39 protein-coding genes and 2 pseudogenes (1 of these 41 only partly in view) are annotated in these 44,999 nt (G+C 39.4%); 2 read left to right on the forward strand and 39 right to left on the reverse strand.

Features of this window, described 5'->3' with window-relative positions; translation table 11 throughout:
• From B4240_RS09990 to B4240_RS10030, 9 genes are all read right to left on the reverse strand, one after another.
• Positions 1-519: the 5' portion of an IS30 family transposase gene (locus B4240_RS09990; protein ID WP_296238854.1), read on the reverse strand. Its footprint begins 408 nt before the window's first position; the window shows 519 of its 927 coding nt (coding positions 1-519); it begins with the start codon at positions 517-519; its stop codon lies beyond the left edge, outside the window.
• A 131-nt stretch (positions 520-650) separates the two neighbouring features.
• Positions 651-1,766, reverse strand: coding sequence for a flavodoxin-dependent (E)-4-hydroxy-3-methylbut-2-enyl-diphosphate synthase (ispG, locus tag B4240_RS09995; RefSeq protein WP_068407683.1), 1,116 nt, complete (start codon positions 1,764-1,766; stop codon positions 651-653).
• Between the two features lie 125 nt (positions 1,767-1,891).
• The gene (locus tag B4240_RS10000) at positions 1,892-2,707 is read right to left on the reverse strand and encodes a helix-turn-helix domain-containing protein (protein WP_296238855.1); all 816 of its coding nucleotides are present in this window, start codon (positions 2,705-2,707) and stop codon (positions 1,892-1,894) included.
• Positions 2,704-3,639 carry a type IV pilus biogenesis/stability protein PilW gene (gene pilW, locus B4240_RS10005; protein WP_296238857.1) on the reverse strand — a complete coding sequence of 312 codons (936 nt, stop codon included), beginning with the start codon at positions 3,637-3,639 and terminating at the stop codon, positions 2,704-2,706. The genes B4240_RS10000 and pilW overlap by 4 nt, the downstream gene beginning before the upstream one ends.
• 316 nt (positions 3,640-3,955) lie before the next feature.
• A complete protein-coding gene (gene rlmN, locus B4240_RS10010; protein ID WP_296238859.1) occupies positions 3,956-5,206 on the reverse strand; it encodes a 23S rRNA (adenine(2503)-C(2))-methyltransferase RlmN in 1,251 nt (416 codons plus the stop codon).
• Between the two features lie 351 nt (positions 5,207-5,557).
• Positions 5,558-5,989, reverse strand: a complete 432-nt coding sequence (ndk, locus tag B4240_RS10015) for a nucleoside-diphosphate kinase (RefSeq protein ID WP_296238861.1) — start codon at positions 5,987-5,989, stop codon at positions 5,558-5,560.
• A gap of 239 nt (positions 5,990-6,228) precedes the next feature.
• The gene (locus B4240_RS10020) at positions 6,229-6,648 is read right to left on the reverse strand and encodes a lysozyme inhibitor LprI family protein (RefSeq protein WP_296238863.1); all 420 of its coding nucleotides are present in this window, start codon (positions 6,646-6,648) and stop codon (positions 6,229-6,231) included.
• A gap of 196 nt (positions 6,649-6,844) precedes the next feature.
• Positions 6,845-8,134 carry an adenylosuccinate synthase gene (locus tag B4240_RS10025; RefSeq protein WP_296238864.1) on the reverse strand — a complete coding sequence of 430 codons (1,290 nt, stop codon included), beginning with the start codon at positions 8,132-8,134 and terminating at the stop codon, positions 6,845-6,847.
• Positions 8,135-8,315: 181 nt separating this feature from the next.
• Positions 8,316-9,632, reverse strand: a complete 1,317-nt coding sequence (locus B4240_RS10030; RefSeq protein WP_201588708.1) for an ATP phosphoribosyltransferase regulatory subunit — start codon at positions 9,630-9,632, stop codon at positions 8,316-8,318.
• A 499-nt stretch (positions 9,633-10,131) separates the two neighbouring features.
• Between B4240_RS10030 and B4240_RS10035 the strand changes: the two genes are divergently transcribed.
• Together B4240_RS10035 and corA are read left to right on the forward strand one after the other, a co-directional pair.
• Positions 10,132-10,521, forward strand: a complete 390-nt coding sequence (locus B4240_RS10035) for a DUF2237 family protein (RefSeq protein WP_296238868.1) — start codon at positions 10,132-10,134, stop codon at positions 10,519-10,521.
• 114 nt (positions 10,522-10,635) lie between these two features.
• Positions 10,636-11,859, forward strand: a complete 1,224-nt coding sequence (gene corA, locus B4240_RS10040) for a magnesium/cobalt transporter CorA (protein WP_068407704.1) — start codon at positions 10,636-10,638, stop codon at positions 11,857-11,859.
• A 125-nt stretch (positions 11,860-11,984) separates the two neighbouring features.
• Here corA and B4240_RS10045 read toward each other — a convergent pair whose 3' ends face one another.
• The 30 genes and pseudogenes from B4240_RS10045 to B4240_RS10190 form a co-directional block, all read right to left on the reverse strand.
• The gene (locus tag B4240_RS10045) at positions 11,985-12,467 is read right to left on the reverse strand and encodes a phosphate-starvation-inducible protein PsiE (RefSeq protein ID WP_414707124.1); all 483 of its coding nucleotides are present in this window, start codon (positions 12,465-12,467) and stop codon (positions 11,985-11,987) included.
• A gap of 107 nt (positions 12,468-12,574) precedes the next feature.
• Positions 12,575-13,480 carry a bifunctional methylenetetrahydrofolate dehydrogenase/methenyltetrahydrofolate cyclohydrolase FolD gene (gene folD, locus B4240_RS10050; RefSeq protein ID WP_296238870.1) on the reverse strand — a complete coding sequence of 302 codons (906 nt, stop codon included), beginning with the start codon at positions 13,478-13,480 and terminating at the stop codon, positions 12,575-12,577.
• Positions 13,481-13,753: 273 nt separating this feature from the next.
• On the reverse strand, positions 13,754-15,196 hold the full coding sequence (locus B4240_RS10055; RefSeq protein ID WP_296238872.1) for a capsule assembly Wzi family protein: 1,443 nt from the start codon (positions 15,194-15,196) through the stop codon (positions 13,754-13,756).
• A 121-nt stretch (positions 15,197-15,317) separates the two neighbouring features.
• Positions 15,318-16,520: a DegT/DnrJ/EryC1/StrS family aminotransferase gene (locus B4240_RS10060; protein ID WP_296238874.1), complete on the reverse strand. Its 1,203-nt coding sequence runs from the start codon at positions 16,518-16,520 to the stop codon at positions 15,318-15,320.
• Between the two features lie 13 nt (positions 16,521-16,533).
• On the reverse strand, positions 16,534-17,175 hold the full coding sequence (locus B4240_RS10065) for an HAD family hydrolase (protein ID WP_296238875.1): 642 nt from the start codon (positions 17,173-17,175) through the stop codon (positions 16,534-16,536).
• Positions 17,168-18,133 carry an ATP-grasp domain-containing protein gene (locus B4240_RS10070; protein WP_296238876.1) on the reverse strand — a complete coding sequence of 322 codons (966 nt, stop codon included), beginning with the start codon at positions 18,131-18,133 and terminating at the stop codon, positions 17,168-17,170. The genes B4240_RS10065 and B4240_RS10070 overlap by 8 nt, the downstream gene beginning before the upstream one ends.
• Positions 18,130-18,735: a sugar transferase gene (locus tag B4240_RS10075; RefSeq protein WP_296238877.1), complete on the reverse strand. Its 606-nt coding sequence runs from the start codon at positions 18,733-18,735 to the stop codon at positions 18,130-18,132. Before B4240_RS10075 ends, B4240_RS10070 begins: the two co-directional genes overlap by 4 nt.
• Positions 18,736-19,875: a glycosyltransferase family 4 protein gene (locus tag B4240_RS10080; RefSeq protein ID WP_296238879.1), complete on the reverse strand. Its 1,140-nt coding sequence runs from the start codon at positions 19,873-19,875 to the stop codon at positions 18,736-18,738. It lies immediately after the preceding gene.
• The gene (locus B4240_RS10085) at positions 19,868-20,986 is read right to left on the reverse strand and encodes a hypothetical protein (protein ID WP_296238881.1); all 1,119 of its coding nucleotides are present in this window, start codon (positions 20,984-20,986) and stop codon (positions 19,868-19,870) included. Before B4240_RS10085 ends, B4240_RS10080 begins: the two co-directional genes overlap by 8 nt.
• Positions 20,970-21,833, reverse strand: coding sequence for a glycosyltransferase family protein (locus B4240_RS10090; protein ID WP_296238883.1), 864 nt, complete (start codon positions 21,831-21,833; stop codon positions 20,970-20,972). The genes B4240_RS10085 and B4240_RS10090 overlap by 17 nt, the downstream gene beginning before the upstream one ends.
• On the reverse strand, positions 21,830-22,699 hold the full coding sequence (locus B4240_RS10095; RefSeq protein WP_296238885.1) for a glycosyltransferase family 2 protein: 870 nt from the start codon (positions 22,697-22,699) through the stop codon (positions 21,830-21,832). The genes B4240_RS10090 and B4240_RS10095 overlap by 4 nt, the downstream gene beginning before the upstream one ends.
• Positions 22,699-23,865 carry a nucleotide sugar dehydrogenase gene (locus tag B4240_RS10100; RefSeq protein ID WP_296238887.1) on the reverse strand — a complete coding sequence of 389 codons (1,167 nt, stop codon included), beginning with the start codon at positions 23,863-23,865 and terminating at the stop codon, positions 22,699-22,701. The genes B4240_RS10095 and B4240_RS10100 overlap by 1 nt, the downstream gene beginning before the upstream one ends.
• A gap of 39 nt (positions 23,866-23,904) precedes the next feature.
• The gene (locus B4240_RS10105) at positions 23,905-25,287 is read right to left on the reverse strand and encodes a hypothetical protein (RefSeq protein WP_296238889.1); all 1,383 of its coding nucleotides are present in this window, start codon (positions 25,285-25,287) and stop codon (positions 23,905-23,907) included.
• Positions 25,288-25,304: 17 nt separating this feature from the next.
• Positions 25,305-25,796 (reverse strand): annotated as a pseudogene (locus tag B4240_RS10110) (N-acetylneuraminate synthase family protein); the annotation flags it as partial.
• 77 nt (positions 25,797-25,873) lie between these two features.
• Entirely contained in the window at positions 25,874-26,917 is a 1,044-nt protein-coding gene (pseI, locus tag B4240_RS10115) for a pseudaminic acid synthase (RefSeq protein ID WP_296238891.1), read from the reverse strand.
• Between the two features lies 1 nt (position 26,918).
• A complete protein-coding gene (locus B4240_RS10120) occupies positions 26,919-27,869 on the reverse strand; it encodes an ATP-grasp domain-containing protein (protein WP_296238893.1) in 951 nt (316 codons plus the stop codon).
• Positions 27,866-28,687: a formyltransferase family protein gene (locus B4240_RS10125; protein ID WP_296238895.1), complete on the reverse strand. Its 822-nt coding sequence runs from the start codon at positions 28,685-28,687 to the stop codon at positions 27,866-27,868. The genes B4240_RS10120 and B4240_RS10125 overlap by 4 nt, the downstream gene beginning before the upstream one ends.
• A gap of 14 nt (positions 28,688-28,701) precedes the next feature.
• A complete protein-coding gene (locus tag B4240_RS10130) occupies positions 28,702-29,709 on the reverse strand; it encodes a PseG/SpsG family protein (RefSeq protein WP_296238896.1) in 1,008 nt (335 codons plus the stop codon).
• Positions 29,706-30,404 (reverse strand): pseudaminic acid cytidylyltransferase, encoded by a 699-nt coding sequence (gene pseF, locus B4240_RS10135; RefSeq protein WP_296238897.1) that lies wholly within the window; start codon positions 30,402-30,404, stop codon positions 29,706-29,708. Before pseF ends, B4240_RS10130 begins: the two co-directional genes overlap by 4 nt.
• Positions 30,401-31,558 carry a UDP-4-amino-4,6-dideoxy-N-acetyl-beta-L-altrosamine transaminase gene (gene pseC, locus B4240_RS10140; RefSeq protein ID WP_296238899.1) on the reverse strand — a complete coding sequence of 386 codons (1,158 nt, stop codon included), beginning with the start codon at positions 31,556-31,558 and terminating at the stop codon, positions 30,401-30,403. The genes pseF and pseC overlap by 4 nt, the downstream gene beginning before the upstream one ends.
• Positions 31,559-32,557 carry a UDP-N-acetylglucosamine 4,6-dehydratase (inverting) gene (gene pseB, locus B4240_RS10145; RefSeq protein ID WP_296238900.1) on the reverse strand — a complete coding sequence of 333 codons (999 nt, stop codon included), beginning with the start codon at positions 32,555-32,557 and terminating at the stop codon, positions 31,559-31,561.
• Positions 32,558-32,593: 36 nt separating this feature from the next.
• Positions 32,594-33,532: a phytanoyl-CoA dioxygenase family protein gene (locus B4240_RS10150; RefSeq protein WP_296238901.1), complete on the reverse strand. Its 939-nt coding sequence runs from the start codon at positions 33,530-33,532 to the stop codon at positions 32,594-32,596.
• A 3-nt stretch (positions 33,533-33,535) separates the two neighbouring features.
• The gene (locus B4240_RS10155; protein ID WP_296238902.1) at positions 33,536-34,672 is read right to left on the reverse strand and encodes a glycosyltransferase; all 1,137 of its coding nucleotides are present in this window, start codon (positions 34,670-34,672) and stop codon (positions 33,536-33,538) included.
• A 48-nt stretch (positions 34,673-34,720) separates the two neighbouring features.
• A complete protein-coding gene (locus B4240_RS10160) occupies positions 34,721-36,520 on the reverse strand; it encodes an ABC transporter ATP-binding protein (RefSeq protein ID WP_296238904.1) in 1,800 nt (599 codons plus the stop codon).
• Positions 36,521-36,530: 10 nt separating this feature from the next.
• Positions 36,531-37,571, reverse strand: a complete 1,041-nt coding sequence (locus B4240_RS10165) for an NAD-dependent epimerase/dehydratase family protein (protein WP_296238905.1) — start codon at positions 37,569-37,571, stop codon at positions 36,531-36,533.
• Positions 37,572-37,612: 41 nt separating this feature from the next.
• Positions 37,613-38,889 (reverse strand): annotated as a pseudogene (gene tviB, locus B4240_RS10170) (Vi polysaccharide biosynthesis UDP-N-acetylglucosamine C-6 dehydrogenase TviB).
• A gap of 64 nt (positions 38,890-38,953) precedes the next feature.
• Positions 38,954-40,915 (reverse strand): polysaccharide biosynthesis protein, encoded by a 1,962-nt coding sequence (locus B4240_RS10175; protein ID WP_296238908.1) that lies wholly within the window; start codon positions 40,913-40,915, stop codon positions 38,954-38,956.
• A gap of 52 nt (positions 40,916-40,967) precedes the next feature.
• Positions 40,968-43,232, reverse strand: coding sequence for a polysaccharide biosynthesis tyrosine autokinase (locus B4240_RS10180; RefSeq protein ID WP_296238910.1), 2,265 nt, complete (start codon positions 43,230-43,232; stop codon positions 40,968-40,970).
• 45 nt (positions 43,233-43,277) lie between these two features.
• Positions 43,278-43,709: a low molecular weight protein-tyrosine-phosphatase gene (locus B4240_RS10185; RefSeq protein ID WP_296238911.1), complete on the reverse strand. Its 432-nt coding sequence runs from the start codon at positions 43,707-43,709 to the stop codon at positions 43,278-43,280.
• Between the two features lie 34 nt (positions 43,710-43,743).
• Positions 43,744-44,817: a polysaccharide biosynthesis/export family protein gene (locus B4240_RS10190; protein WP_296238913.1), complete on the reverse strand. Its 1,074-nt coding sequence runs from the start codon at positions 44,815-44,817 to the stop codon at positions 43,744-43,746.
• Positions 44,818-44,999: the final 182 nt, after the last annotated feature.

Below are 44,999 nucleotides of genomic sequence, written 5' to 3' on the forward strand. Positions count from 1 at the left end.
GTGATGCTGACCAATCACCGTATCCGCTTCCCAATCACCAATCCGCGTGCGCGCATCAACGATGGAGGGGCGCTCATGAATCGAGACTCTGTCATTGATACGGCCACGAGTCTCAGCGGTTAGTCGCTGCCGGTATGGTTTGGCTTTACGTCTGAGACACTGCCATAACCTGCCGCCTTGTCTTTTGTCCCTCCAGATATAGCGATAGATGCTCATGTGGCTAATACCACCATGAAACCCGGCTATTTGCTCAGGACTCCAGCTGTCTTTGAGCTTGTTGGTGACCCAATCCCATACGTCAGCGATGATAGTGAAAGCGTTGTTTGCCCGTCTGTCACAAGCTGTGTTATGAGCATGCTTTGCTCGGTAACCGCGTAGGCTTTTACTGCGTCTGATTTCTCTTGATATGGTGCTAGGACTGCTATTTAACGCCCGCGCTATAAAATTAATACTATGTTTTGCCCCTTTTAGGGCATAAATCTGGTATCGTTCACCTAGGCTTAGATGCGTATAGTTCATGGTTGCAATCTCACTTTGGTCGGTGGATAAAAACTTTGATGCTAGCGCATCTAGGTCTTTTTTTCACCTCACATTTGGTATTGCACTTCATGTGTTAATCTAAGAATCAGAAAATACATCAGGGTGACGACTTATTTTACGCGAATGATTTCATTCTCACGTTTTTTTGCCAAATCTTCGGCATGCGCACGTACCATGCCTTCGATTTCATCAACCAAATTATTGGTATCAATCAAATGACTTTTTTCACCCATACGGTAGACCAGCGATTTTGGTGCCGCGCCAACAATACCAATATCCGCTTCTTTTGCTTCGCCCGGACCATTTACTTTACAACCAATCACCGACAAATTCATCGGCTCACGGATATCTTCTAAACGCGACTCTAATGCGGTCATTACTTTAATCACATCGAACTCTTGGCGCGAGCAGCTTGGGCAAGCGATAAAATTAACACCATTTGAGCGGATATTGAGCGACTTTAAAATATCAAAGCCGATTTTAATTTCTTCTTCTGGCTCAGCCGCTAAAGAGATACGAATGGTATCGCCGATGCCATCTAATAACAGACCGCCTAAGGCAATGGCAGATTTCACCGCGCCAGTACGATACACGCCCGCTTCAGTGACGCCTAAATGCAAAGGATTATCAATCTGCGCAGAAATCAGACGATAGGCATCTAAGGTTAAAAACACGTTACTGGCTTTTACCGAGACTTTGTATTGATCAAAGTTTAAACGCTCTAAGATATCGATATGGCGCATGGCTGATTCAAGCATCGCCTCACCGGTTGGCTCGGTATATTTACGCTGAATGTCTTTTTCCAATGAGCCTGCGTTGACGCCAATACGAATCGGAATATTATAATCTTTGGCGCAAGCGACCACTTCGCGGACTTTGGCGTCGCTACCGATATTACCCGGGTTAATCCGCAGACAATCCGCGCCCGCTGCTGCAACCGCTAGGGCGATTTTATGATCAAAATGTACGTCTGCGATAAGGGGTACACTAACCCGCTTACGAATCTCGGCAAAGGCGTTGACGGTGTCCATTGTCGGTGTCGACACGCGCATCAAATCCGCACCCGCTTCAACGCAGCGCTCGATTTGGGCAACGGTCGCTTCTACATCACAAGTATCGGTATTGGTCATGCTTTGCACACTAATCGGTGCATCGCCGCCGATTGCGACATCACCAACATATATTTTTTTGGTAAGACGACGGTTAATAGGCGCTGACGTTGACATAGACAAACCCTTTCATTGGAACAAATTGGAACGAATTAAAACTGAAACTTGGAAACCAACATTACTTTTAACGCTAACAGCTTGTTAAGAACAATCGTTTTGTTAAGTTTAATAGCTGTTAAATATTAAGGTGCAAGCTCAAAACTGGCCTGCGTACCTGTAGCATAACTGTCTAACGCCACGGCTTCTTCATTAAGCATTAAGCTGACATTTTTGACATTATCAATCTGTACGTTAAAAGGTGGTGTACCTGATAACTTATAATCGCCAGCAGTTTGCGAGCCATTCATTAAATTGCTACCCGAGGCATCGGTAATCACCACAACAGCGGCATCGGTCAGCTTCACGTCGAGCGTAGCGGCAGCTGTACTTTGACCGCCCAAATTCAGCGCCGAGCCAGACGCACCAACGCCATTACTATCAACATCAATCGCTGCGCCTTGCGCTTGCTCTAGTGCTGAGATATCTTCGCTGGTCGTTACTGGCTGCTCATTATTGTCTTTACTGGCGTTAGACACCATGCGAAATAAGAAAATCGCTAAAATAATAACGCCAATCACGGCGATGATTAATAAGGGATTAAAACGAATGCGATTGTAAGTATCGCGCTGCAAGGTGCCCATCGGGCGTAGTGGCGACTCAATATTCTGAGGGGCGCGCGCTTTTAGCTCATTAGGATAAGCAGCATCAAAGCTGCTCGCTACTTTTGTGGGATCTAAACCCAAAAACTTAGCATAATTAATCGCAAAACCGCGTGCAAACGCCGCTTGTGGTAAATCCGCAAAATTCTCATTTTCGAGCGCTTGTAAATGACGTTTTAAAATAAATAATTCGGCAGCAGCCTCTTCTAAACTGACTTGTTTGGTTTTGCGGGCTTGCTGCAACATGGCACCAAATGATCCCTGAGCGTTAGATTGTGTGTTTGATGATGGGGTGGTCATTTCCATGGTGCCTCTGGATTATTAAGCCAAATCTTAAGTTGTTTTGCTTCATCGCTTAGTGGGTAAGCGGATAAAAGCTGCTGAGCCAATTGCTGGCGCGTTGCTATGTTATTTTGTGCCGCGGCAAGTTTGATACCCTGTAATAGCAGACGCGGGCTAATACCCTGTCCTTGTACCAGTAGCAAGGTTTCATCATAGAGCCTTTGAGCCTGCTGTACACGTTGCTGCTCAAGTAGCAAATCAACCAGTTCAATATGCGCAATCACACTATTACGGTTGCCATCTAAAGCACGCAAAAACGCTTTAGCCGCGGCTGGATGATCATTGAGCTGAAGATAGGTGCGCCCTAAATTCTCTAGCGCCCCAATCCGGCCCTCGTAACCAAGCGCCGCCCCTGCAATCTCAAACTGCGCCGCCGCCTCTTTATAGCGCTTCATTTGCGACAAATAAACGCCATAATTATTGTGCGCTTGATCAAAATCTTTATCCAGCGCAATGGCTTTTTTAAAATATTGATCGGCTTTTGCAAGGTTGAGGCGACTGCCCTCTTGCTGCAACAAAATGCCCATCATATCATAGGCAGGCGCATAACGGCTATCGGCAGCAAAGGCTTTTTCAAGCTGGCGCTGGGCGGTATCGAGCTCATTTTTGCGAATATATTGTGCCGCAAGTGAGGTGCGAACGCGAGCAATTTCTTGCTGATCCAAACTGCGATTGTCGCTCGGTCGTGTCGATGTTTGGTACGGTGTGTTGCCGGTCAAGTCTGTGGTTGTCGTACTTTGACAACCGCTTAATAGCAAGGCACTTAGCGCACTGGCTAACAACATGTATTTTGAGCCGCGCTTTTGGACAGTCATTGCACCTAATTGCTGCGCTGGTTGAGAGAATAAGGTTTGATATTTGAACTGACAAAGATTTTTAAAAGTCATCATAGCCGCCATCATAAAACTGTGGGTCAATGCGTTCGATCATCGAGGCATCAGTTTAATGGATTTAGCACCCATAAGTACAATTTAGTTGATATTAATTGTGCCGCTCTTTGTTATTGATGCCTGTAACTACATTTTATTACTGTTATGAGATAAAAACGACACAGTGTAACTGGAGTGGATTTTTTGTCGCCTCATTTTTCTTAGCTTCTGTAATAGCAGCACGTAAGGAAAATTTATACCAGTCATACAGGGGTATTAACGTATCGATTTTATTGTAAACTGTTTATATTACTAACTTTGGTCAACAAAAACAGTGCTAAATACTTTCCCGTTCTTTAATACTTTGCTGCCACGCTGCTGAACGCCGCGTTCTATCAGCCACTTGCCCGACCAATTGTCCGCAAGCGGCATCAATATCATCACCGCGCGTTTGACGAATGGTACACACAAAACCCGCTTGGCTTAAAATATCGCTAAAGGCGTGAATGCGGTTATTGCTCGATTTATCATACGGCGCATGCGGGAACGGATTAAACGGAATCAGGTTAATCTTACTTGGCAAATCTTTTAATAATGCCACCAGTTGATGCGCGTGCTCATTGCTATCATTGACGCCGTCAAGCATGACATATTCAATCGTTACGTGTTTTTTATGACGCGGATTGACCTCATAAACGTAATTTTTTGCCGCGGCAATCAACTCATCTAACGGGTATTTTTTATTAATTGGCACCAGCTCGTTACGTAGTTCATCGTTTGGCGCATGCAAGGATATCGCCAATGCCACATCAATATCTTGCGCTAGCTGGTACATTTTTGGCACCACACCCGAGGTCGATAGCGTCACACGGCGTTTTGATAAACCGTAAGCATGGTCGCTTAACATCAGCTCCATTGAGCCAACCACAGGCTTATAATTTAAGAGTGGTTCACCCATGCCCATCATCACGACGTTGGTGACGTTATTTTCCCATAAACTGTGGTCAACATTATCTAAACTGTCATTGTCATCAGACATATAAGAAGCGTTCGCCACCCATAATTGGCCAATGATTTCGGCAGCGCTTAAGTCACGCTCAAAACCCTGTTTGCCGGTACTACAAAAGCTACAGTCTAGCGCACAACCAACTTGCGAGGAGATACAGAGAGTTTTACGGCCGTTTGATTTGCTGTCGTCCGCTGGAATCAACACTGTTTCAACCAGTGAGCCACCCGTGACTTCAAAGACCCATTTACGCGTGCCATCATCGCTATATTTGCGATGAATCACTCTTGGCGGCGTGACGCAGGCATTGGCGGATAATTTATCGCGCAAGGATTTGCTTAAATTGGTCATTTTCTCAAAATCTGTCACGCCATGCTGATAAATCCACTTCATCACTTGCGTCGCACGAAACGACTTTTCGCCAATACTTTTAAAATAATCCGCCAGTTGCGCTTGCGTCATACCAAGTAGATTAGTTTTTGCTTGCGCTTCATCGACGAGCTTAATGCTCTTCGCAGACTTTGCTGGATTTTTAGCAGTCTGTTCTGGGATATGTTGGATGGAAGTTTGAGAAGTGGACATAATAGGTAACCTTTTTGCAGCAGCTGATATAAGCGATGCAATTGTTGAGATGGGCGTTGCTAGTTAGTCATACATCTTATGTATGAATGCAAAAGCAATCCGTTATGAGCGCATTTTTTATCGAGGTATTGATGATGCTTAAAATTTATAAAAATCTAATAAAAACATGCTGATAAGGGATTGATAATGCTCGTAAAAATAATAATGAGGCAGATCTTTAAGAATTTCAATGTAGAATCAAACTATTATAATAGCTAAAACGGCTTATACCAAAAGATATAAGCCGTTTTGCTACACTATTTATTAATAAGCACTATTATTGATATGAGTAGTTATTAATCAAAACTGCTATTAACGCGTACGTGCACAAACTTCATCTTCATTGAAGAAATAGCTGATTTCACGGGCTGCTGATTCCGCTGAATCTGAACCATGAACGGCGTTTTCATCGATGCTGCTAGCGAAGTCAGCACGGATAGTGCCTTCAGCAGCGTCTTTTGGGTTAGTTGCACCCATGATTTCACGGTGCTTAGCGATTGCGTTTTCGCCTTCTAGCACTGATACCAATACTGGACCTGACATCATAAAAGATTTTAGGTCGTTGTAAAATGAACGCTCAGCGTGCTCAGCGTAGAAACCGCCTGCTTTTTCATCATCAAGTTGTAGCATTTTGGCTGCAACAATTTTTAGACCCGCTTTTTCAAAACGGTCATAAATAGCACCGATGTGGTTGCCAGCAACAGCGTCAGGTTTGATGATAGATAACGTACGTTCGATAGCCATAACAAGCTCCTAATAAATGAGGGATTGAAAAATTAAAATAAGAAATGAAATAGTAAAGGGATTATTTTATTTCTGACTACCATGCTGGCTTGTCCTTATTGAAATGACTCATGATTTATCAATATGAAAATATAAAGTCAAGCCAATGGATGCCAACACAGGGTTGCTGCCTATTATAACGATTAAGGCTATAAATGATAGGGTTAATTTATTAAAATCCTGCTCTAAGCGACCAGGATTTATTCCCCTAATCGGCTGTCTCGGCAACTACCCGCATTACATTCACGAACGCGCTCATTTAAAAAATTCACACGATGGGTTGTGACACGAGTGGCACAACCCATATTAACAAAAAATCCATTTTCATCATCGTGATAACTGCAGCGGTCATTGCGCTCACGCAGCCAAGCCAGCTGACCACGTTTTAGCGTGGCTCTTTGCTTGCTATTGAGTTTTTTGCTTAATTGGTTGTAAGAATTGTTGAGCTCTTTGTCGGCTTGCAGATATACCTTTGTCAAACAATATAAGCCATCAAAATCATTGACGGGATTATCGCAATTTTCAGCGCTCCATGTGAACATAGGAAACATAAAAACGGCAGATGTTACCAATGCTAGTGAGGTTTTACAAATAGAGTGCTTGATGATGGTTGACGTCATGATAAATTCCTTTTCATATATCGATAGATTTGAAGTCCTTATTCATATATTATATACCTTTAGACTAATATAACAGCCATTGATTTAATTTGTATCATGATCAGCGCTCAGTTACCCAGCAAAAAAATAACAAATATCGGCGCTTAAAAAAAACCCCAATGCTAAGCAATGGGGTTTTTTGGCTAAAATGATATATTTACGCGTCGTACGGATCACGCAAAACAATCGTCTCTTCACGGTCAGGACCGGTTGAGATGATATCAACTGGGCAACCAATCAATTCTTCGATACGCTTGATGTATTTTTTGGCGTTTTCTGGTAGGTCATCATAGTTAGTGATACCAACGGTTGATTCACTCCAGCCTTGCATCGTTTCATACTTAGGCGTGACTGCTTCATAGAACTCTGCGTCATGCGCGCCTGCACACTCAGTTTCGGGTAGATTGTATCCGACACCGATGAGCAATTCTTCTAGACCATCTAATACGTCAAGCTTGGTCAAGCAGATACCTGACATAGAGTTTAGTACCACAGCACGGCGTAACGCTTCGGCATCAAACCAACCACAGCGGCGCGCGCGACCCGTCGTTGCACCAAACTCATGACCGACTTTGGCCAAATGCGCACCAACATCATCAAACAATTCCGTTGGGAATGGGCCACTGCCAACACGCGTGGTGTAAGCTTTAGTGATACCTAGTACATAATCTAAATATAACGGACCGATACCCGTACCAGTCGATACGCCGCCCGCGGTGACGCTTGAGCTGGTCACAAACGGATAAGTACCATGGTCGATATCAAGTAATGTCCCTTGCGCACCTTCAAACATTAGGTTTTTGCCGGCAAGACGTAATTGATTGAGGTCTTCAGTGACATCGGTAACCATGCCTTTAATTTCTTCGCGCCACTCTTGGCAAAGCTTAAAGGTTTCATCAAAGTCAATCGCGTCAACTTTATAGTACTGCGTCAATTGGAAGTTATGATATTCGATTAAGTTACGGAGTTTTTCTTCTAAGTCATCACGGAACAAGTCAGCAAGCTTAATGGCACGGCGAGCAACTTTGTCCTCATAAGCGGGCCCAATGCCGCGACCTGTGGTACCGATTTTACCCGTGCCGCGCTTAGCTTCGCGTGCTTGGTCAAGCGCAACGTGATAAGGCATGATCAATGGGCAATTTGGTGAAATACGCAGGCGCTCACGCACGGGCACGTTGTTGTCTTCTAAGGCTTTCATCTCTTTTAATAAAGCGTCAGGCGCTAGCACCACGCCATTACCGATAAAGCAAGTCACGCCTTCACGTAAGATTCCCGATGGAATTAGATGTAGGACGGTGGTTTTGCCATCGACAACTAGGGTGTGGCCAGCGTTATGCCCGCCTTGGAAACGTGCAACGGCTGAGGCTTTTTCGGTCAGTAAATCAACGATTTTACCCTTACCTTCATCGCCCCATTGGCTACCCAAAACTACGACATTCTTACCCATGATTAATCCTTACCTTATGTATTGAGGTGTGTGCAGCAATAATTTTAAAACAACCTATCAAAACTTACTTAGTACTAAGAAATGATATGTTATTCACTGTCTATTTTTCAAAATTTAATAAATAAGCTTCAATAAATGAGCCTTATGCAAACTGATTATGAGCGTAACGGTTTTTTTAAATTTAAACCGCTTCTAGACGCCACTCATTATCTACAAAGTTTAAACGGTGCGTCAGCGCTGCTGGACGGTCATCAGCTGTTAATGGCATAGTGACGCGGTAACCTTGCTGACGTAAGCTTGTGACCTGTTGCAATAGATTCTGCATTTGCGCTTTATCAGCATTAGCTTGCTGTAATGCCTCATAATCAACCAACACAATAATCGGTGATTCAAGCTGCGTATGTGCCAGCAAACGGCTGACATCCATACTAAAACCTGTCGCCTGACGGGGCTGCTTCGCACTTAATTGCCCCACGCTCTGCATACCATCAAAACGCCCACCACGTACCAGCGGCTGGGTTTCACTATTGATATAGCCGTTAAAGATAATACCCGTATGATAATGATAGCCCGACAGTTCGGTCACATCGATACTGACTGGCGTCTGCCACTGCGATTCTAAGTGTGCTTTTAGACGTTGTAGCTCATCGACAGCCGTCACAATGTGCGTATCTTGTTTAGCCATATCTGACAGTGTGTCTAATAACTTTGCCATGTCATGACCAAAGCGCGCCAATGCGTAGAAATCATTACCCATTGTCAGCAACTGACAAACACGTTTTAGCTCAGGTAAATTTTTATTGGCATACAGATGCATCAACTGCTCGGTGTCATTATCCGACAACTCAGCCAATGCTGCCAAGCGCTTAAATATCGCCACATGACCCAAGTCAATATGTAGCGCTGCGCTCATATCTAAGCTGTTGACCATACTAAACAGCACATCTATCAGCTCGATATCAGCTGCAAGCTCGCCGCAACCAAATATCTCTGCACCAAGCTGTAGCGGTGTACGTGAGCCAAACAATCCTGAAGGCAAGGTATGAATGACGTCGCCTGCGTAGCAATAACGCGCAATACCATGACCGCCGTGATGCGCATCAATACGCAAAATCTGTGGCGTAATATCCGCGCGTACGCCCATCAAACGACCAGTCAGCTGATCGATAATCTTAAAGGTTTGGCGCTTTAAATCTTCTGAGGCTTCACTCAATAACGATTCGGTAAACTCAATCATTGGTGGATTGACCAACTCATAGCCATGGCTGATAAGCTGCTGGATCAATTGATGTCTCAGTACTTCTTGTTTATGGGCATCTTCAAACAGCACATCGACGACCCCGTCAGGCAGCAGCCAGCTGTTATTGGCAACGTCACTGGCAAAGTTGTTGAGATATGGCAGACCATTAGCGGCAGCACGGTTATCAGCAGGCTGGGTCGCCGCTGGTTTTGTCGTATTTGACTGGGCAGGTTTTGCAAAATCAGAACTGACAGACACAATGAATCCTTGTTTGGCGTAGCGCTTACCAAAAACGCGGTACTGATGCGGTACTAAAAAGTCGTATTCATAATGGCAATGATATAAGGCGTTTTGTATTTTTGACGCGCAACATCACCGACCCAATTATCTATAAGCAAACTAGGTGACCGCAAAAGGGTGAGTAATAAGTATAAGTTAGGATGATAAGACGAGTATCTTTATGCGCTAAAATTTATGCGATAGAAAACTATGATAAATAATCAAGGCACTTTATGCTTTAGTTTAGCATAGCAGCCAAGCTTCGCCTAGTGACAATTACCTCCAATTACTATCTAATTATTTTGCGAACGCATAATGTAATGAACTCATTGTCTCCTAAACTTATTCTTTAACGAAGAAACGGCCTGACTCATAAACCGTAATTAAACCTTGTAAAGCGTTTACCATCTGTTGCTTGATAACGCCTTATCGCTAGACTCATGTTACACTAAAGCATATTTTTATCTCGGAAAGCCTTATGTCCTCTGATTACCATCCAAATCCTGCTATCAACCAAACCAACGTCCTTGGCACTGCCCTCGCCAGCTGTTGTTTTGACCCTATTACTGGCTATTATCGCAATGGCTTTTGTCATACCGGTAACCATGACGTTGGTCAGCATACCGTCTGCGCGAAGATGACCAATGAATTTTTAAACTTTTCTGCCAGTCGTGGTAATGACTTGATTACGCCGCTGCCTGAGTATGGGTTTGCTGGCCTACAACCTGGTGATTACTGGTGTATCTGCGCGCTACGCTGGGTTGAAGCATTAGACTTCGACATTGCCCCGCAAATAAAGCTAGAAGCCTGTCACGAAAGCTTATTAAGTTTGGTGGATATCGACACGCTAAAACGCTATGCATTGTAGTTTGCACAGAAGCGATGAACATAAAAGCAAGGCACAAAAGATGTTTTAACTCTATGTCATAACCTATTTTATTTCACGTTTATTTAACATTAACCACCGACTGAAGGAGAAGGTATGAACCAAGATGATGACCTGATTGTCAAACCGACAACGCGTATCACACCTGACTCTAATGTCAGCCTTATCGACACCAGTATGGGCGATGAGCGCTCTTATTTAGATAATTACGCCAGCTATGACAGCTATATTTATGGCGACGCCGATGCGACGGTCGAAGATACGATTGAGACGATGACCGTCTATGACCCCGACTCTGAGCGCTATGAAGATATCGACTTATCGAGCGATGATGAAGTGGTCAATTGCTACGCCTACTCGCGTAAAACCGGCGAAAAAGTCAATAAAATCGGCCTAAATGATGTCAGTCGTGCTTTAAGTAATAGCGGGCAATTTATCTGGCTTGGTCTGTATGATCCAAGTTTAGAAACCATGGTAAAAGTTAGAGATGCCTTTGAGCTGCACGAATTGGCGATTGAAGACGCTTTTGCTGATCATCAGCGCGCAAAGGTTGAAAACTACGACAATGACATGATATTTGTGGTGCTACGAACCGCCAAACTTGAAGACAATGTCATTCGCTATGGCACCACGGCGATATTTATGGGCAAAAACTATCTGATTACCATTCGTAATGGGCCATCGAATTCTTATGCGCCGGTGCGCGAACACTGCCATCGTCGCCCAGAAAAGCTGCGCATGGGACCTATCTTTGTCCTGCATGCCATTCTCGATTTTATCGTCGATAACTATATGCCGATTACCGATCGCTTAGGCAGTTATCTGCGTGAGCAGGAACGTAATATCTTCACCTATGAGTTTAATAAAGAAACGCTTAGAAATCTGTATGAATTAAAATCCCAGCTGGTGCATATGCGTGCGGTGATTTTACCGGTACAAGATATCTGTAGTTTCTTTATTAATCACAATAAAAGCGACTTAATCTCGCCGTTTTCTCATGCTGCTAAACCTTATTTTCGTGACGTCAATGACCATTTATTGCATTCTTTAGATGCGATTAATGGCTTAAATGAAATGCTTAGCGTGGTCATGAATACTTACCTCGCCATGGTAAATATGGGACAGAATGAGGTGGTCCGTAAACTTGCTGCTTGGGCTGGTATTTTGGCCGTACCGACAGCAATTGCTGGTATCTATGGGATGAACTTTGATTTTATGCCAGAGCTACATTGGCAGTATTCTTATCTGGTTATCATGGCAGTTATTATCTCGTTATGTAGCTTTTTATACTTTAACTTTAAACGCTTGGGTTGGCTATAATTTAAGAGCATTTCAAAAAAAAGGGCTGCCATTTAATTGGCAACCCTTCTTTTATTAAAGACCATCTATTCGCATGCGCATGATTGAGCAACAACCATTCAATAATGATGTTTTTTGAAAAAACCTTATTTACGATAAGGCTTACTATCAACGCTTGGTAGATGATGCTCGGTACTACTTATTTGATGATCATCCAAATAATCTTCTGGTCGCCCAAACATCTTCGCCGTCCACGTTAATATTACAATCGACGCACTCAGTACCATAATGGCAAAGGAAATCGTTGCCAATAACCATAAATGGAAGTTATCTGATACCGCTTGTACATCGACGACCAAATGTCGTGACAAAGCGGTAATCGCGATAAATATCAAAAACTGCACTGGCAGACGATGGGTTTTAAAGTAAATCCCAATCATGGCGAGCAGCTCAAGATAAATAAACAGCAATAAAATATCTTTTAAATCTGCTGAGCCTTTTTGCACAATAGAAAGGAACTCTTTGCCAGCCGTCCAAACGACCACCACACTGATTAAGAATAAAATAATATAGTGGCAGATATCGACAAACTCGCGACCGATATGCTGCATGCACTCATGGATACCCATATTGGAATTTGCTACATCGATATCATTGCTTTGATAAGCTTTATTATTTTTCTCTGTCAATAGCTGTTCAGATTGCTGTTCTGGTTCTTGCTCGGACAGCGTCTTCATTAGCTGACTGCACTATTGTCTAAACCAGCAGACTTTTCAGCTGCATCAACGGTTTGGCGAATTAGGGTGTTAATGGTCATAGGGCCAACACCGCCGGGAACTGGCGTATAAGCACTAGCGATATTTTCTACGCCTTGCAGCTCGATATCACCGACGCCGCCATTATCAGTTGGATGGAAACCTGCATCGATAACCACAGCCCCGGCTTTAATCCAATCAGCTTTGATCAATTCAGGAACGCCCACTGCCCCAACCACGATATCAGCACGCTTAATATGCGATTCTAAATCTTGCGTTCTTGAATGGCAAATCGTTACGGTACAGTTGGCATTTAATAGCATCATCGCCATTGGTTTACCCAAGATGGCACTGCGACCTACCACTACGGCTTTCTTACCAGCAAGCTCAATATTATTGTGCTCTAGTAAATGCATGATACCTTGCGGGGTACATGAGCCATAAGCGGACTGCTGCATCGCCATACGACCAAAGCCAAGGCAGGTCACACCATCGACGTCTTTTGCCAAGTCAATCTGCTCAAAGCAAGCACGCTCATCGATATGAGCCGGTACTGGGTGCTGCAGCAAAATACCATGCACGTCTGGATTGCTATTTAGCTCGTCTATTTTTGCCATCAGCTCTGCAGTCGTTGTCGCACTTGGCATTTCAACGCGTATAGAGTCCATGCCGACACGCTTACACGCATTGCCTTTCATTCGTACATAAGTCGCAGACGCAGGATCGTCACCGACCAATATCGTCGCGAGGCTTGGAGTACGGCCTGTTTTCGCTTTAATAGCTTCTACACGCGCACTCAGTTGCTGTTCTATTTGTTTAGCAAGTGCTTTACCGTCCAAAACGATAGCAGATCCTTGGGCAGTTGACGTAATAGACGCAGTTGACATAGTAACTCCAATAAAGGGTTCGATAAAAAATAGGGTGCGATAAAAAGTAAAGACAGCGCCTGCAAGTTTTTGCATGCCTGTCTTATGTTCGGTCAATTCTTTTTGACCGTTAATTGAGACTGATATTGTACCTGTCTGAGTTAAAAAATCCTAGCGCCCTATTGACAGTCCATAGTTTAAAAACAGAAAACTCACTATAAAAAATCGGCCTATTAATTATAATAGACCGACTTTTTATGTTCGAAAACTTCCTTAAACTGATTAAACAGTCATTTAATAAGTATTAAATTCTATACCTACACCAGCCCCAACATCAGTGGACTGGGTATCAGAGTCAACTGCCCAAAGTCTACTAGATATCAGCGTCTTTGGATTGTATTGATGCTCCCAAGCCACGTCAATACCAGTCAGCTTATCAATCGTTGGGAAGGCTTGATTAATGGCGTCATCGGCTTGATTCACCTTAGCATGCTGTACTTTTGCATTAATAAAATTACGGTTATCGAGCCATAAGCGACCTCCAAGCGCGATACTTTCCGCATCGCCGCCTAGCGCATAGCCTAATGGGAAACCTTGCTGATAATAGCCGTCGGTATAAATACTATGGTCATAAGAGATACCTCTTACCTCACCGCTAGTGCGGGTATCTGTATACTCCGCATACAGCTGATAAGGTTTTCCGTAAGCAGCAGACGCATAATCAACACCTGCTAAATACATATTTTTCGCTGGCAAGCCGCCTGCTTCATCTTCGCCCACATATTGAGCATAAACGCCAGCAGGCACATTGACTAATGGCGCTAAACTTAAGCGCGCATCAAATCCACCTAACTGATTAGCCGGATCGCCTCTTTCGTTACCACCATTATCTTTAGTTCCTAAAAGAGCATCAGTAAAGGAGCCAAGACTCTGTGGACGACCCTCACCGCCCCACATAAAGGTACGAGAAGCCCCTAATTCTAACCAGTCTGTAGGATTAGCTGTTAGGCGCATACCAAATAGCTTAGCATCAGGAATCGCCTCATAATCTTCAAACTGACCGGCAAATAGCTGATACTGCCAAGGTCCGACCCACGATAAATATTGTGATGTCGGTGCAGCTTGTTGGTCACGCTGCATCGTAAAGCCTGCCACTGGTAAGCTTGCATCGCCTCGAATAAGGCTACCATCATGCCCAGGTCCCCACCACGTTGGAATTTTACCCGCTATCAACCACTGATTGGCAGCAGTACCAGCAAGGTACGAGCCTTCAAAGCTAACGTCTGAGCCATCTTCAATGAGTTTGTCATTTTTTAGATTGGCTTTTAGATTAAATTCCCACTCTGCTTCGCTAAGTGACACCCCAACGCTTGCCTGTTGACCCGCCAGCTTATCATCAGCAAATTTTTGTGGTAGCTGATCTCTATCGGTTTGTATATGCAAGGCGGCCGACCCTTTTACCACAGAATTGCGGTTTTGAGCCAGGCGCGTTTGTACCGACTGCAGGATTTGCTGCTGAGCAGGTGTCTGAGCATTAGCCGTATTTAAAGCGCGCTTGATCTCGTTGGACGTCAGCGGCCAAGTACTGGTGCTAATCTGCGCGACCCCTTGAGTATTTAGCCAGTCAAGATCTGCTTTAAGCTTGAGATCGTTCATATACAGGTTTTGTGCAGATGCCAGCATCGACACTGATGATAAGACACCAAGACCCAATAAAATACTTAGCTTCTTGTACATGATCAAATACTCTTCGGTTATAAAGCGTTTATTATAAATGCCAATGGTTTATAAATACTATGGGTCAAACATCAATTTGCATTAACGTAACTAAATTTAACTTAACTCAACAACTGATATCTTATTGGTTATGTAGGTTAGCAAATACACTATCAATTGCTTGTACGGTTTGCTTAATCTCGTCTTCCGTCAACGTTGGATGCACGAGAAACATCAAGCTGGTTTCGCCGAGCTGCTTGGCGACTGGCAATCTGCTTTCAGGACGCAAACCGGTGTTATCAAATGCTTTTTCCAGATAAACTTCCGAAGCGGATCCTGAAAAACAAGGCACCCCTGATTTATTTATCTCTTCAATAATACGATCTCGTGACCAACCTTCAGGAAGGTTATCTGGCTGCACATAGACGTAGAGCTTATAATAGGCGTGGGTCGAATCTGCAAACTGCGGCGACTCTTCTAATCTTGGTACAGAAAGATAGCCTTTTGCTTCCCATTTAGTACAGGCATCTAGTATGGTGTGAGCATTGGCCGTACGTTTGGCTGTCCACTCAGACATTCTCGTTAATTGAATGCGACCAAGCACCGCTTGCATTTCAGTCATGCGCCAATTGGTACCAAAGCTTTCATGTAGCCAGCGATAGCCTGGTGGGTGCTCGGTCTCATAGACCGCGGCATAGCTTTTACCATGGTCTTTATAAGCCCACATTTTGCGCCATAATTGCTCGTCATTGGTGGTGACCATACCGCCCTCACCGCCTGTGGTCATCACTTTATCTTGGCAAAAGCTCCACGCACCGATATGGCCGATACTACCAACACTACGACCTTTATAGGTAGCACCATGCGCCTGCGCACAGTCCTCTATCACATATAGATTATGCTCGTCAGCTAGCGCCATGATGCCATCCATATCAGAAGGCCAGCCTGCTAGGTGAACACAAACGATAGCTTTGGTTTTAGCCGTTAATACTGCGGCGATTGACTCAGGGGTGATATTACCTGTAGCCTCATCAACATCAGCAAAAACAGGCGTTGCTCCAGCATTGATGACGGATGAGATACTGGCAATAAAGGTTCGCGGTGTCACGATGACTTCATCACCTGCGCCAATCTCTAACGCTTGCAGCGCAACGTCTAATGCTAAAGTACCATTTCCCATGGCAATGGCATATTTGCTATCCGCCCACTCAGCAAACTCCGTCTCAAACTCTCGGCACTCGGTTCCTGTCCAGTAATTTACCTTGTTGGATAATAATACTTGACTGACAGCATCAGCCTCTTCTTGAGTAAAGCTTGGCCAAGGTGAAAACTTTGTATTTAGCATAATAAATTCGTCTTTATGGGATATTTAAAAAGTATTGTATTTCCAACCATGATTCAAAACAATAATCAGGCTGATATTCATAAGGGAGGTCGAAATTCTGCTTATGTATGTTATTACCTTGATCTTTTAAGCATATTGTTGTCCATCCCATCTCTTTTGGAGTGATAAAATCTTTTTTTAAGTTGTCACCAATATATATATACTTGTTACCTATAGTTTCTGAAACAACTTTTTCAAAATTTGCTCTGCAAGGTTTTTCCGTTTTTAGCTCTTCTGATATCACTATAGTTGTCAATATATGCGTTAAGCCTAAAGCCCTGAGTTTATTTCTCTGAGTCTTAGAGCGACCATCAGTGACAATAGCTATTTCACCGTTCTCTGAGAAATAGTTTAAGACTTTGTCCACATTAGGATACAATTGAATATTAGGGATATGATATCTATACAACTCTAGCAAGTATTGCAGCTCAACATTATATTCGGTGACAAGAAAACTGAATACATCTTCGGAATTAATATACTTACTTAACATTAATTCATATAATTGATTATTATTATCCGACAACTCACTGGCTATGCTGTGATATGCAGATTTCAGATAATTTAACTCAGGATAGAGAGTATCATCTAAGTCTAAAACTAGAACTTTATTCATTGTAATCTTCTACCAGAACTTCTGCATCATAACGTAACATTAGTAAGTTATCTTGCCAGCCATTGAATTTCTCAATACGCTTATTTAACATATATTCTTCTATTAACCATCTTGTATAATTAGCTCCTGACAAATAAGTCAATGGATAACCACCACCAAACCTAGGATTAATTTCAATTCCCTTAATCCTATTTAGTTTTTTATGTAAAAATACTTGAATAGTTAAGCAACCTTTAGCTCCTTCTAACTTAGAAAGATGTTTTTGAAATTCACTTACAATAAAATTATTCTTAGTTACACCTTTACTAACTTCACCTGCTCTAACAGCAATTCTTTGGCGTGGCACGACACATTTTAAATCAGAATGCTTGTCATAATAACAATCTACTGTAAACTCATCATAATCTTCGTTAGAAATATACTCCATGAACATAAGCTTCTTATTGTTTATATGTTCATCTTTTATATCTTTACTTGTAGAAGCAAGAAATATACCTTCACTTCTGCTTCCATCACATGGTTTAACAAATACTGGAAAAACTAAATTATCGACATTAAATTGCTCTGGAATCTCTATATTGTGTTCGACAAATAATTTATTTACTTTTCTTTTATCGCGGCATATTTCTACAAGTGAGTAGTCACTCACTATTATTTCAATATTATATTCTTTAAAATGCTCAATATTTAAGCTAAGAGTCTTTAGCTCTGTATCGATAGTAGGAATAACTAACTTTACATTATTATCTAAACAAATTTTCAGCAAACAATTTATATACTCATCATCCGTAACTTTAAGAACCTTAAAAGAACGATCAGATATATGACATGCAGGAGATAACTGTGGATTTAAATCAGCAGTAAAAACTTTACTATCTTCGAAAAAGAAAGTTAATTCTTTTTTGAATGATTTAACTAATGATACTCTTTGACCTGCGGAGGTGATTAATATATTCATGAATATTCCTTTTTGTTTCCACTGAACTTGCTCATGGTTGCCTCACCTTCCTCACTAATACCATCTTTGATAACTACTTTTTTTACCGTCTTAAGCAATATCTTGATATCTAACCATAATGACTGATTGTCTACATACCATGTATCAAGCTCAAACTTTTTATCCCAACCAATGGCGTTACGACCATTCACTTGCGCATAACCGGTAATACCAGGGCGTACATTATGACGGCGCGCTTGTTCTTTACTATACAGCGGTAGATATTCCATCAATAATGGGCGTGGTCCGACTAGGCTCATATCGCCTTTGACAACATTCCACAGTTCAGGCAGCTCATCCAAACTACTATTACGTAGTGCCTTACCAAAGTCAGTTAAGCGCTCACTATCAGGCAAAGGATTACCAACACTATCTATGGCATCTTTCATGGTGCGAAATTTAACCATCTCAAACGGCTTACCGTCTAGACCCGGGCGTGTTTGACGAAATAGTACTGGCGAGCCTAAATTTTTTTTGACTTTATAGGCAGTGATAGCATATACCGGAGATAAGGCAACTAAAGCGGCAGTCGCGGCAGTGATATCAAAAAGGCGTTTTATCATTTATAAACCCAACATATTTATTAATCGTTTATTTACTTTATCGGCATCAAATTTATCTTGAGCTATTTTGTAACTTTCATAACCCATTTTTTTAATGTCTTCAGGATGCTCTATAAAATAAATCATCTTTTCTGCTAATACTTGAGGATTCCACTTTTCGACCAAAAAGCCATTTACCCCATCAATCACAGTCTCACGACAACCTGGGACATCGGTAGTGATAATAGCACGTCCAATAGCCATCGCCTCTTGGGTACTACGAGGTACGCCTTCGCGGTATGAAGATAGAACAAATACATGACTGTCTGCAATCCATTTTTGAACGTTATCAACCTGACCAGGATAATTGATAATATTTAAGGAAATTAGTCTGTCTAGTTCAGATTGCTGTAGAGCACCAGGGTTAGAAGAATCGATCGCTCCTAATACCGTAAATTGCACTTCAGGATAAATTTTCTTAACGATTTTTGCTGCTGCTATAAAGTCATGTATTCCTTTTTCTTTTAACATTCGCCCAATAAATAAAAAACTAATAGGTGAGTCAATAGTCTCTATAGGTTGATAATTGTACTCATCTAAATCCAAACCTATACCGCCCAATACGTCTAGTTTCTTCACTTTTATATGATAAGCCTCTAATAAATCCTTTGTATCATCTGGATTTAGAAAAATAATCTTATCAAGTTGTGGTAAAGCTATTTTATAAAGAAGCACTTGAATGCTTTTGATTAACTGTGCTTTTTTACTTAATCCTTCTGGCTGTGCCGTAAACGCATACCCTAGACCTTCTAGCATACCTACGATTCTCGGTACTTTAGCAAATCTTGCTGCTAAAGTACCAAAGATGACGGGCTTAGAAAAGTAGGAAAAGACCAGATCCGGATTAATCTCTTTAATTTTTTTAGATAGCTTATAAGTTACCTTTATATCTGTTAAAGGATTAACCCCTCCACGATTTAATTCATAGGTAATAGGTATTGCACCTAATGCTACTATATCATCTAGCTCATCTTGGCTATATTCAGATACAAAGGCATAAACCTTATATTTTTGCTCTAATAAGGCTGATATTAAGTTAGCACGGAAGCCGAGAATGCTACTGGCGACTGTCCCTATAATAATTACTCTCGCTTTAAACATAACTTTTCTTTGAACCCTTAAATACTACCATCTGCTTCAGCGCTAAAATAGTTAGTAGCGCTGATAACAAACTAATCCCTCCAAAAGAAATTAAAACAGCATTAGATTGAATTACTAAAAATAAGAAAATAGGCAAATATTTGCTATTTTTTAAAAACATAGAATATAGCACACTTATAACTAGAATAATATTTAAGAAAAATGGTAATAAACCATACGTTAACAAGGTATCAAAATAGTAGTTATGGGTACTTACATTAGAAAAGTTATTTCTAATTAAAACTGATCCCATTTCATCAACCCCGACTCCGAACAAATTCTGGTTTATAAAAATATTATCCACTACAAATCGCCATAGATTATCTCTCTCATTCAAACCTTGTTCGAATCTAAACATATTTAAATCAATATTGAAATAAACATAAAACAAAACAGATGTTAACCCTAGAATAGCTACTATTGAATAAATAGGATTAAACCTTCTTACAAAATAAATGGTTAAACTTAACAATAATGCAATAATACCAGCTTTACTAAAAGTAAAGAAGCTCGCCAAGCTGAAATATAAAAACAACAAATAGCTTAACTTTATATTTTTAATATAAACTATTGAAGCAAGTCCTCCTAAACCTAAAAAAACCGAAGCAAAGTTTGGATCGAAAAATATAGATGAGTTTCTTAAAAGAGTAAAACTCCAGTACATATCAATATAATTAGTAAATTGAATTAGAAAAGTAATTGCTGGAATAGGCAGTAGTACTATAATTAAACTTTTAAAAATCAAATCTATATAACTTACACCTAGTAAAAAAATAATAGTAGCAGGAATAGTAACCATTAATCTTCCAGCACCCAGAAAGTCTAAGTTATATATTATAGAAGTAATATACGTTACTATATAAAACAAATAGAATACTAGCCAAATAGGTTTAACGTAAAAAGAAGCAGATTTATTAAAAAGCAGAAAAAAGCTTAAAAAGCAAAAGAATATCAGAGATATAATGAAATAGTAGTCATATAGATGGATTTCATATGCAGCTACTCCTATAGTTAGTATTATCATTATAATTAAACTACGAACAGTGGTTTTATCTTTACTCAATACATTCATTCAGGAACTCCATAAAACCAGAGTAATCTAAAACCTTTTCCCAAGAATAACTTTCTATAGGTGGAGGAGCTTCAGCTATTATGTTGCAAATATTTGTATCTAACCAAATAGGATGATAGTTAATTTTATTAAAAAAATATTCTGCCCATTCATATTTGTTTGAGATTACTCCTAAACCCGATGCTAGATATTCTAATGTTTTAGTACTTGTTTGAATGTTATACGGATATATATTAGGTGTAAAATTCAAACCAAAGCGGGCCTCTCTATAAATCTCTGGAAGCTCTTCACGACTTACCATTCCTGTTAAAGTAATATTTTTAACACTTAATATTCTTTTTTCTTCTTCTGTCACCTCGCCTACTACTATAACTCTATAAAACTTAGCTATATTCAGTAAAACCTTTATAAGGCCTACTCGACCTGATATCGACCCACAATATACAACATCATAACTCGGACTAGGATTAGGTATTTGGAATAGCGCTTCATCTACCCCCATGTCTCTATAAATAAAAGGTTTAGTGTCACTAAAATTAAGATCATTCTTAATAAAACTATTTAAGAAAATTCGCCCATCAGGTTTTCTATTAATATATTTTTTCACTTTATTTTTAACATTCGCATAAGGAGGAGTAGACAAACTTTGGTACTCATGAATCTCTTTGGCTCTACCTTTTTCCTTCTTCCAAAAAGGCTTTAACCCCATGAAATATATATTGATATCATTATGCGGATCTAAGTCGTAATCTAGTTGGACATCATGGCCTTTATTAGTTAGATACTTATAATAAGCATACGACTCTGGGGTATATGCAGTTTTTGATATAGGTATACCAATATTCATTGCCCACCTCTATTTAAAATACTTTTTAAGTAAAACACTTGGTGAGTTAAAACAAGTAATAATATTTTATGAGTGATACTAAAATATTTGGGATTATACGGAAGTAGTTGACCTTGAAGAATAGCTTTCTGAACCTTATTTAAGTTATGTTTCTCAGAAAACTGCTTGAAGGCTTCTATAACATTCTCTACATTTTTTTTACTAATCCTTTCGTGCTCATGACTCTGGTCAATAATTTGAGTTGCTTTAGATATAAAGTTCATTTTTATATTTTGTGTTTTCATTAAATTATACCAACATTCTAAATCTTGCCATGCTTTAAAGTCTTCATCAAAACCACCAGACTTTCTTAAAAGATCCGTCTTAATAAAAATTTGGTTACCAATAAAATTCTGTTTCAAAAGCTCTTTATGGCTATTAATACTTGAACGTTTGAATCTAGTTAATAAACTAGGACTTAATATAATATCTTCTGAGATTTTAATTTTTACGCTTGAGTAATAGGCTTCGTCCTCAGCTTTATCTGCTGCCTCTAAAAAGGTTTCTATCCTTCTACTTTCAAAATAATCATCATCATCCAATCCAGTAATAAACTTGCCTGTTGCATTTTTAATCGCAATATTACGGCTATTGCAAGCTCCAATATTATCTTCCTTTAAAAAATAGCTTATCCTTGAATCCTGTGCTGCTATTTGCTCTAGATAATGTAGTGTGTCATCAGTAGAGCAATCATCTACAATTATAATTTCTAAGTTTTCATAGGTCTGTTTACGTACAGATTCTACAGCACGCCTTAATAAATCGACACGATTATAAGTTGGAATATAAACCGTAACTAATGGTCTAGACTCTATTAACTTAGTCATCAGCCCTCTCCAAATAAATCTCGTGTAAACACTTTATCTTTCACATCAATAATCTCATTAACTACCCGATTGGCAACGATGACATCACTTCCTTTTTTAAAAACATCCAAATCTGTTATTACTTCAGAATTGTAAAAACTAGTCTCTTTTAAAACAGGCTCATATACAACAACTCTTATACCTTTAGCTTTTATTCTCTTCATAATTCCTTGAATAGCTGATGCTCGAAAGTTATCAGATCCTGCTTTCATAACCAGACGATATATCCCAACAACTTTAGGGTTTTTAGCGATAATCGAATCTGCTATAAAATCTTTACGAGTCCGGTTCGAATCTACAATGGCTTTGATTAAGTTACTAGGCACTTCATTATAATTGGCTAATAGCTGTTTAGTATCTTTTGGGAGACAATATCCGCCATATCCAAAAGATGGGTTATTGTAGTGGTTACCAATGCGTGGGTCTAGTCCAACGCCTTCAATAATTTGTTTGGTGTCTAAATTGAAAGTCTGAGCATAAGTATCAAGTTCGTTGAAATATGCCACCCGCATCGCTAAGTAGGTGTTTGAGAATAACTTAATCGCTTCGGCTTCTGTTGAATCTGTAAATAACAGAGGCACGTCTTTTTTGATTGCGCCTTCGAGCAAAAGATTAGCAAATACTTTTGCCCGCTCCGATTGTTCACCTACTATAATCCTCGATGGGTATAAATTATCGTGTAGTGCTTTACCCTCGCGTAAAAATTCAGGTGAGAATACTATATTGTCTACTCCCAATTCTTTTTTAAGCTTGTCTGTATAACCTACTGGTACGGTTGATTTTATGACCATTACTGCTTGTGGATTGATAGCTAAAACTTGATTGATAACTGACTCGACACTTTTAGTATTGAAGTAGTTAGTCTTGGCATCATAGTCTGTTGGTGTGGCTATGATCACAAAATCGGCATTAATGTAAGCTTCTTGGGCATCTAAAGTAGCTGTGAAATTGAGCAACTCATCAGATAAAAATCTTGATATATCACTATCTTCAATAGGCGATTGCTTTGTATTAAGAATTTCTACTTTGTCCACAACGATATCTATAGCTACTACTTCATTATGCTGAGCCAACAACATAGCATTAGATAAACCGACGTAACCTGTACCTGCTACTGCTATTTTCATTATGTTTCCAAGATTGTATGCTTTAAATAATATAGGTGTTTATAAGTTTAATGGCTGTATTGGTGTTGAGCGACCCTCTTTTAATGCAATTAAACATTCCGCCACTAAAGTACCTTCATTGCCTTCCCATGGGGTACTATAGGTTGAGCTATAGTAGCGTATTGCTAAATCACGTACTTTGTTACTCAATGGCTTTTGCTCAATAATGTTCTTAATTTCGTCAAAGTCATCAGCTATGACTGCTAGACCAGATTTTACATACCCATAATAATCAGGACTATTAGTTGGTGACATCTGATAATAAATTGGTAAAACACCAGCTAAAGCAGCTTCTAAGTGAATACTGCTATTTCCCGAGACCAGCCAACTAGTACGTGCAAAATATTGGTCAACAGTTTCTAAATAAGGGTCGCTAAAAGAAATATTTTCTACCTCGTGGAAGTGATTTTTCAAGCGATCTATATCACTTTTACCTTGTCTTGGATGCCATCTAATAATGATTTTTTTATTAAGAGTAAGTAACTGATCAGAAAGCTCAAGTACATCTTTGATATTGTCTAGCGTATTAATAGCAAAGCCAATATTCTGCGCAGGCAGAGACTTATTACTATTAAATTTATTTATAGGTTTCTTCTGTCCCGTTAAGAACACTTTTGGCTTAGGTATGTCTCTATTAGTACCTGGTTGATTAGCCTCACATTGTTTGTATGTATCTAATGCGCTTTCACCATCTAAGAATGCATAATTAACACGTAAAGCAGGGAAAATGTTACTTACAGAAGCATGCTGTAAATAGGCAGTTTTAATACCTAGTTCATGGGCAACTGCTAAAAGGCATCTATTTGGTATGCTGTGATCATTTGACGTAATCACACATGACGCTTGACTCTCAGTTAGTGTCCTCTCAAAGTAAGCTAAATAGCTATATACGCTACAAAATTCCGAATACCAATACTTTAGTGCATTTGGATGTAAGTTCTTTAAGTCAGTATATAGTTTTGGGGTTCGGATTAGCATGAGAAAGATACTTTTAATGACATCATTATGACTAAGCTTTAACGCCTGATAATCTTTCCATCTTGTATCAGAAGCCAGAGACTCAGAAGTAATAGCAATAACTTTTTGATCCTTTATCTTTAAAGCATCTATTGTAGAGCTTAGTGAACTTAATTGATTATTCGTACCTGCAAAAACATAATAGTCACATTTATTGGTACTTTTATTAGAGTTTTGTGGGACTAGGTCTAACGTTCTGACTATTGAATAAGGGTGCTTAATAAACTGTAGTAAAAACCCTGAATGTCGAGACTTCCTTTCAGCTAAATGGGTTATTTTATCCAGTTGTTGGCCTTGTAGATATGAGAGCCATACTTCAGGCTCTTTCTCTAGGATTCTTTTAGCTACGCTATACCACTTAAACATATTGAAACCATCTTATATTATTTAATTTTATCAAATCTAACAGCAGTATTTTTCTTTACATCAACCGAGACCTTCTTCCCAACAACCTCGTCCAAAAACTTTGGAGCCAACCCGAATCCCGGTCTGACACTGCGCACCGCATTTTCAGTAATAATATCTCCAGCTTTTAAATCTTTTACAAAGTATAACGAGCGACGAAATTTAATATTGCCTTATTAGCTACACTTACGCCCATAGTCCACTGAGCCAAGAGCTTGCCAAGCTGTCTTGCTATCTCGGCACAACTCAACTAAATCTTCTGGCTCAAGCGAGAAGCTATCATCAGGACCACCACCGTTACGATCTAAAGTGAAGTGCTTTTTAATGATAGAGGCACCTAATGCCACACTGGTAACTGCTGTTGTACTATCACTGGTATGGTCAGAAAGCGCTGTTATGAATGCAAAGCGCTTTCACACATTAAAAGTACTATGTAAGTTATAATCTTCAGCCAGAATAGTGAAGTTGGAATAGCTTATTCTTTACATATAGTAGTGCATAATACGTTAAATTATAAAATATTTAAACTTATGTAGCAGCTATATAGCTAGTCAAATAAATTCCAACTAACAGGAGTGCCTTTCTTAACATTTTGATTAACTTTTTTACCTAATAGGACATCAAAAAACTTCGGAGGTAGACCAAGGCCAGGACGAATACGTCTTAAGTTTGTAGTAGTTAAGACATCACCAGCTTGCATATCCTCACCAATATATAGTGAGCGTCTACGCAGACGAGCTTTCTTTTCTGCCTCAGTAGGACCATATTGTACTTTACCTAGAGCTAGCCAGGCACGCTCTGTTTCGGTCACTAGGCTATTAAGCTCATATGGTTCTAATGAGAAGTCAGCATCAACACCCCCTTCTGCTCTGGATAAAGTGAAATGCTTCTCGATAATTGTAGCGCCGAATGCAACTGCTGCAACAGACGCCCCAATACCCATAGTATGATCTGATAAGCCTACTTCACAACCGAACAAGTCTTGCATATGAGCGATAGTTCTTAAGTTAGTATTTTCTGGAGAGGCAGGGTAAGTGCTAGTGCATTTTAGAATAGCCAAATCTTTGCAGCCATTTTCACGAGCAGTTCGGACAGCATCATCTATCTCTGCTAAAGTGGCCATACCAGTAGATATAATCATTGGTTTACCAGTTTGAGCTACTTTCTTTATTAGTGGTAAGTCAATAGATTCAAATGATGCAATCTTATAAGCAGGCATATTAAGTGATTCTAAAAAGTCTACAGCTGTTTCATCGAAAGGTGAGCTAAAGCAAGTCATATCGTGTGAGGCAGCTCTTTGAATAATTGCTTCATGCCATTCCCATGGCGTGTGAGCCTTTTGATATAATGAATACATATCGTTACCTTGCCACAGAGAGTTCTTGTCAGAAATAAAGAATTCTCCTTCAGCTATATCTAGAGTCATTGTATCTGCTGTATATGTCTGTAACTTGATAGCATGAGCGCCAGATTTTGCTGCAGCATCAACAATTTCAAGTGCTTTATCTAATGATTGGTTATGGTTACCAGACATCTCTGCAATGATATAAGGTGCAAACTCTTTGCCAATACTTCTATTATTAATAATCATATTATTTCAACCTCGTAACGGAATTGTATTTAGATCCTACTACCCCATATTCATGGGTTAGATATTCTGAAGGTGCTGATTTTCCTCTTGCCCAACTAATGAGTGCCCCAGGAATATTTGCTCCAGCAATATGGCTAAAAGCATAACTACCTCCAAATCTGACATTGATATCAATGATGTAGAACTTTTCATTATGTTCAATAGCTTCAACATCAATACTTCCTTGGTGTCTCAAGGCCTCTGAGACTTTTTTTCCTACTAGGTGCAGTTCTTTGTTGTCTTCAGTTATAGCAACCTCAGTCTCTTCTGTGCCCATTTTTAATCTACGTCTTATAAAAGTAGTGACGAAGTTTGAATGTAAGTCATTTAATATGTCGAAACAGAACTGAGGACCATCTAGAAGTTCTTGGACTACGAAAGCCGAAGGGTCTTCTACTACAGACCGATATTCAAGTACTGAATTAATATCTTTAAATTTCTTTATTCCCCTACTACCTCTACCTAAGCGTGGTTTAACAATGTACGGGCCAGAGAAACTATTTAAAGAGAAGTCAGATAAAAGCTTTGTTTTAGGGTATTGTATACCAGCATTTTCCAACAATTCTTTAGCTAGATATTTATCAGTTATACGCTTAATAGTATCTTCTTCAGCACCTACTAGCTTGCATCCAATACTATTAAGCTGATCTTTTATCGAGGCTAAAATAATTAAATCAGGCTCATACAAACTTAATACTAAAGATACATTGTTCTCCTTACATATAGAGAAGAACCAATCTTTATAACTAGGAGAATCAAGAGTAGGAGCAACAAAATACTTATCAGCTATAGAAAGGCTTGGTGAGAACTCATTATTGTCACAAGCAATCAAATACGACTCTTCGTCAAGAAGTTCTTTAAACCAAGATACTAGGTTGACTTGTTTACCAGAGCAGCTGATTAGGATATTCACTTTTTCTTCCTATTATTTTTAAATGGATCAATTAAGGCTGTGTTATTTCTGATTTTTGACGATTTTTCAGGAGTAAGATATATTTTTTGATTGCCTATCTCAATATAAGCTCTTTCATACCCTGGAAATTCAAAGGCGCGAGCAGCCCTCTCCAATATATATGGCTCATCACTGAAATGAAATGATCTATTACCTTGTGCGTGATTAGAGTTATAAGATTGAGCAACTTCATCATTATTCAAGAAAATTTGTTGGTTGGTTGCAGCCTCTTTACCTAGATTGATTTTATCTATATTATCTAAAAATAAGCTTTGTAGAGTAGATTGTGTTTTAAGGAAAATATCATAGGCAGTCATTTGGCTATTAACTTCAAAGTTTTGTCTAGCAAGTATAGGCCCAGTATCTATATGTTTATCTAGATAATGAAGAGTTGCTCCAGAGTGAGTGGCGCCTTCCATTATAACGTGAGTTGGTATATTAAGTCCTCTCCATCTAGGTAGAAAGCCACCATGAAAGTTTAAAATGCCTTGTTCAAATTTATTAATTACATCTTCCTTAATAAGCTTAGGCCATCTTACAGTTAGTCCCATGATAGGTCTCTGCTCTAGCTCTAGTATTAGCTGTGAGTCATCTAATATTGGTATATTATTATTCGATGCATATTCATATAAGGCTGGTAAGTCAATTTTGTGATGACTGAAGTCTCTATTTGTATCTTCTGTTACTACACCGATAAGATTCAGTGCATTAGACTTCTGAATAGTATCAACTACCCAACTAGCCAGTGGTTGGTTACCAAATAAAATTATATTAGTCATTTTTTTACCATGAATTAATGAATTAATTGAATTATTTCTTGAGCTATTCTTACCTTGCCTAAACCATCTACTAAGCCAGTAAGTTTTTGTTCAAAGTAAGAGCGCTCTGTAATTAGGCTATCGAATGAGCTAATAAGTTGTTCAGAAGATACCTTGTCTACTGGCCCTATGTAATAGCCTGCTCCCAAATTGCTCCACGCTTTAGACTGGTTAATTTGTTTTTCATCTGTAGCAATAATGAGCATAGGGATTCTATAAAAGGCAGCTTCAAAGGTTGTCCCCCCTCCAGCAGTAATCATAAAGCTGCATTCTGAGTATAGTACTGGAACATTGTTAGGATTTATCATTAAGTTCACATTAGAGTGTAAACTTTCGATTATCTCTTTAAGTAGTTCATTATTAGGATTATGCTTTCCACTTATAATAGTAAATTGATAATTTGGAAAGTGTTTACAAACCGAGTTTAAAGTTAATTCAATAGCACCTCTATCAGAACCACCTCCGAAACAAACGAGAACCTTGTCGTCTTCGCTATCTTTAATGTTATTATTTAGAAACTCATCACGTAGAATTGCATATTTGGCTCCTAAGAGAAATTTAGCATTTGTTAATTGACTAAAATGATACTTTTCTTTTGTTGCAGCGGGACTAGTATTGAGAATTAGATTAACGTTTAAAGAGGCATTGAAGTTTGCTTGAAACTGAAGAGTCTTAATACCATAGCTTCGTAAAGTATTTAGATACTCTGCATTGATTCTATAGTCATCTAAGACAATAAACTTACCATTTATTTGCTTATAAACGTCTAATAAAAAGCAAGCATCTTGAAAGCTGTCCTCCCATGAATCAATAGGAATCCAATGCTTAAATACTAGATCATCTTCTTTAGTTTTGTATAATAAAGAAGGTCCAATCATAGCCACATCATGGCCCATGTTTTTTATTGTATACGCAACTGCTCGGCATCTTATTAAATGCCCAAACCCAATACTCGAATTTGCGTCTGTTCTAAATACAATCACTGATTTACCTTATAGTCTAAAGACTTTCGCATTAGCTCAGCTCTAATCCAGTCATCTTCAGTATCTATATCTTGTACTGCAAAGGATGGAAGTACATATGCGGTACTACTTTCAGATACTGAATCAAGGTTGTCGAGAAAAGCTTGAGTTTTACCCCAGTAGAACTGGCCTGCATCATGAAAAGTACGTTCTAAATCTTGAGAGCGTGTATTACGGTGCTGCGGATTTGTCCGTTCAAGGCCTCCGTTTTCTAGAAACTTGAAGGCTCGTTGAATGGGATAGCTGAACTCACCAGCAGAGAAAACAAAGTTCTTATTTGAGTTGATTAGTTCACTGTACGCTTCTCTTATGTACTTCTCATCAAGTAAAGGAGATGTAGCGTAGATACAACATACATAATCAATTGGCCCATAAAGCTTTTCAAACTCTTTAATAGCATGGTTGATAACTGGGCGAGTTGCAGTATGATCATCGGATAGCTCTTTCGGGCGCATGAAGGGGACAACTGCCCCCCAGTTTTTAGCTACCTCAGCAATTTCTGAGTCATCAGTGGATACAATGATGTAATCAAAGCAACCACTATTTTTTGCAGCTTCAATCGCCCATGCAATCATGGGTTTTCCGCAAAACTCTTTAATATTTTTACGAGGTATGCGTTTACTTCCGCCACGTGCAGGAATAACAGCTACTTTCATACCAATAACTCTCTTAAAGTATCTACTACTTGGTTTTGCTGCTCTTCAGTCATGGTTGGGAACATAGGCAAACTGATAGCTTCTTTATAGTATTGCTCAGCTTCAGGGAATTGACCTTCGTTAAAGCCCATTTCTTGATAGTAGGGCTGCAAGTGTACTGGAATATAGTGAAGGTTCACTAAGATGCCTGCGTCACGCATACCATTAAATACCTCAAGGTGCGTTTTGGATATCTTATCTAACTGTAAACGAATGACATATAGATGCAGACCAGAATAGCTATCCTCATGTTGCCAGGGCAATGTAATAGGCAGCTCTTTTAGTAACTCATTATAATGATCAGCTAGCTCATGACGTTTAGCTACATACTCATCTAAGCGCTGCATCTGAGAGACGCCTAACGCTGCTTGCAATTCTGTCATGCGATAATTAAAACCTAACTCTATTTGTTCATAATACCAAGGACCATCCATAGGTTTGGTCATGAGGCTAGAGTTACGCGTAATACCATGACTACGAAATAGGTCTAATTTTTCTGCCAACTCAGCATTATTAGTCACTGCCATGCCACCTTCAGCGGTAGTCACTATTTTTACAGGATGGAAGCTAAATACAGTAATATCACTATATCGACAATTACCAATAGGCTCGCCTTTATATTTACCACCGATGGCATGCGAAGCATCTTCAATAATTTTGAAGCCGTACTTTTTGGATAAATTATAAATCGCTTCCATATCGCAAGGCTGACCACTGAAGTGTACCGGAACCACTACTTTGGGTAATTTTCCCGATTTTTCGGCATCAATCAGTTTCTTCTCTAACTCTTTCGCACATAGATTATAAGTACTGGAATCAATATCCACAAAATCAACTTGTGCACCGCAGTACAGTCCGCAATTTGCTGAAGCGACAAAAGTATTTGGTGTTGTCCAAATCCAATCACCTTTTTCTAACCCCAATGCAATACAAGCAATATGCAATGCAGATGTGGCACTATTGACCGCCAAAGCATATTTTGCATTACAAGCTTCCTTGACCGCTTGTTCAAATGCAGGAACTTTAGGACCTTGAGTCAGAAAATCTGATTTGAGAACTTCAACAACAGCATTAATATCTTGTTGATTAATATCTTGGCGGCCATAAGGAATCATTTAGATACTCCCGATTTTATCACGGTTAATGTCTATCCACTCTTGCAGATCAGCGTCGCTCATCCATTCGCTATTGTTATCACTGGCGTATTCGAACCCTTCAGGAACACGTTTACCATCTTTGATTCGTGCAGGATCAGTTGCCCATTTATTGATAGTAGGTAAAATTTTGAAGTGCTCTGGATACTCGTAAGTATAATAAGCATCTTCAACACTAATCATTTGCTCATGTAGCTTTTCACCTGGGCGGATACCAATAACCTCTTGCTTTGCTTCTGGAGCTACAACACGAGCTAAGTCTGTCATTTTCATCGATGGAATCTTTTTAACGTAGATTTCACCGCCTACCATATCTTCAAAGGCATGCCATACTAATTCAACGCCGTCTTCTAAAGAAATCATAAAGCGGGTCATACGGTCGTCTGTAATTGGCAACACACCTTTGTCTTTAATAGACATAAAGAATGGAATAACTGAACCACGAGAGCCCATTACATTTCCATAACGTACGACTGAGAACTTAGTACCATGCTCTCCAGAATAAGAGTTAGCTGCTACAAACAACTTATCAGAGGCAAGTTTAGTAGCACCATAAAGGTTAATCGGGCTACTGGCTTTATCTGTAGAAAGTGCTACGACACCTTTCACGCCTTTATCAATACAAGCATCGATTAAGTTCATGGCACCATTAATATTAGTTTTTACACATTCAAAAGGGTTATATTCGGCTGTAGGAACAATTTTGGTTGCAGCCGCATGAACGACATAATCTACGCCATCTAATGCACGGTATAAACGTTCTTTGTCACGGACATCGCCAATGAAAAAACGAACCCTGTCATCACCAACGAATTTTTTCGCCATATCCCATTGTTTCATCTCATCGCGTGAAAAGATGATAACTTTTTTAGGATTGTATTTAGCTAGGGTCATTGGAACGAAGGTGTTACCGAATGAACCTGTACCGCCTGTGATTAGAATTGTTTTGTTTGTTAGCATAATTTCTACTCTATATTTAGTTTTTAGCTTAAGGTGTTATTTTGGAGCACAGTTAATAGTCAAGACTCTTCTTTTACCTGTTTTAGATTGTGGAAAACCTCTATGGCTACCAGATTGATCAGATATAACAAGAGAACCTTTAGGGGCTAGTATTGGATATACTTGATCAAAAGGTACAACAGGTGTTTCGGTTTTGGCCTTTTGGTTTTTAGATAGATATTGATTTATTCGATGATAATGCGAGTCCTTATGGCTACCTTTAACATAGGTGTAAGGGCCATTATCGAGTTCTAAGACATCGGTTAAATATATAAAAATCTTTATCTGTTCTTGATATGTGTCAACATGAAACCCACGAGTACTAGTTATTCCTGAGTTTACATAAGAGTTTAAGTTTCGTATAACTAGTGGAGTAGGTAGTGAGTTTAGTAAGTTATTCAGAAAATGGTTATTTACTATTTGATCAATTATCTTTTCACCTTTAGTTCCTTTCAGTAACTTATCAACATTAAATATGTCAATCATACCCTCATCAGAGCCTGATCTTATATCTAAGGTTGCTTTTGGATATGCAGCCAGAGAAGCGTATCCTTTTATCTTACACTGCTTAGTTTGAATAAGAGCTAGCTCATCTTCATAATATTTCTCTTTTTTAAGTTTTAATAAAAAGTCATTGCTGTAGCTTTCAATAAGTTGACATAGCTCTTCGATATGACTGGCTTCTACAAAGCTTGGAGTAATAAAGATACCATCATTACTCAATCTTTGAACTGCATCTGAAATTTTATTTTTATCATCGGCAGTAGGTAAGCTGATATCTTGAGATTTATCAATATAATAATCTTTACCATTCATTAAGATATTTTGAATATGCTCAGCATTAAGTTCATCAATATCTTTTTTTGACAAATCAGAAGTTACATGACTGTTTTTTCTAGATATGCTAAGCTCTACATTAAATAAGTTTAACTTCATTTATTACTCCAAATCCAAAGCGTTACAGAATTGATTAAGCATTTTACTATTTGTAATATCAGTCGTAGTGAATCGAAACTTCTCAGAACTAGCCCAGGTAATAGATTGATCAAAATAGTGAGCTGGCAGTCTTCTATTTAAATTATCTAAATTAGTGAGTTTTCGGTCATATTCTTGGTTATGATTTTCAAAAAGCACTTTGAAATATTCATGAAGCTTTTCAATTGAACTCGACTCACTAAGATCTTTTCTCAAATTAACGGTATCAAAATCAAAGTTATTATAGCTTTCAACAGCATTAATTAAGGATTTATGAGCCTGTTCATAATCATCAAAATAAATTGAATTATTTTTGTTTAAATAATCTCTTCCACCTCCTTCCATATCGGATTTAACAACTATAGGGAGGCCACAAAGTTGAGCCTCCTTAATAACCCGACACTCTCCTTCTTTTTGAGAGAAAATAGTGAAAACTTTAGATTGGTTATACATATGTGAAAGGAATGAGTAAGAAAAACCTTGAAAGCCAGTCTCAGGATGAGTTTTTATGATAGTAAAGAGTTCTCTTTCTTTAGAATTAAACATACTAAAGTAGTCATCCAAAATATTGGTATAGAAATTATGCGAGTCCTCATTCTTATTAGATGCAATTATGAATAAAACCTTATATTGATATCCACTATCGTATATATTTCTAATCGATTTGAGTAATTTTGGATAATTTTTTTTGTGATCATTTTTTGCAACACATATTATATCCCAATACTTTTCTATATTATTATTTCTCATGACTTCGGGTGTGAAGTTTGCTGAGTTCAGAGGAATTATAAATGGATTATTTACAAAGGTAGCTGTCCCATTTGCTGTCATATGGAAGTCTACCCATTTAGGAGATACTATATCCTTTGATGCAAACCCCCAGTGTATACCTATAAGATATTTATTCCTTATTAAATCTATTTGCTTATCAAAATAGTTTTTGACTAATAAATTCTTATATGATTTATTGAGAAATACCTTAGGATTGCGAACCATCATTTGATTAGGTCTAAACTTATAGTTGAATAAGTTAAACTCTTTATGAGTAAATACAATAATGCCTTTTGAATACTCTGTAGGATGTTTAAATATATGTGCCATTAAAGTTCCTTGCTTTTATATACTTATGATATTAGGAATGTAGTTTCTCTAAGAATGCTCTGCCATCTCTCTAAATTTAGGATTATTATCCACAAGCTGTTGGTAGGTGCCTTGATCAATAACTTGGCCTTTTTCCATTAGATAGATGGTGTCGCACTTTTGTACGGTCTTCAGGCGGTGGGCAATCATGATAATGGTTTTTTGACCAGTAAAGTCATGGATGGCATCCATAATAATTTTCTCAGTAATGCCATCAAGCGCGCTCGTTGCTTCATCAAATATTAAGATGTCTGCTTCATTGTATAAAGCCCGTGCAATACCAATACGCTGACGTTGGCCGCCAGATAGCTGAACCCCACGCTCACCCACTTTGGTATGAAGTCCTTTAGGTAACTCTTCAACCAGTTCAGTTAAATGTGCCAGCTCAATAGCCTTCAGCACTTGATTATAATCAATCTCATTAGCGGATATCCCAAAAGCAATATTTTCAGCAATACTACCTTCACTTAAGAAGATGCTTTGAGGGACAAAGCCTAAGTTATTTTGCCAACCTCTGATATTATTTTTAGTGACAAGTGTGTCATCAATATATATTTCACCAGATTGAGGGGGGAGTAACCCTAGAATAATATCAATTAACGTGGACTTACCTGAACCCGAAGATCCCACAATGCCTATGACATGATTGACAGGAATAGAGATGCTGACATTATGGAGAGCGTACTTCTCTTTGTTTGGATAAGCAAAACTAATATCATCAAGCCTAATTTGTTGCTCAAGCTTTAGCTTAGGAAATTTTGTCTTTGCATTTAGCTCATTCTGAGTAATTTCTGATTGTTTTAAGTCTTGTTTTACAGCTTCAAAAGCTGCAGAGTTACCTTTAATCTGTGTAATACTAGAATATATTTGCTGTAAAGCAGGCAATAGTTTAAAACAAGCCAAAGCATAAATAGCCAGTATAGGAAGAACCTGTCCTAAGTTTCCGTCATAACTTTTTATTAAGACGAGCACTAAGCTAATCATAGCCCCGAAAGCCAGTAGCTCTACAAAGAATCTTGGTACCATACTGATAGTATTATTGGTTCCCACTGCTCTAGCTTGCAGTCCTCCGTGCTCTGTAAACTTATTTATAAAGTCATATCTCCGATCTAATAGCAATACATCCTTAATACCACCAAAGCCTTCGTTCATTAACCTAAACCTGTGGGTAGAGGCTGCTGAGAGTCTACGACCATTAAATATGAGCGACTTACGAACAAGCTTATACATGATCATATAAGCTAAAACAAAAGCAGATATGCCTGCTAGAGCTATTATAGGATTGTAGATAAAGATACTGATTGAAATAAATAAGGCCAATACTAGCTTAGCATTAAGATTCATTAAAGGCTGAATAATACCATTACTGATCCTATTAGCCTCAGTAGAGACTTGTTTAGTAAGCTGGGCACTACTCCCACTGGCATGAAATAACCAAGACTGCTGCATATAGTAAGTGTATAGGCGGTCAGACAGCTCTGTACCCACACTTGCTCCATATACGGCTAAACGCCATGTAGTAAGCATAGAAACTATGGTAGATATGGTAAGCATTAAGAGCACTAGACAGCCTGCAACAAATAGAAAGTCGACAGGATTGTTTATTCGAGAAAGCTGGTAAAGCTTAGAGTAAATGCCTTCCTGCTGTAATAAGCTAGGATCGCCTACTAATGCCATAAAAGGGGCAATAGAGGCGATACCTAAAAGCTCTGTAAAAGCCATTAGAATGACTAAGAACTGCAGTATGTAAAAATGCTTACGCTGTTTGTCCGAAAGTAAAGAAAAGAGCTCTTTTATTACGCTTAACATATAATTTCAACTACAGTTTATTGTTTAGTGAGGCAACATACCAAGCCATGGCTTCATTAATACCTTTAGAGATATTAAATTCTGGTTCATAGCCCAATAAGCTATTGGCTTTACTCACATCCGCTTGGCTATGACGCACATCACCTGGTCTAAAGTCACGATAGGTCGGCTCCTGCTCATAGGTCACACCGTTATCTGCTAATGCTGATTTAATGGCATTAAACAACTCATTAAGTGTTGTACGATCACCAACAGCAACATTATATACTTGATTGGTAGCGTCTTCATTCTGAGTCGTGGCTGCTAAGATATTGGCTTGTACTGTATTTTCGATATAGCAGAAGTCGCGGCTGGTCTCGCCATCACCATTGATAAATACCGTGTCATTTTTAATCATGGCAGCAGTCCACTTAGGGATTACCGCTGCATAAGCACCGTCTGGGTCTTGACGACGACCAAACACATTGAAGTAGCGTAAGCCTACACTCTTAAATCCATAAGAGCGAGTGAATACATCGGCATACAGCTCATTCACATATTTAGTGACCGCATAAGGGGATAGCGGCTTACCAATCTTGTCTTCTACTTTTGGTAAGCCAGGATGGTCGCCATAAGTTGAGCTACTGGCTGCATAGGTAAAACTCTTCACCTCTGCATCACGAGCAGCGGTTAACATGTTCAAGAAGCCTGAGATGTTAACTTCATTAGTGGTGATAGGGTCAGCTAGTGAGCGAGGAACTGAGCCTAGCGCTGCTTGGTGCAGCACGTAATCAACGCCTATACATGCTGCCTGACAGTCATTTAAATTACGAATATCACCCTCTATAAAAGTAAAGCTCTCCCACTGCTCAGCGCTTACTAAACTCTTTACTTCATCTAAATTATGCTGAAAACCTGTAGCAAAATTGTCTAACCCAACCACTTTTTGATCAAGCAATAATAGTGTCTCAAGCAAATTAGAGCCAATAAACCCAGCAACCCCAGTAATTAGCCAAGTTTTGGGAGCTTGTACTAGTATCTCTTTTACCTTCTCGTACGCGATCGCAGTCATAATATCTCTCTTGTATGGTTTTCTTATGTAACTTTAAAAGGCTATAAGCGGATATCAGTATCTTCTTTAGTGAAGACATACTTTAGATCATATAGCACATGATTATGTTTACCTAAACTTCTTATATGCGCTACGCCCATATCGACAAACTCACTGTGAGCTACTGCTAAAATAATACTATCATAGCTATTGGCTGTAGGCTCATTGACAGGCTTAACACCGTACTCTTTTTGAGCCTCTACAGCATCTACCCAAGGGTCATAAACATCGACTTCGATATTATATTCTTCTAACTCATGGACGATATCGATGACCTTGGTATTACGCACATCAGGGCAGTTTTCTTTGAAACTCAGCCCTAAGACCAGGACTTTTGCCCCTTCAACCTGAATGCGCTTTTTGATCATGGTTTTAATAAGCTGCGTGGTGACGTATTCGCCCATGCCATCATTGAGGCGACGACCTGCCAAAATAATCTCAGGATTGTAGCCAATCGCTTGCGCCTTATGCGTAAGGTAGTATGGGTCGACACCGATACAATGCCCACCGACCAGACCTGGACGGAATGGCAAAAAGTTCCATTTGGTGCCTGCAGCTTCTAGTACTGCCTGCGTATCGATACCCATTTTATTAAAGATAACGGCAAGCTCATTGATAAGGGCAATATTCACATCGCGCTGGGTATTTTCAATCACCTTTGCTGCTTCAGCTACTTTGATGCTTGCTGCTTTGTGAGTGCCGGCAGTAATAATTAAATTGTATACTTCATCCACGAAATCAGCGACTTCAGGTGTTGAGCCTGCCGTTACTTTTAAAATATTGGTAACACGATGCTCTTTATCACCCGGGTTAATACGTTCAGGACTATAACCGGCATAAAAGTCTTGATTGAAGGTTAATCCAGAAACTTTCTCTAACACCGGAATACAAACTTCTTCTGTGGCCCCAGGGTAAACGGTCGACTCATAAACCACAATGTCGTCTTTTTAAGGAGACTACCGATAGCTTCTGAAGCTTTAATTAAAGGAGTAAGGTCGGGCTGTTTATAGCCATCGATCGGTGTCGGGACCGTAACAATAAAAAAATTACAGTCTTTAAGCGCTTGTATATCTGAGCTATAATTCAAATGCGATGCTTGGGTCAGCTCTTCATCACTGACTTCCAAGGTATGATCTATACCTGCACACAGGGCTTCTATACGACTGGCATTAATATCAAAGCCTACTACTGGCAGATGCTTACCAAACTCAACGGCTAGAGGCAAACCCACATAGCCAAGTCCGATAACAGCTATTTTTATATTGTTAATATCTAGCATAATTTTCCTTTGTTCATCTAACCAACTTTAGTTGAAGAATAGCATTTGGGGTATTTATTGAGAGTTATGCAGCTTTAGAGCCTTCTTGATAACCTGCTACAAACTGCTTAAACTGTTGTTTTAGCCAAGGGACATCGAATTGTTTTTGCTTTTCAGTCAGCTCAAACAATACTGATTCAAGCTCATCCAATGGAAAATGGTGTTCTAGCGCTTGCATGATAAGGGGATGATCAGTTGATTCAACATTATCCTCACCGATGATGAGCTCTTCATAAAGCTTTTCTCCATCTCTAAGTCCAGTGAAAATCACTTCGATATCACCCTCAGGATGGGCGGCATCTTTAATATCAAAACCACTTAAGTGAATCATTCGCTGCGCCAAATCGACAATCTTGACTGGTTCTCCCATATCAAGCACAAACACCTCACCACCTGATGCCATTGCACCCGCTTGGATAACTAAATTTGCTGCTTCTGGAATCGTCATAAAATACCGAGTCACATCAGGATGGGTGACCGTAATCGGCTTACCTTGCTCGATCTGCTTGGTAAATAACGGTACTACAGAGCCTGACGAGCCTAGGACATTACCAAAACGCACCATACTAATGCAGGTCTGGCTATCCGTCTGGCTTAGTGCTTGGCAAACCAATTCTGCCAAACGCTTAGAAGCGCCCATTACATTGGTCGGTCTTACTGCTTTATCGGTCGAGATTAAAACAAAAGTCTCAACATTTGCTGCAATCGCGGCTCGGGCACAGTGATAAGTACCTTTAGTATTATTAATAACACCTTCAAAAGGATTATGCTCTACCATTGGCACATGTTTATAGGCAGCTGCATGATAAACCGTTTGGATGTTATAGAGATTCAGTATTCTAAGCAGGTTGGATTCATTGGTGACATTACCGATGACTGCAACGATTTTAATATCTTGATAAGCAGGCGTATTTGCTTGCTTAATGGTTAGCTCTTGATGGACGCTATAAAGCGCAAACTCGGACAGCTCATAGAGTACTAGGCATTTTGGCTTATTCTTGATTACTTGACGACATAGCTCGCTACCGATAGAACCACCAGCGCCTGTAACTAACACGCACTTATCTTTAATATTCATCTGTAGCAATTTTTCATCAGGTTCGACAGTCTGTCTGTCTAGCACATCTAAGATATCCACTTTGCGCATACTACTGACGGTCACTTTTTCGTCAGCGATTTCCTCTAGACTGGGCAATTCTTTAATCTTTATAGCGATGCCCGAAAGTTTATCTATAATCTGGCGTTTTTGCGCGCGGCTGATAGAAGGAATAGCTAAAAATACCTGCGCAATATCTAATTCTTCTACTAAGCTTACTAAATCATGAGCCGGATAAATCTTTTTACCGAGCAAATAAGCACCAGCAAGCTGTGGATCATCATCAACGTAAGCCACAACATTATATTTATGTGAGTTTCTTAAACCCTCTAATAAATCTCGACCAGCCTCTCCGGCGCCGTAAATAACAACATTATCATAAACACCATCGTCTTTAAGGCGACGCTGGGCTCTACCGCTCCAGCGCATTAAAATCTCACGAATAATAAGACGACTATTCCATAACCAGATAAAGAAGAAAAATAGAAAGATAATGGGAACGGAGCGCGGTATATCTTCTGAAGGATTTAAATAGATGATAATCTCGTAAACAACGATGAGCACAAAGAATAGCTTTGCGACACTACCCATCACCGTATCTAAAAAACCACGTGCGACGCCTTTATAAAAACCAATCAAATATAAACCGACGATGGGCAGCGTACCATAAGATAATAATATAATAGGACTAATGTTATGAGCGATATCACCATAGCGCAACGACAACGCTAAGAACAGACAAACTAAAGACATTGCCAAGTCTGTAGTGAGTAAAATCGCTCGTTTTACACTACGGGGCAACGATAACAAGTATTCGGCTATACATTGTAGCCAGCCAGTTTTGCCATTAAGTGATGGATAATCACTTGACGGTTTTGAATTAGTAGACATAACACTCAACCACTTAAAAACGTGAATTTTGGTAGAATCCCCAAAAAGCTAACTATTGGTTATTACCATAAGCATAACTATAGTGATAACTATATTTGCTCATAATCCCTTGTTGTACATCGTTGAGAATGATACCGTCGACCTTTATATTGGCTTTATTCATCTGATTAACCGCATAAACCAGCTGCCCTTCTATAGAATCGTCGTATCTAGTGACCATCAATACCTTATCCGCGTGCTGGGCTAGTATCATAGCGTCAGAGGCAGCCAATACTGGTGGCGAGTCGATTAAAATATAATCATAGTGCAAATTAAGCTCTGCCATTAAATGATTAAAACTGCCATTGGATAATAATGAAGCAGGGTTACGCGGATGCTGGCCGCGTGGCATAAAGTCAATATTATCTATGCCTGTTGGATGAATAAAGCTTGCTAGGTTATTACTCTCTTGGCTAGTAATAACTTCTGCTATTTGGGTATTAGGTTTTGATAAATGAGTTACATCCTGTGATAAATAGTCCGCCAAGCCATTATCTTGGCTCATGCTAAACATTCTATGTAGCTCACCCAAGCGCATATCAGCATCGATAATCAGCACTTTTTTATCTAACTGCGCAAATACTTCTGTCAGATTTGCAGAGATAAATGACTTACCAACGCCTGGGCTTTCGCCAGTAATCAAGATAACTTTGGCGCGCTGACCAGCCCGCCCTTCTACTGGCATGCCGAACATTAGATTCGTTCTTAAGCTCTTAATAGCTTCATAGCTCAAACTATTATTATCAACATAGGCCAACAAACGATTTGGCGCTTTCTTATTTTTACGTAGTCTGGTGAGTAGTGGCGAACGTGGAATCGTTGCTACTACAGGGACGCCTGTTTTACCCTCAATACGCTCAGGGTCTTTGACCACATTTCTAAGCATATTTTTAAGCAGTACCAGCATCGTTCCAAGCATCGCTCCTAATAATGCTGCCAAAGTAATGATTAGCAGTTTTTTTGGAGCAATGGCTCTATCAGTACTGATGGGCAGGTCAATAATTCGCGCAAAGCCACTTTGTCCCGCTCGGACAATTTTTAATTGCTCATAGTTTTTAAGTAGCGTTAGATAAATCTCTCTATTGATTGTAGTATCGGCAGAGAGCTGTAAGAACTCTCTTTGAATCTCAGGTAAACCGGCGATAGTATCGTCTATCTCATTTTTTCTAGCATTAAGTACCGCCAGTTGCTCATTGATCTGGACAACCAAAGGGTGCTCTTCTGTGTAGTAAGTTGTGAGATCCGCTTTTTTAAGCTTCAATTCATTGAGTTGGGCATCGATTTGCGAGTTTTCTGTCAATAATAGCTCTGCTTCTTTGCCTACATCAATAGTGCCGTACTTTTTACGGAAATCATTAAATACTGCTTCAGAGTCTTCCAGTTTTTTCTTTAACGTTGGAATCTGCGTTTCCATAAAACTAATGGTTTTAGTGGTTTCTTCAGAACCACGCGACTGATTTTGATCAATGTAAGATAAGACAATTTGTTTTAATATCAAGCTGGTTTGTTGCTGATTGGCACCCGTCATAGATAGCTGAATAATGCCTGTCTGCTTACCTTTTTCAACCACAGATAGGGCGCTATTTATCTGGTCAGTCGTGGTTTGAAGAGATTGCTTGGTAATATTCACCGAGTAGCCATCAGCTGGAAGATCATTGACTGTGATTTGAATCTGACCGTCTGTGCCTTTAAATAAATAGCCCTTACCGATCTGACCTTTAAAATCATCAAAACCATTAGTTAACACAAATCCTGTCGCGGAGCGTGTCAAAGTAAAAGGTTGATTTAAATACTCTTGTGAGACATTAAATTGGCTAATTTTTACTTCACCATCTTCGGTTTTAAGAGAGACACCTTCCGGTTTATTTATTTGAGTATCCGTACTATTGCTCTTGATTCTATCCAACGCGCCAATATTAGGATCGGACAAACGAATTCGTAGATGTAACAAATTAACCACTGGCTCTAAGATCATACGCGATCTTATCAGCTCTGCTTCTGCTTGGGCTTTACTGACTTCAGAGCCAATCAGCTCAGAAATATCCGCACCTAATGCGGCAACGCCCTTAGAATTCTCTTCAATTTGGATCAGTGCATCCGACTTAAAAGTAGGATTGACGTATCTGCTATACAAAATCCCTATCACCAACCCTAATACAGCAAAAAACACAATGACTTTCCAGCCACGCAAAATGGCAAACAGTAGCGCCATAAGATCAATTTCGTCATTATCTTCTTTAGAAGCAGCGTTTGATAAGTTCTTTGAATCTGTATTCATAACTGTATGGTCATCACTTAAGGTTAATCGTTTAATAGCAGCTATTTAGCTAATTTTATCGGCCCACTGTTCTAGGCTAACAACAATATCTTGATATGCTGTCTGAAACGCACTCATCTCATGTTTATAGGGGTCGGCAATATCTTTGTCTTGCCAATGACCGAGCTTAAAAGTCTTGCCGCGACAAAACGGCCAGCGCTCTTCGATCCATTTGGTCTGACTGTCTGACATAGTAAAAATCAAATCCGCTTTTTTTGCCAAACCTTCATCGATTTGTTTGGCGACATGACTAGTGATATCGATTTCTTGTTTAGTCATAATCTCTAGCGCGGCAGGATCTGCAGAGTGCCCGACTAAAGCCCCTACCCCTGCAGAATCGATATTTTTATGAGGGTAACGTTGTTTTAATAACGCTTCTGCCATGGGACTACGGCAAATATTGCCGACACACACCACTAAAATATTATCAAATGCCATAATAATTATTACCTATTATTTATAAACCCAATACCTATAAGCCTGAGAGCGATCTAATAGCTGATGTAGAAGGTAAAATAGCGCTGATAACACGATTCCAACGCGTTAAGCCAGTTGGATCGACATAAACAATATCATTCGGGTGCATCTCGAAACGATTGGCTAGCGCAAAGCTGGTTATGGTCTGCATATCTACATAGTAAATATCTGTCGCTCGTGTATTTAAATTATCACGTACCACATATATTTTAGCCGCATTTGCCGTAGCAGAATTAAGCCCTCTAGATTCACCCAAAACCTGCGCTAAACTAATACCTTGCTCTAAAATAGGCACTGGCTCTACTTGACCGAACTCACCCAAAACATATACTTTATTACGGTCTTGGCTATTGACATGAATAGAATCGCCATCCTGTAAATATATTTGGTTGGCTGATAGGCCCATTTGGCGTAACGACTGCAACCCTAAATTATAACTTTTTCCTCGGCGGCTAAGCACTATATTATTCGAGTCCCCGGTAACCGTTGCTCCACCTGCCATAGAAATTGCACTGTATAGAGATACTGGTACATCAGCAATAGCAAACTCACCAGACTGCTTAACATCCCCATCAATAAAGAATTTACTACCACGATAATTTATAATCTTCACTTGTGGATCAGAGTACTTAAGATAACGTTGTAGTTTACTTTGTAAGGTAGCAGTAAATTGTGGCACACTCATGCCACTGGCTTTAATACGACCTATTAGAGGGAATTGAATAAAGCCTTGTTGATCGACTGTCAGACTTGATGTCGATGCATTAATATCCGGATAATCAATAAGGGTAACGCTTATGATATCCCCTTGCTCAATACGATATTCTACTCGCCCGGAGGTTTTGGCTAAAGTATACAAATCATTATCAGTAACAATCGCTTGCTTAGGCGGCAAAGTAGCTAGATTTAATGGTTGCACATTAAACTGTAAACCATTGTCAGCGATAAATGTCCCACTAGGTGGTAGTTCACCTGCTTGTAGTCCAGCATTGATACTAGAGCAACCCGTGAGTATGCTAATCACAAGTATAGACGCCACACTTAATAACTTTGATGAATTGAAAAACATAGAAAAACCTTTATATATCACAGATATAAGTAGCGTCTAGCAATGAGCACAATTGAGACAACCATAATCGAGTATTAAACTAACCATAAAAAACAAAGGAATAATACCACAAGTGGTCGAAGATTGGACAGATAAGGTAAGTTTTTTGGTAAAACTAGGGTGTGTCATCAATTAGCAGAGAT

The sequence above is a fragment of the Psychrobacter sp. UBA5136 genome, from assembly GCF_002414005.1.
In the GTDB taxonomy this organism is placed as follows: Bacteria; Pseudomonadota; Gammaproteobacteria; order Pseudomonadales; family Moraxellaceae; genus Psychrobacter.

Coding starts and splice junctions, on each gene's coding strand:
- B4240_RS10065 (WP_296238875.1), bottom strand. CDS start 17,175: ATGAATAAAGTTCTAGTTTTAGACTTAGATGATACTCTCTATCCTGAG.
- B4240_RS10100 (WP_296238887.1), bottom strand. CDS start 23,865: ATGAAAATAGCAGTAGCAGGTACAGGTTACGTCGGTTTATCTAATGCT.
- folD (WP_296238870.1), bottom strand. CDS start 13,480: ATGTCAACTGCGTCTATTACGTCAACTGCCCAAGGATCTGCTATCGTT.
- rlmN (WP_296238859.1), bottom strand. CDS start 5,206: ATGTCCACTTCTCAAACTTCCATCCAACATATCCCAGAACAGACTGCT.
- pseF (WP_296238897.1), bottom strand. CDS start 30,404: ATGAAAGTAGCTGTTATTCCTGCACGTGGCGGAAGTAAACGCATACCT.
- B4240_RS10020 (WP_296238863.1), bottom strand. CDS start 6,648: ATGACGTCAACCATCATCAAGCACTCTATTTGTAAAACCTCACTAGCA.
- B4240_RS10060 (WP_296238874.1), bottom strand. CDS start 16,520: ATGCTAAATACAAAGTTTTCACCTTGGCCAAGCTTTACTCAAGAAGAG.
- B4240_RS10175 (WP_296238908.1), bottom strand. CDS start 40,915: ATGTCTACTAATTCAAAACCGTCAAGTGATTATCCATCACTTAATGGC.
- ndk (WP_296238861.1), bottom strand. CDS start 5,989: ATGGCTATCGAACGTACGTTATCTATCATCAAACCTGACGCTGTTGCT.
- B4240_RS10045 (WP_414707124.1), bottom strand. CDS start 12,467: ATGGGTATCCATGAGTGCATGCAGCATATCGGTCGCGAGTTTGTCGAT.
- B4240_RS10075 (WP_296238877.1), bottom strand. CDS start 18,735: ATGATAAAACGCCTTTTTGATATCACTGCCGCGACTGCCGCTTTAGTT.
- pseB (WP_296238900.1), bottom strand. CDS start 32,557: ATGCTAACAAACAAAACAATTCTAATCACAGGCGGTACAGGTTCATTC.
- pseC (WP_296238899.1), bottom strand. CDS start 31,558: ATGATTCCTTATGGCCGCCAAGATATTAATCAACAAGATATTAATGCT.
- pseI (WP_296238891.1), bottom strand. CDS start 26,917: ATGATTATTAATAATAGAAGTATTGGCAAAGAGTTTGCACCTTATATC.
- B4240_RS10185 (WP_296238911.1), bottom strand. CDS start 43,709: ATGGCATTTGATAATATTTTAGTGGTGTGTGTCGGCAATATTTGCCGT.
- B4240_RS10055 (WP_296238872.1), bottom strand. CDS start 15,196: ATGTACAAGAAGCTAAGTATTTTATTGGGTCTTGGTGTCTTATCATCA.
- B4240_RS10085 (WP_296238881.1), bottom strand. CDS start 20,986: ATGAATGTATTGAGTAAAGATAAAACCACTGTTCGTAGTTTAATTATA.
- B4240_RS10080 (WP_296238879.1), bottom strand. CDS start 19,875: ATGTTTAAAGCGAGAGTAATTATTATAGGGACAGTCGCCAGTAGCATT.
- B4240_RS10035 (WP_296238868.1), top strand. CDS start 10,132: ATGTCCTCTGATTACCATCCAAATCCTGCTATCAACCAAACCAACGTC.
- pilW (WP_296238857.1), bottom strand. CDS start 3,639: ATGATGACTTTTAAAAATCTTTGTCAGTTCAAATATCAAACCTTATTC.
- B4240_RS10070 (WP_296238876.1), bottom strand. CDS start 18,133: ATGAATATATTAATCACCTCCGCAGGTCAAAGAGTATCATTAGTTAAA.
- B4240_RS10125 (WP_296238895.1), bottom strand. CDS start 28,687: ATGACTAATATAATTTTATTTGGTAACCAACCACTGGCTAGTTGGGTA.
- B4240_RS10160 (WP_296238904.1), bottom strand. CDS start 36,520: ATGTTAAGCGTAATAAAAGAGCTCTTTTCTTTACTTTCGGACAAACAG.
- B4240_RS10095 (WP_296238885.1), bottom strand. CDS start 22,699: ATGACTAAGTTAATAGAGTCTAGACCATTAGTTACGGTTTATATTCCA.
- B4240_RS10165 (WP_296238905.1), bottom strand. CDS start 37,571: ATGACTGCGATCGCGTACGAGAAGGTAAAAGAGATACTAGTACAAGCT.
- corA (WP_068407704.1), top strand. CDS start 10,636: ATGAACCAAGATGATGACCTGATTGTCAAACCGACAACGCGTATCACA.
- B4240_RS10090 (WP_296238883.1), bottom strand. CDS start 21,833: ATGAATATTGGTATACCTATATCAAAAACTGCATATACCCCAGAGTCG.
- B4240_RS10025 (WP_296238864.1), bottom strand. CDS start 8,134: ATGGGTAAGAATGTCGTAGTTTTGGGTAGCCAATGGGGCGATGAAGGT.
- B4240_RS10105 (WP_296238889.1), bottom strand. CDS start 25,287: ATGTTTAAGTGGTATAGCGTAGCTAAAAGAATCCTAGAGAAAGAGCCT.
- B4240_RS10180 (WP_296238910.1), bottom strand. CDS start 43,232: ATGAATACAGATTCAAAGAACTTATCAAACGCTGCTTCTAAAGAAGAT.
- B4240_RS10155 (WP_296238902.1), bottom strand. CDS start 34,672: ATGGCACATATATTTAAACATCCTACAGAGTATTCAAAAGGCATTATT.
- B4240_RS10150 (WP_296238901.1), bottom strand. CDS start 33,532: ATGAAGTTAAACTTATTTAATGTAGAGCTTAGCATATCTAGAAAAAAC.
- ispG (WP_068407683.1), bottom strand. CDS start 1,766: ATGTCAACGTCAGCGCCTATTAACCGTCGTCTTACCAAAAAAATATAT.
- B4240_RS10190 (WP_296238913.1), bottom strand. CDS start 44,817: ATGTTTTTCAATTCATCAAAGTTATTAAGTGTGGCGTCTATACTTGTG.
- B4240_RS10000 (WP_296238855.1), bottom strand. CDS start 2,707: ATGACCACCCCATCATCAAACACACAATCTAACGCTCAGGGATCATTT.